This is a genomic window from Agrobacterium sp. DSM 25558, assembly GCF_900100825.1.
Lineage (GTDB): Bacteria > Pseudomonadota > Alphaproteobacteria > Rhizobiales > Rhizobiaceae > Agrobacterium.
Window position 1 is genome coordinate 337,960 of record NZ_FMUD01000001.1, and the last position, 56,253, is coordinate 394,212.

Sequence of the window (56,253 nt, forward strand, 5' to 3'; positions counted from 1 at the left end):
CGGCAAAGCTGGGATTGCCAGTGAAAAACGGGTCGATAAGGATTTTTGCTTTGCCGGTTTCAATGCGAAATGCGGAATGGCCGAGCCAGGTGAGTTTCATGAAGTTCTCCTTTGTATTGCCGGTAGAGTGTGACATAGGACGGGCCATATCATGGGACGGCCCACCTTTTTCGGATTGCGAAGATGACGACAGATAATGACGAATATGTGTATGACGAGGCGACCGGTGAATGGCGCCCCGCCTCTGAAATTACAGCAAAGGCGGCCACAGCCAACGAAGTGCGCGACGCCGCAGGCAACATTCTCGTCGATGGCGATTCCGTTTCTTTGATCAAGGATTTGAAGGTCAAGGGTGCCGGTACCACGTTGAAGCAGGGCACCGTCATCAAGTCTATCCGTCTGACGGATAATCCCGAAGAAATAGATTGCAGGCACGACGCGATCAAGGGTCTCGTGCTGCGCACCGAATTCGTGCGCAAACGCTGAGAACAAAACCATGGCGACGCTGACAATCGAGGAACTTGCGGGCTTTTTGCAGACCGGGCATGCCATTGCCGGGCTGGACCTTGGCACCAAGACAATCGGCCTTGCCATGTCGGATCTGTCGCGACGTTTCGCGACCCCTCGCCCGGTTTTGAAGCGCGTGAAATTCACCGCCGATGCGCAGGTGTTGCTTGATTTCGCGGCCAAGGAAAAAGTGGCCGCCTTCATCATCGGCCTTCCCACGAATATGGATGGTTCTGCCGGGCCGCGAGTGCAAGCAACGCGCGCATTTGTGCGCGCGATGAGCGACAAGACCGACCTGCCCTTCGTCTATTGGGACGAGCGATTGTCCACCGTGGCTGCCGAGCGCGCGCTACTGGAAATGGACGTATCGCGTGCAAAGCGCGCGCAGCGTATCGATTCGGCGGCTGCCAGTTTCATTCTTCAGGGCGCGCTGGACAGGCTGTCGGCTCTTGGCAGGGATGCTGCTGCTTTCGACGCCTGACGATTGCGCCACCAGGCAGCGATTGCCTTGCGCTTTCGAAAACCAATAATGCCAAAAACAATCAGGCTGTCGAAAGCGATGGCACGCGCGACCAGTGGCGGTATGGTTTCCGGCGCGATACCCAGCACGTTGCCATAAATTTTGAAGACCAGGTCGTGGCTTTCCCGGGTGAGCATGAAGAAGCCGAAGCTCATGTCGTAATAGGACAAGAAGTACCACGCCCCCAGAAACGCGACAGGCCCTGCCCACAGAATCAGAAACCACTTCATGCCGTCTGCCCTCGCCAAAAGAACATATCCGGCACGGCGGCGATGACCGCCCAGCGCAGACAGGCCATCAGGCACAGGTTCACCGTTGGCGCATCAATGTCCAATGGCAGCATTGCAAAGAACGTCATCATGACGATGAAGGATATCCAGCGGGGCACGGCGGTTCCTTTTCATACGCCCACGGGCGCATGGTTAATAATGTATTAAGATAATGATCTTCGCCTCTTCAGTGGGCAAATAAAAGTTTCGTTTATGGTTAACGAACAATGAAGGGCTGTGGATAAACTCGCAGCCTCACCGTAACAACGCGCAAGCAGGCGTTAAGGTCCAATCTAAAGTTGCGAGAAGGCTGTGGCCGCTATCAACCGTAAACGCCGCGAACGATCCGTTTCACGGCGGTGCCGATCTTGTCCCAATCCCGCGTGGTTTTCAGCGCAACCCCGGCAAATTGACCGTTTGTGGCACCACTGATGACCAGATGCTGGATGGCGGCGAAGAGTACGGCATTGACGGCAGCGGTATCGAGACCCTTTGGGGCTTCAAGAGAACCACGCATTTTATCCAGCCATTTGGACAGCGCCTTTGCCCGCGCATCGGCAAGTTGCTTGACCTGCGGCGTGTGCTCGGACACTTCCCAGGCAATGATCTTGCACACCAGCGGATCGCTGCGCAGCGCATCCAGATAGGATAGCGCCAACCGCTCCATCAGGTCGCCATAGGTCAGCACAAACATGCCGCCGGTGTCTTCGGGAATACGATCCTTCACCCAGGAACCAAGGTCCTCGCCGATGGCGGCGATCAGCCCCTCGAGCCCGCCGAAATAGCGATAGATCAGCTGCTTGTCGCACCCTGCCCGCCGCGCCACGGCATTGATGCCGAATCCTTGAAACCCCTCCTGCGCCAGCAAGGCTTTGGCAGCAGAGAAAATGGCTTTTTCAGTCGCAGCACGGTCTTTGACGCGCTTTTCAGGAGCAGCCTCAACAGCAGTATCGTCCATTGCCAGCATGTTCCCGCAACTCTCCGCGTGGTGACTTTGTCAACGCAGTTAGCAAAGGGTTAATTCAAGGACAATGCGGGGAGTGTTGGGGAGGTGAAGGTTCTTGTGGATGAAGGGAGGCGGGACACAAAAGAAAGCCAATTTGCAGAAATCTGTATTTTCTGTATTATACAGAAAAATCTCTGAGGAAAGCGATCATGTCCCCTAAATCGATATCGACAGCTGAATTCATGCGCCACTTCGGACGCTATCACGACGAAGCCCAGAAGGAACCAATCACTTTGACAAAACACGGCCGCCCCTCAGTGGTGGTTATCCCCATCGATCTTTTTGAAAAACTGGCGGGAAGCCAAGATCTGCGCAAGGCATATGCCGCCAACGAAATGCCAGAAGATCTAGCCTCTATTTTTCAAGAGCAGCTGGAAAGCGACTCGAAAGAGTATCAGGCAGCACGCGATGAGTGACAAGTTCCAACGCGGTGACATTGTCCTTTATCCTTACCTGTGGCGATGGCAAAACAATATCAATCCACATCGTGATCACGGGGAAAAGGATCGCCCAGTCTGCATGATCCTTGCGATCAAGGATAAGCAAGGCCTCACGCACATCCTCCTGCTTCCCATATCTTCCAAGCCACCCAGCGATGACCAGAAAGCTATTGAGATACCTGGACTTGAATTGCGTCGGGCAAATCTAACACGCTACAAGCGCGGCTGGATCACCGTCAGTGAATGCAATTACGATGTGATCGAAAAGTCTTACCATTTCGACGCGCGACGTGAAACGATCGGGCGTTTCAGCGAAGCCTTTCTCGAGGAAATACGTTTGGCCTTTGCACCATTTCTGGCGACCGGTTCTGCCAAGGTCAGCAGAACGTAGTAGAGCGCTATCGTTTTTAAGCCGCCGGCGGATACAACAGATCGATAATATAGGTCGGATCGAACCGGCTATCCAGCATGCCGTAAGTGTGGCGCCAGCCACCGGCCAAGCGGGTTTCCAGGAAGGCGTCGGCGATGCGGCCGGCACCGATGCGGCAGAGTTCTGCGGCGGCGGCGGCGAGGGCGAATTGTTCGACCAGCAGGCGGGCGGCACCTTCGTCACGTTCGCAGAGCGCGATTGCAGCGCGCAGGACTTCGGTGGTTTTTTTGCCTGACGGGCCGAGATCGCGTTCGAGCGTTTCGAAGACGAGATCGAACAACTCCCTGCCGCGCTGGAGAACGCGCAGCACATCCAGCGCCATGACGTTGCCGGAACCTTCCCAGATGGCGTTGACTGGGGCTTCGCGGTAGTGGCGGGCGATGGGGCGGTCCTCGACGTAACCGTTACCGCCGAGGCTTTCCATGGCCTCATAGATCAAGGCAGGCGCAATCTTGCAGCACCAGTATTTCACGATCGGCGTCATGACACGGGCATAGGCCGCTTCGGCCGGATTGTTGCGGGCGCTATCGAAAGCAGATGCCAGGCGGAAAGAGAGCGCAGTGGCGGCGGCCACATCCAGCGCCATATCACCAAGCACACGGGTCATTACTGGTTGGCTGACCAGCGGCTTGCCGAAAACATTGCGGCCGCGGGCGTAATGCACCGCTTCCGCCAGCGAAGCGCGCATCATGCCGGCGGAGGCCAGCGCGCAGTCCAGCCGCGTCAATGTCACCATGTCGAGAATGGTGCGGATACCGGCACCGGGCTCACCCAGCAGGTAGCCGAAGGCATCGGTAAATTCGACTTCGGCAGAGGCGTTGGAGCGATTGCCGAGCTTGTCCTTCAAGCGCTGGAAATGCAGGCCGTTGGCCGATCCGTCTTCCAGAAAACGCGGCACGAGGAAACAGCCCATACCATCGCCCATCTGGGCGAGCATGACGAAGCCGTCGCTCATGGGTGCTGACAGGAACCATTTGTGGCCGGATAGGCGATAGATGCCCTCCCCCACCCGCTCTGCCGTCGTGCGGTTGGCGCGCACATCCGTGCCGCCCTGTTTTTCCGTCATGCCCATGCCGATGGTGACGGCCGTCTTCTGCATGGCGGGCTTCTGCGACGAATCATATTTGCGCGACAGGATTTTCGGTGCCCACTCCTTCTGCACACGCGGCGAGCCCATGAAGGCGGCAACGGAGGCGTGCGTCATGGTCAGCGGGCAGAGATGGCCTGCCTCAAGCTGTGCGGTGAGATAGAATTTCGTGGCGCGGGCCTTGTGCTCGTTCCCGCGTGTCTCGGGCGTATTTTCCCAGGCGCTGCTGTGCAGGCCGGATGCCATGGAACGGCGCATCAGCGCGTGCCAGGCCGGGTGAAACTCCACCTGATCCAGACGCTCGCCGCGCGGGCCGTGGGTGTGCAGCTTCGGCGCGCTGACATTGGCCATGCGGGCCAGTTCCTGCGCTTCCGCAGATGTGACGTAGCGGCCAATCTGGTCGAATTCGTCGCGCAGCGGGCGCGAAAGACTGGAGGTCAAATCCACGATCAACGGGTCTGAGCGATAGGCATTGATGCCGGACCAGAGGTTAGGCTGGTTCAAATCGGCAAGCTGTTCTTCGGTCCGGTTCATATTCGTCATCGCGTGGCTATATCGGGATTCGCATTTTATTGCATGTATTCGGTGGCCCCGGCTTATCGCATGCTTGCCGACAAAGCCACCTGTCTTTATAGACCCGTGGACTAAGCCCACAGCGCGGCGATAAGCTCTATTGCGACCCGGAGGACAGTTCCCATGGTCTATTTTCCCCACCGCCACCTTCTGGGCATAAAGGGGCTATCCCACGAGGATATCACCACTCTTCTCGACAAGGCCGATGAGGCGGTGCAGATCAGCCGCCAGCGCGAGAAGAAAACCTCAACCCTTCGCGGGCTGACACAGATCAACCTGTTTTTCGAAGCCTCCACCCGCACGCAATCGTCGTTCGAGCTGGCCGGTAAACGGCTGGGCGCTGACGTGATGAACATGTCGGTCGGCAATTCATCCGTCAAAAAAGGCGAGACGCTGATCGACACGGCCATGACGCTGAACGCCATGCGCCCCGACGTGCTGGTGGTGCGCCACTCCTCCGCAGGTGCCGCTGCCCTTCTGGCGCAAAAGGTCGCCTGCTCGGTGGTCAATGCCGGGGATGGGCAGCACGAACATCCGACACAGGCACTGCTCGACGCACTGACGATCCGCCGCACCATCGGCAGGCTTTCGGGCATTACCGTCGCGATCTGCGGTGACGTGCTGCATTCGCGGGTTGCCCGCTCCAACATCATTCTGTTGAACCAGATGGGCGCACGGGTGCGCGTCGTTGCGCCGCCGACACTGCTGCCAGCAGGCATCGCGGATATGAGCGTGGAAGTGTATCACGACATGAAGGAGGGGCTGAAAGGTGCCGATGTCGTGATGATGCTGCGCTTGCAGCGTGAGCGCATGTCCGGCTCCTTCGTGCCGTCGGTGCGCGAATATTTCCATTATTATGGACTGGATGCCGAAAAGCTGAAGGCCGCCAAGGAAAATGCCATGGTCATGCACCCCGGCCCAATGAACCGCGGTGTCGAAATCGCATCCGAAGTGGCCGACGGGCCGCAGAGCGTTATCGAAAGCCAGGTAGAAATGGGTGTCGCGGTGCGTATGGCCGTTATGGAAACCCTTCTTCTTTCGCAAAATCAGGGAGAGCGCGTATGAGCACCGCGACCGTTCTCAAAAATGTCCGCATCATCGATCCATCCCGCAATCTGGATGAAGTCGGAACGATCATCATCGGTGCCGATGGCAATATCCTTGCAGCAGGTAAGGATGCGCAAAATCAGGGCTTCCCGGAAGGCACGACCGTGCGTGATGCCAAGGGGCTGGTCGCTACGCCAGGCTTGGTGGACGCCCGCGTTTTCGTCGGCGAACCGGGTGCCGAACACCGTGAAACCATTGAATCCGCATCACGCGCAGCAGCAGCCGGTGGCGTGACCAGCATGATCGTGATGCCGGATACCGACCCTGTCATCGATGACATCGCACTGGTGGAATTCGTGAAGAAGACAGCGCGCGACAAGGCGCTGGTCAATGTCTACCCGGCAGCGGCGCTGACCAAAGGTCTGCGCGGCGACGAGATGACCGAGTTCGGCATGCTGAAAGAAGCAGGTGCCGTCGCCTTCACCAATGGTCGCAAGGCGTTGTCAGATACAGCCGTGCTGCGCCGTGCAATGACCTATGCCCGCGAGCTGGGAGCAGTGATTTCACTGGAAACCCGCGACCAGTATATCGGCCATGGCGATATGAACGAGGGGCTGCTTGCCAGCTGGCTCGGCCTATCCGGCATTCCGAAAGAAGCCGAGATCATTCCGCTGGAGCGCGACCTGCGCATCGCAGCCCTCACCCGCGCCAACTACCACGCCGCCAAGATTTCCGTGCGCGAATCTGCCGAAGCCATCAAGGCAGCCAAGGACCGAGGCGTGAAAGCGACCTGCGGCATTTCCATCAACCATCTGACGCTGAACGAGAACGACATCGGCGAGTACCGCACTTTCTTCAAGCTGTCCCCACCGCTGCGCTCGGAAGACGACCGCATGTCCATGGTGGATGCGCTGAAGGACGGCACGATCGATATCATCGTCTCCTCGCATGACCCACAGGACGTGGACACCAAGCGCCTGCCGTTTTCGGATGCCGCCAGCGGTGCCGTTGGGCTTGAGACCATGCTGTCGGCAGCGCTGCGTCTCTACCACAGCGACCACGTGCCGCTGATGCGTCTCATCGACGCCCTCTCCACCCGCCCCGCCCAGATTTTCGGACTGGATGCGGGCACGCTGAAGCCGGGTGCGAAGGCCGATATCACGCTGATCGACCTCGACGAGCCATGGCTGGTGTCTGAGAAAAATCTGGTATCAAGGTCCAAGAACACGCCATTCGAAGACGCCCGCTTTACCGGCCGCGCAGTTGCGACCTATGTTGCAGGCAAGCTGGTTCATTCCATCTAAAGACATCAATCTTGCGCAGACAATGCAAATGCATTACCTTAATGTCGGAAATTAGGGAAACATCTGATGGCTGCGCAAGCTTTACTCGAATTCGAAGCAACGATTACGGATCGTGGACAGACGACTGTGCCCAGCGCAATCCGAAATATGCTTGGCGTCAAAAAAGGAACGATTATTTTCAAAGGGCTTGAGGACGGCACTGTTGTTATCGAACGCAAGGAAATTGCAGATGATAACGCTGATCCAGTCATAGGAGATTTTCTGGCATTTCTGGAAGCCGACATGGCATCCTCGCCCTCCCATATCCGCCCGCTGACGCAGGATTTACTGGACCGCTCGGCAGCTTTGACGGATGGAGTCGAAGTCGATCTGGATGCGACGCTCGAGGATGACTGATATCGTCATCAACGGATGGCGGCTATTCCTCCATCCTCTCTTCATTGCGCAATTTGAAGACATGATGCGTGAGGTGGCCACCGCCCGCGCCAAGCAGCCGCAGGACTATAAGAAAAAACGTTGCACCAAGCTTCTCGCGGCAACGCGCAAGGTTGCATTCGAGCTTATTCCCAACGATCCAACTGCTGCGATATTCCGGCAAGGCTCCACACTTGGAGATGCTTACAAACATTGGTTTAGAGCAAAATTCGTACAGCAGTACCGGCTGTTCTTTCGTTATGATCTAAAGAGCAAAATCATCATTCTTGTGTGGGTGAACGACGAGGACACCAAGCGCGCTTACGAATCGTCGACCGACGCCTATGCGGTGTTCCGCAGCATGTTGCAGAATGGCAATCCACCAGATAATTGGGACAGCCTTTTCGAAGCTGCGCAAACTGCGACACAGGAATTTCCCCACGCCAGTGCTATGAGTGACGTCTAGCGATTGCATGGAGATTCCAAGCTTATTAAAGACTGAGATTTGCATCTTCATACAAGACCGGCAAAGCTGGCCTAAAGATATAATGCCGTGAGGGGACATCGGAATGAACGCATTGACTGATTGGCAGACCGCGCCTGCGCTTCTCGCCCTTGCTGCCGTGATTGGCTATTTGCTGGGATCGATTCCGTTCGGGTTGATCCTTACGCGGGCGGCTGGGCTGGGGGATGTTCGCAATATTGGCTCTGGCAATATTGGTGCGACCAATGTTTTGCGCACGGGCAACAAGAAGCTGGCCGCGGCGACGTTGTTGCTGGATGCGTTGAAGGGCACGGCAGCGGTGCTGATTGCCAATGCGCTGTGGGGCTATGAGGCTTCACTGGTTGCTGGCTTCTTTGCGTTTCTTGGGCACCTGTTCCCTGTGTGGCTGGGCTTCAAGGGTGGCAAGGGTGTTGCGGTTTATATTGGCGTTTTGCTGGGCGTTGCACCCTTGATGATGCTGGCCTTTGCGGCGATCTGGATTGCAACGGCTTTCCTCACCAAATATTCCTCGCTTTCCGCGCTGGTTGCAATGCTTGTCATTCCGGTTGCATTGTGGATATTAGGACCGGAGAAGACGGCTCTGCTGGTGACGCTGCTCAGCGTTATCTCCTGGTACATGCACCGGGAAAACATCAAGCGGTTGCTGGCGGGGAATGAAAGCAAGATCGGTAAAAAGGGCTGAGGCGAATCCGTCTCGCCCTGATGGGGGTTGAGACATGCCGCACGATGGCGACACCAAACGCGGCATTGCGCTGACCGACCGGCAACGGGTTGCATGGTTGCGGCTGATCCGCAGCGACAATATCGGTCCCGTCACCTTCCGCGAACTCATCAACCACTTCGGAAGCGCTGAAAAGGCGCTGGACGCCCTGCCCGACCTTTCGCGCCGGGGCGGATCGGCACGCAGTCCGCGCATCGCCACCGTGTCGGAGGCCGAACGGGAAATCGACGCTGCGGAGAGGTTTGGCGCACGGTTCGTCGGTATTGGTGAGCCGGATTATCCGCCGGCGCTGCGCGAGATCGACGGCGCACCGCCGATTATTTCCATGAAGGGTTCGGGGCGCACGGCAATCCGGCCTTCCATCGGCATCGTCGGGTCACGCAATTCTTCTATCAATGGTTCAAAGTTTGCGGCCATGCTGGCGCGCCAATGTGGACAGGCCGGATATACGATAGCGTCCGGTCTTGCCCGGGGAATCGATGCCGCCGCCCATGCCGCGAGCCTTACCACTGGCACGGTGGCGATGCTGGCGGGCGGGCTCGACAAGCCCTACCCTCCGGAAAACCTGCGGCTGCTGGATGAAATCTACGGTAATGACGGCACCAGCATCAGTGAAATGCCGTTTGGCTGGGAGCCGCGTGCGCGGGATTTTCCGCGTCGCAACCGGCTGATTGCGGGCGTTTCCATGGGCGTGCTGATCGTGGAAGCCGCCGACAGGTCCGGCTCGCTGATTACCGCACGGCTTGCGGGTGAATTCGGACGTCTGGTTTTCGCGGTTCCCGGCTCTCCGTTGGATGCCCGCTGCCATGGCACTAATCGGCTGATCAAAGACGGCGCAATGCTGGTGACCGAAGCCGCCGACATACTGGACGCGCTGCGACCCTTGATGGAGCCGATGCTGCCCATCCAGCATGTGGCGAATGAAAGCTCCGAGGATATCGACATATCACCACCTGGCGACGATGACCGCAGCATCATTGCGTCGGCGCTTGGACCATCACCCGTGGAAACGGATGACATTATTCGCCATACGGGGTTGCCAGCATCCACTGTCTATCTGGTGTTGCTGGAACTCGACATTGCCGGCCGGCTAAATCGGCATTCCGCGGGTCGCGTTTCGCTTGTCATGGCTGACTGAAAGCTCTCGCCGGCCTGACTGGATGTCGCCTGCCTCAATATAAGCCATTTCTATGAGGTAACATAGCATGTCGGCACCCTCGCGTTCGCCGACTGTGCGCAGTTCAGCGAGCATCTGCCTGATGTAAGCTAGATTTTCCGATGTCTGCTGCTGCCTGCTCTGGCTGCTGTTTTGTGCGCTCACGACCATATTGACCTCAATTGAACCAGTGGAAAGCGACGTTAGGAAAAAGAGCGTCGCTCAACTGGAGCAACCATAACTTGTTTATCTTTAATTGCAAACGAGAATTAAATCCCCAAAAAGTTGCATCGTGTTGTAATGGCAGAAAAACGCCCCTTGCCTCTTGACCCAAGCGCATTACCTGTCCATGTCGAAATAAAGGTAGCGTTGTTGCGGGTCAAAAGCGGCAACGCATGTTAACGGGCAAGTTCCGAAAGAAGAAAATATGAATGTCGTCGTCGTAGAATCTCCGGCAAAAGCCAAGACGATCAACAAGTATCTTGGCCCAGGCTACAAGGTGCTCGCATCGTTTGGCCACGTTCGCGATCTTCCCGCGAAAGATGGTTCGGTGCTTCCCGATCAGGATTTCGAAATGCTCTGGGAGGTCGATCCGGCCTCACAGAAGCGCATGAAGGAAATCGCAGATGCCGTGAAGGCTTCCGACGGATTGTTTCTGGCGACCGACCCGGATCGCGAAGGGGAAGCTATTTCCTGGCACGTTCTCGACCTTCTGAAAAAGAAGAAGGTGCTGGGCGACAAGCCGGTCAAGCGCGTCGTGTTCAACGCCATCACCAAGAAGGCCGTGCTGGACGCGATGGCCGATCCGCGTGACATCGATATCCCGCTGGTGGATGCGTATCTCGCCCGCCGTGCGCTGGACTATCTCGTCGGCTTTAATCTTTCCCCCGTTCTGTGGCGCAAGCTGCCGGGTGCGCGTTCGGCTGGTCGTGTTCAGTCCGTATCGCTGCGTCTGGTCTGCGACCGGGAATCGGAAATCGAGCGGTTCGTATCCGAAGAATACTGGAACATCTCGGCACTGTTGAAGACGCCACGTGGCGATGACTTCGAAGCGAAGCTGGTGTCTGCCGATGGCAAGCGCCTGCAGGCCAGATCGGTTAAAACAGGCGACGATGCCACCCGGCTGAAGACATTGCTGGAAGGCGCGACCTATACCGTCGATACGGTCGAGGCCAAGCCCGTCAAGCGCAACCCCGGCCCACCGTTTACGACATCGACACTCCAGCAGGCCGCATCGTCGCGCATGGGCTTTGGCGCATCACGCACTATGCAGGTTGCGCAGCGTCTTTATGAAGGTATCGACATCGGCGGCGAGACCGTCGGTCTCATTACCTATATGCGTACCGATGGTGTGCAGATGGCACCGGAAGCCATTGATGCTGCACGCAGCGCCATCGGCGAACAGTTCGGTGCTCGCTACGTGCCGGAAAAGGCACGCATCTACTCGACCAAGGCCAAGAACGCCCAGGAAGCCCACGAAGCCATTCGCCCAACGGACTTCAGCCGCACGCCGGATCAGGTCAAGAAGTACCTCGATGCCGACCAGTTGCGGCTTTACGAGCTGGTCTGGAAGCGCGGTATCGCCAGCCAAATGGCGTCTGCTGAAATCGAGCGGACAACGGTCGAGATTTTGGCCGAAAACAAGGGCGAGAAGGCTGGCCTTCGCGCCGTGGGTTCGGTCATTCGTTTCGACGGCTTCATTGCCGCCTATACCGACCAGAAGGAAGATGGCGAGCAGAGCGACGACGGTGACGAAGATGGCCGTCTGCCGCAGATCAACGCCCGCGAAGCCCTCGCCAAGCAGAAGATCAATGCCAGCCAGCACTTCACCGAACCGCCACCGCGTTATTCGGAAGCATCGCTCATCAAGAAGATGGAAGAGCTCGGCATCGGCCGTCCTTCTACCTATGCGGCGACACTGAAGACGCTGAGCGACCGTGAATATATCATCGTCGACAAGCGCAAGCTCGTGCCGCATTCGCGTGGACGGCTGGTGACGGCTTTCCTCGAAAGCTTCTTCACGAAATACGTGGAATACGACTTCACTGCCGATCTGGAAGAAAAGCTCGACCGGATATCTGCGGGTGAACTAGACTGGAAGCAGGTTCTTCGTGATTTCTGGAAGGACTTCTTCGCGCAGATCGAAGACACCAAGGAACTGCGCGTTACCAACGTGCTGGATGCGCTGAACGAGGTTCTGGCACCGCTGGTGTTCCCGGCCCGCGAAGATGGCTCCGATCCACGCATCTGCCAGGTGTGCGGAACGGGCAATCTGTCGCTGAAGCTCGGCAAATACGGCGCTTTCGTCGGCTGCTCCAACTACCCGGAATGCAATTTTACCCGCCAGTTGAACTCTGATGGTGCCGAGGCGGAAGCCGCGGCCTTGAATGAGCCGAAGGCGCTGGGTGCAGACCCGCATACGGGGGAAGAGCTGACATTGCGGTCGGGTCGTTTCGGGCCCTACATTCAGCGTGGCGATGGTAAAGAAGCCAAGCGCTCGTCGCTGCCGAAGGGCTGGGCACCTGACGACATCGACCACGAAAAGGCGTTGGCGCTGATCAATCTACCGCGCGATATCGGCAAGCACCCGGAGAGCGGCAAGATGATTTCGGCGGGTCTTGGTCGCTACGGACCGTTCCTGCTGCATGATGGTGGTTACGCCAACCTCGAAAGCATCGAGGACGTGTTCTCGATTGGTCTGAACCGCGCTGTGACCGTGATTGCCGAGAAGAAGGCATCGCCGGGTCGCGGACGTTCCTCCACGCCAGCAGCGCTGAAGGAACTGGGCGACCATCCGGATGGCGGCGCGATTACCGTTCGTGATGGCAAGTATGGACCTTACGTGAACTGGGGCAAGGTGAACGCGACCATTCCCAAGGCGCAGGCACCTGACACGGTGACGCTGGACGAGGCCCTGGTGCTGATTGCCGAGCGTATTGCCAAAACCGGCACCGGCAGCAACGGCAAGCCCGTAAAGGCCAAGAAGGCGGCAGCGCCGAAGAAGGCCACCAAGGCTGCGAGCGCCGATGGCGAGACCAAGGCGAAAGCCAAGCCTAAGGCGGCTGCGAAACCAAAAGCGGCTGCAAAGCCCAAAACAGCGGCCAAACCAAAGGCAGCACCAAAAGCGAAGAAGGCAGAATCTTGAGCAAATCACCGCGTAAGACATCCGGCTCGGCGGGCGATGGCTTCGGCCGTACCGGTCGCGGGAAAAAAGTTCTCGAATCTGCTGGCATCATCCACGGCGAGGTTCCACCACGCGACGTGCTGCTGAAATTCATCGCCGAACATCCCGACCAGGCCTCCAAGCGCGAAATCGCCAAGGCCTTCGGGCTGAAGGGTGAAACGCGCATCGTTCTCAAGGCTCTGCTGAAAGAGCTCGAGACCGATGGCATGGTCCACAAGAGCCGCAAATCGCTGATGCGTCCAGGTGGACTTCCGCCTGTGACCGTGCTCGATATTACGACGCGCGACAAGGATGGTGGCCTGATCGGTCGTCCTGCAGAATGGCCGGAAGAGAACGGCGCGGCCCCTGCCGTCATCATTCGCCAATCTTCTGCCGACCGCCAAAAGGGCAAGGCCCCGGTTGGTGGACTTGGCGACCGCGTGCTGGCCAAAATTTTCCCATCCAAGGAAGTCGGCGGCCCGGCCTATACCGCGCGGATCATCAAGCTGATCGATAGACGTCAGGGCGGATCGCTGGGTGTCTTCAAGGAAACGCCGGGTGGTGGCGGTCGCCTGATGCCGATCGAGCGTCGTGGCGACGAGATGGTCATCGATCCCGATGGCGTCGGCGATGCCAAGGACGGCGATCTGGTGGAGGTCGAAACCTCGCGCAACAGTGGCCGTTACGGTCTGCCCCGCGCCAAGGTTCTCTCCGTCGTCGGTTCCGTTGCGTCTGAAAAGGCGATCTCGATGATCGCCATTCATGCCCACGGCATCCCGCATATCTTCCCATCCGACGTGCTGGCGGCTGCTGATGCAGCCAAGCCTGCGACGATGGCGCATCGTGAAGACTGGCGCAAACTGCCGCTCATCACCATCGACCCTGCCGATGCCAAGGACCATGACGACGCTGTTTATGCGGAGCTGGACCCTTCGCCCGACAATCCGGACGGCGTGATCGTTACCGTGGCGATTGCGGACGTGTCCTACTACATTCGCTCAGGCTCACCGCTGGACCGTGAAGCCTTGAAGCGCGGCAACTCGGTCTATTTCCCAGACCGCGTCGTGCCGATGCTGCCGGAGCGTATTTCCAACGATCTCTGCTCGCTGAAGGAAGGCGTGGACCGTCCGGCGCTTGCCGTGCGGATGGTGTTTTCCAAGGAAGGCCGCAAGGCCAGCCACACCTTCCATCGCATCATGATGAAGAGTGCGGCGAAGCTGTCTTATCAACAGGCTCAAGCTGCGATTGATGGTAACCCGGATGACAAGACCGGCCCTATGCTGGAGCCTATCCTGCAGCCTCTGTGGCATGCCTATGAGGTGATGAAGATCGGTCGCGACCGTCGCCAGCCGCTTGAGCTGGACATGCCGGAACGCAAGATCATTCTCAAATCAGATGGCACGGTTGATCGAGTGCATGTTCCTGAACGTCTCGACGCGCACAAGCTGATCGAAGAGATGATGATCCAGGCCAATGTCTGCGCCGCCGAAACGCTGGAGCTGAAAAAGCAGCGTCTGGTCTACCGCGTGCACGATGCGCCGACGATTGCCAAGCAGGAAGTGCTGCGAGAATTCCTGACCACGATCGGCTTTTCGTTGGTCAAGGGCGGGCAGGTTCGCGCCAATTCCTTCAACGGCATTCTGGCACGCGCAGTCGATACGCCGCACCAGATCATGGTCAACGAGATGGTGTTGCGCTCCCAGAGCCAGGCGATCTACAGCCCTGACAATATCGGCCATTTCGGCCTGAACCTGATGAAATACGCGCATTTCACCTCGCCGATCCGTCGTTACGCCGACCTGATCGTGCACCGTGCGCTGGTAGGTTCGCTGGGCTTGGGTGAAGGCGGCATCACGCCACAGGAAGAGGCGACGCTGGCCGATGTGGCTGCTGAAATCTCGACTTTCGAGCGGCGGGCGATGGCGGCCGAACGCGATACGGTCAACCGGCTGATTGCGCACCATCTTTCCAAACGCGTGGACGAGGAATTCGAAGGTCGGGTCGGCGGTGTCACCAAGGCGGGACTATTTGTCGCGCTTCCGCAGTTTGGTGCTGACGGCTTTGTTCCTATATCTACGCTGGGTACGGACTATTACATCTATGACGAGGCGCATCAGGCTCTGACGGGTGAAAAGACCGGACTTGGCTATCAGCTGGGCGATACGGTTCAGGTTCGCCTTGCTGAGGCCGTGCCGCTTGCCGGTGCCTTGCGGTTTGAAATGTTGAGCGATGGCAAGAAATTGCCGACAGCGACACGTTCCTTCCACAAGACGACACGCCGCACCAGCGGCCCGACACCCGGCACGAGGCCACCACGCAGACGCAGATAACCAGTCCAGAGGACAAGCGCATGACGACGACCGAGACGCAGACAGTGCAGTATGGTGGCAAACCGGAAGAGCGTCCGCTGGGTCGCTCGATCACGCGCGGCATGCTGAGCCGTTGCCCGGCCTGCGGCAACGGCCGCCTGTTTCGGGCGTGGCTGAAGCCTGTCGATGATTGCGCGTCCTGTGGCGAGGACATGCACCACCAGCGCTCCGACGATCTGCCGCCCTACATCTCGATCATGATTCTCGGCCACGTCGCGGTCGGCGGCTTCATGATGACGGATACGGTGTTTCTGGTGCCGATGTGGGTTCACTTCGCCATCTGGGTGCCGATCACCGTTCTCGTCGCGCTGCTGACGATCCAGCCGATCAAGGGCGGTGTTATCGGCCTTCAATGGGCCTTGAAGATGCATGGCTTCAGCAATGAGCCGGAGAAAAAGCAGATCGACGGCTCCTCGCACTGACCCGGCGTAGCACACGTGCGTTCCGAGCCATCGCCTGAGACCTCCCCCTACCTGCGTCCCAAAGATGCAGCCTCCATCCTTCTTCTCGACAGGTCGAAGGACGGCATACGTGTGCTGGTCGGCAAACGCAGCAGCGCGCATGTGTTCATGCCTGACGTGTTCGTGTTTCCTGGCGGGCGACGAGATACCCGTGACCACGCTTTGCCCTATAGCGGCGATCTGCATCCAGCCGTCCGTGACAGGCTCATCCGCGCCGCCTCCCGGCCATTGACGGTCTCAGGCGCGCGCGCACTGGCGCTGGCGGCCATTCGTGAGCTGCATGAGGAAACGGGGCTGCGCTTTGGCAATGCCGCCGGTGAGCCGCAACCACCCGATCTGTCCCGGCTCCGCTTCGTGGCACGCGCCACCACGCCGCCCGGCAGAATAAGGCGTTACGATACGCGTTTCTTCTGCTGTTTTACCGATGAAGTTGGCGTCGATCTCGCCTCTATCAGCGATTCGGAAGAGCTGCTGGACCTGCAATGGCTTGACATTTATGACAATACCAGTCTGAACATGGCGCCGATTACGCGCATGGTTCTCGAAGATGTCACAAAGTTCATGATAGGTGATCATTCGTTACAATTCGAAAGCCCGGTGCGACAATATTTCGAGCGTCGCGGCATATTTATTCGTGGCTTTCTATAAAAGGTCTCCATGTCACATCCCAAATGCGACGCCGACGATATTCACTGGCCATCGCTTATTGCCGCCATATCCGCCATCAGCGCCGTTGGCATCGCCATCGGGCTGGGTCTACCGCTTCTGAGCATCATTCTCGAGAAGCGCGGCATCTCCTCCACCATGATCGGCCTCAACACCGCCATGGCCGGCGTCGCCGCAATGATGGCCGCCCCCATCACCAGCAGGCTGGCGCATGAATGCGGTGTTGCCCGCACCATGATGACCGCAGTTGTCGTCTCGGCCATCAGCGCCTTGGGATTTTACTTTGCCGACGCGTTCTGGATGTGGTTCCCGCTGCGAATCGTCTTTCACGGCGCAACGACCATGCTGTTCATCCTCTCGGAATTCTGGATCAACGCCGCAGCGCCACCCAAACGGCGCGGCCTTGTGCTGGGAATGTATGCGACAGGCATGGCCGTTGGCTTTGCCGGTGGGCCATTGCTGTTCTCAGCGCTTGGCAGTGATGGCATAACGCCGTTTCTGGTTGGCTCTGCGATCATCTTGTTGGCTGCGATTCCAATCTATCTCGCGCGGCATGAAAGCCCGGATCTGGACGAAAAGCCGAACCACCATTTCGTGCGCTACATCTGGCTTGTGCCAATGGCATCTGCTGCGGCCTTCGTCTACGGCTCTGTTCAGGCTGGAGGGCTTTCGCTGTTTCCGGTCTACGCGACTCGCGAAGGTTTCAGCGAATCGCAGGCCGCTCTGCTGCTGACCGTGATGGCCATCGGCAACATGGCGTTCCAGATCCCCATCGGCATGCTCTCCGACCGTATCAAGGACAGGCGCATACTTTTGGGCCTAATGGCGCTGACAGGCGTCATAGGCACGCTTGCGCTGCCTTTGCTGGTGGATAACTGGATGTTGCTGTCATCCATGCTGCTGCTGTGGGGTGGCTGCGTATCGGGTATGTATACGGTGGGCCTGACGCATCTGGGCTCCCGCCTGACCGGCTCGGACCTCGTTGCGGCCAATGCGGCCTTTATCTTCTGTTACGCCGTCGGTACCATCGCTGGCCCGCAGACTGTCGGCATTTCCATGGATGTTCTCGGAACCGATGGTTTTGCATGGGCTTTGGCGATGTTTTTCGCGCTTTACGTGGTTCTTTCCATTGCCCGTTCGGTTTTCGGATCAAAACAGACTTGACTTTTCAGGCGCGATCCGTAGTTTCGCGCCAGATTTAGCCGGGGTCCAACAGGGCCGCGGACTCACTATTTGTTAAAGGCAGGACGACTATGGCGAAAGCTACAACAATCAAGATCAAGCTGCTGTCGACGGCCGACACCGGTACTTTCTACGTCACCACAAAGAACAGCCGTACATTCACGGACAAGATGACGAAGACAAAGTACGACCCAGTCGTACGCAAGCACGTTGAATTCAAGGAAACGAAGATCAAGTAATTTCCTTTGCATAGCATGCAAAAAGACGCGCCCTTCGAGGCGCGTTTTTTATGCCTGTGATTCTCGTAAAACCAACTCGATGACCATGAGAGCGCAGCCAGCGGCGCAAGCTGTAAGATATTCAAATGGTAATTGGTGGATAACAGGAAAGTGGGTCGACCGGGACAGCAATGACAGTACGAGGAACCGTTCACTACGTCACCGGTCGACCAACCCCAAGACCCAGGAGATGCGGCGGACCTGAGCACCATGGGGTATTCAAACAGTTTGCTTTCCATGAAGGAAAGACGTTGTCCGAAGACCACCTCTTCTGCTTGATCACAACGACTGAAACGAGCCGCCAGTGCAGAAGTTATCTTGTTGATGAAGTGTTGCGCACGGCCCGAATAAAATCAACAAATTATTAATCGAATCGCCTTTTCATCTGTAGATATGGTTAAATATCCCACGATGACACAAAGAAACTCATGAATTAGTGTATAAAGATACATAATAAAGCCCATCAATATTACTGGGAAAACCGTCTACATTCAAAATGATGTTTAAAAAGATTCCCGACGCGTCGTAAAATTGCGAGCAAATATCGAGATCGTTCGGGCCAGGTGGGATTCAGAAAGCAATTCTATTCTGTAAACCGAGAGGGATCGCAGCCGCAGAGTGACGAAAATTCAGAAGTATCACTTAGCGATGTTACAAAAATCACATCGGCATCACGAATGCGATAGGTAGACACTATTATTGTGGATAACGATCAGTTCGCGACATGAGTTTGAGCTGAGAGCTATGCCGCAGAGGCGACTACGCGGTTGCGGCCGGAGCTTTTCGCTTCGTACATGGCCCGGTCTGCCTGCCGCATCAACTGCTCCGGCGTTTCCACCGATCCGGTGTTGGTGGCTATACCCAAAGACGCCGTCAGATGAAGTTCCCGGCCGGAGCGAAGAACGAAAGGTTTGTCCTCGATAATCGAGCGCAAACGCTCTGCAACGGCAGACGCCATCTCCACCGACGTATCAGGCATGACGACGACGAACTCTTCACCACCATATCGGCATGCGAGATCGGCACCGCGCACGGTCGACCGGAGCCGCGTCGCAAATTCGCGCAGCACCTCATCGCCCGCATCGTGGCCATAGGTATCGTTGACCTGCTTGAAGCGATCAATGTCGGTGATGCAGACGGACAATGACCGTTCGCGTGCAACCGCCCGGTTGAACAGAATTTTCAGGTGATTGTCGAGATAACGGCGATTGTTGAGGCCCGTCAGGGCATCGATAACGGCTAGCTCCATCGTCTGATCCAGGTTTTCGCGCAGCCGGTTGTTGAACCGCTTGCGTTTGATCTGCGTCAGCGTACGAGCGACCAGTTCATTCGGGTCTATAGGACGAACAATGTAATCGTTGACGCCAAGCTCCAGCGCACGCACGATCATCGCCTCATCGCCCTGCTCCGTCACCAGCAGCAAGGGCAGGAAGCGTGTCCGCTCCAACGAGCGAAGCTGCGAGCAAAGCCGCAGAGGGTCGAAATTATCGAAATTGGAATTGACGATGACCATCTCGTATTCGTTTTCGGCAGCCTCGAACAAAGCCGCAGCCGGGTCCGTCAATGCGAACACCTCGGCAACCGGCTTCAGCGCCTTGATGATCCGTTCCTGCGAGCTGGCGCGTCCATCGATCAGCAGAACACGGCCCGGCTGCTCGATCTGAGCGGCCTCGGAGATCGGATCTGCGGCACCAATGGATTTTGCCGTCTGCGCCCGCGTCCGCAACTCGTCGCTCATGGTCTTGAGACGCACGAGGCTTTTGACACGGGAAATAAGCTGAAGATCGTTGACGGGCTTCGTCAAAAAATCATCGGCACCGGCTTTCAATCCACGGACACGATCCGCGGCCTGATCGAGCGCCGTAACCATGACGACGTGAATGTGTTCCGTCGCCGGATTGGCCTTCAGGCGCTCGCACACCTCGAAGCCATCCATGTCGGGCATCATGATATCCAGAAGGACGATATCGACCTGCTCACTGTTGCAAATCGCCAACGCCTTGGTGCCATTGTCTGCGCACAGCACGTCGAAATATTCAGCCGACAACCGCGCCTCGAGCAGCTTCACATTCGTCGGAATATCATCAACGACCAGAATTCTCGCAGTCATTCGTCCAACCCTGCTTCACATATCGCCAAGATATGTTTTGATCGTTTCGATGAATTTCGGGACTGAAATGGGCTTGGAAACATAGGCTTCACATCCGCCCTGACGGATTCGCTCCTCGTCACCCTTCATGGCAAATGCCGTGACCGCGATGACGGGAATGACGTGAAGCTCGTCATCTTCCTTGAGCCATTTGGTGACTTCAAGGCCTGACACTTCCGGAAGTTGAATGTCCATGAGGATAAGATCAGGACGGTGTTTGCGCGCAAGTTCCAGCGCTTCCATGCCATTACGCGTTTGAATGGTGGTATAGCCAGACGCCTCGATCAGGTCGCGAAAGAGCTTCATATTCAGCTCATTGTCTTCAACTATCATGACCTGTTTGGGCATGGACCAGTCCTCGTTTCGCTTTGAAACCTATTCATGGACATATAGGGTGTCCGGAGAACCGATTCCATTATCCCCCTAGAACGGTACGCTAGTGAGATTTGGTTGAGAAATAGGTAACTTCAGTAAACAAATGTCGCACGATACGAAAAACAACAGGGTCGCCTCGAAAGACAGCCACGAAACGGCGATCGCCATACTTGGCTGGTTGGCAAGCGAGCCGGATATGCTTGGGCGCTTTCTGGCCCTCACAGGTCTACAGCCCAACATGCTGCGACAGTCCGTCAACGACCCCGGCTTTCTCGCTGGCCTTACGGATTTCGTCATGAGCCACGAACCGGACCTGATGGCATTTTGCGCGGCGACCGGCACGAAACCCGAGGATGTCGAAGCCGCATGGCACCAATTGTCCGGGCCGGGGCTGAGTTCTGGCGAGTATTGAGCTCTCAGGATCGCTGGGAGCCCCGTTTCAAAACAGTCTGAGCATAGGACTCCAGCACAGAGTTCATGCGGGTTTGATACCCTTTACCGGTTGCCTTGTAGGCCTCAACGACCGACTTCTTCACCCGCAACGTAATCTGCTGCGTTCCCTCGGGTTCGACATAGGTCGCATTCTGCCAGAAGGTTTCGTCAAGCTCGGGAATATCGCTATAGTCTATGTCATCATCTGACAATGCGGCGAGCTGCTCAAGGGTCAACTCTTTTTCGTACTTCTTCGTCATAGCGCCTCCTTTCTCGGCGATTGGCTGGACGGGCAGAAATCAATCTCGTCTTTCCTGCGCGGTCGGTATGGATGACAGCCAACACCACAAGGCCGTCAATCTGACCAATCGAGTGGTATCGCGTCTCCGCATAGTCATTCCGATCATCGACCCAAGTTAGAACCGGTCCGTCAAATATTCGAACCGCAAGCGAGAAGCCTATGCCGTGCTTTTCCAGATTGAGTGTGTTCTTTTCCTTATCCCATTCAAACATGCGCAACCTTGGAACTACAATTGTAACTACTTTATCAAAAAATGCTATGGATGATCTGTGTCGCAGGATGCGCTCTTGAGCACGCAAAAGCAAAGGATTAAGGTACTGAACGTTCCCTTTTTGTTTCTGAGCCATGGCCGCTTCACTTTCTACCTATGATCCCGGTTTCTGCCGAGACTGTCTGGCTGGCCAGCCGGAGGGGATAAGGCGTTGCCGTATGTGTGGTAGCCCTCGCCTTGTCCACCATGACGAACTCTATGACCTCCCCATTGCCCATATCGATTGCGATGCGTTTTATGCATCGGTGGAAAAGCGCGACAATCCGGAGCTTGCAGACAAGCCGCTGATCATCGGTGGCGGCAAGCGGGGTGTGGTTTCGACGGCATGTTACATCGCCCGTATTCATGGTGTTCGCTCCGCCATGCCGATGTTCAAGGCGCTGGAGGCCTGTCCGCAGGCTGTGGTGATCAAGCCCGATATGGAGAAATATGTGAAGGTCGGGCGCGAAATCCGCGCGATGATGCAGGATTTGACACCGCTGGTTCAGCCGATCTCCATCGATGAGGCGTTTCTCGATCTGTCCGGCACAGAGCGGCTGCATCATGACCCGCCTGCCCGCGTGCTTGCCAGCTTTGCCCGGCGGGTGGAAAAGGAAATCGGCATTACCGTTTCCGTTGGGCTTTCCTACTGCAAATTTCTGGCAAAGGTCGCCTCCGACCTGCAAAAGCCACGCGGGTTTTCCGTCATCGGCGAGAAGGAGGCGATGGCCTTTCTCGGCAACCGCCCTGTCACGACGATCTGGGGGGTGGGGAAAGCCTTTGCAGCAACGCTGGAGGCCGATGGCATCCGCATGATTTCACAGTTGCAGGAGATGCAGGAGAGCGACCTGATGCGCCGTTACGGCTCCATGGGCCAGCGCCTGTTTCGGCTTTCGCGCGGCATAGACGACCGGGATGTCCACACCAATGATCCTGCCAAAAGCGTGTCTTCCGAGACGACCTTCTTCAACGATATGTCGCGCCATGACGACCTGGTGCCGATCCTGCGCTCGCTCTCTGAGAAGGTGGCGTGGCGGCTGAAGAAGAACATGGTTGCGGGTCACACCGTCGTTTTGAAAATGAAGACGGCGGATTTCAAATCTCGCACCCGCAACAAGCGGCTGGAAGACCCGACGCAGCTAGCCGACAGGATATTTCGCACCGGCCTCTCGCTGCTGGAAAAAGAAACAGATGGCACGAAATTCCGGTTGATCGGTATCGGGGTGACGGACCTCTGCAATGCAGATCTCGCCGATCCGCCAGACCTTGTCGATAGAAATGCCGGACGACGCGCCGCCGCAGAGGCTGCCATGGACAAGCTGCGCGACAAGTTCGGCAAGGGCACGGTCGAGACCGGCTACACCTTCGGCACCAAAAAATAAGCGTCGTACACGGCGTCGTGAACTTTATTTAAAAGTTTCCTTAAATCCCAACGGCTATTGTTGTGAGACTTGCCCTTAAGGCTCCCGTGCCCGCCGTTTTTGGTGGCATGTTTTGTATTGCGTTGGAGTGAACATGATGTTGCGTGCGTTTGTGGGAGCCTGTCTCCTCTCGACTTCCGTTCTGGTACAATCAGCCCTTGCCGGCGATGTGCGCAGCTTGCAGATCATCGTTTCAAAAAACGAGCAGACACTCAGCCTCTACGAGGACGGCGCTTTGATCTCGACCTCGCAAGTCTCCACGGGCAAGTCAGGCCATGAGACGCCGAGCGGAATTTTCTCCATTCTGGACAAGAAGAAATATCACGAATCCAACATCTACTCGGCCGCTCCCATGCCGTTCATGCAGCGCCTCACATGGTCAGGCATAGCGCTTCATGAGGGGCGCGTGCCGAACTATCCGGCTTCGCACGGCTGTATCCGCCTGCCTACAAAATTTGCAAAATCGCTGTACGGCATGACGGCGCGTGGGGTGCACGTCATTGTTTCCAATGCGGATGTCGCCCCTCGCGCCATCGACCACCCTGCCCTTTTGCAGCCCAGGAACAAAGCTCAGGAAGGGCTGATGTTATCAGACGTCGAACTTCGCCCGGCCAATTTCGACGCGTCGCTGAAGCTGGTGGAGGTTGCCGTCAACCAGACGACAAGTGCGGTCAAGCCGGCGGCTGTGCGGGAAGCGGAAGGCTCTCCTCTGCGCATCCTCATCACCCGTCGTGGTGACCGGGAGAAGATCATGGATGTGCAGAATTTGCTGACGACGATTGGCTTCGACGCAGGTGTGCCGGATGGCTATGCCGGGCAGATGACGGTCAATGCCATCAATGGCTTCAAGCGCTGGAAAGACCTCAAGACCACCGGCCCGCTTTTGACGGATGTTTTCATCGATGCACTCTACGCGTCCGCTGGCGCAGAGGCGGCACCAAACGGACAGATCATGGTTCGGCAGGATTTCAAGCCGCTGTTTGAAGCGCCGATCCACATCAAGGACCCCCATGTCGCGCTCGGCACCCATTTCTTCGAGGTTATCGACGTGGACCGGAAAAGCGGCAAGGCGCAGTGGAATGGGCTGACGCTGGAAAACCACCTGCCAGCGGGTGCTAAAAAGCGTCTTGGCATCGATGAAGAGAATGCGCCGGGCACATCCGATCAGCTGCGTGCTGTTCTGGACCGCATCGATATACCGGCACCTGTTCGACAGCAGCTGGAGGCATCGCTTTCAACGGGCAGTTCCATCACCGTATCCGATCTCAGCCACGGGCTGGAAACCGGACAGGGAACGGACTTCATCACCATCACCCGCGACTGACGGATTGAGACCCGGCCTGCCAATTCAGAGTTTCTGGAACGAAGTCTGAAAAATGGCGTTGAACTGGCATCACATCCTGCGTGGGAGCCAGCAAATGAACATCAAATATGTAGCGGCAGCAATTCTGGGATTGGCCTGTATCTCGGCAGCCGAGGCACCGCAAAATTACAGGGTCTATGCCGGGCCGGACGTAACGAGCGACCCAATCATCCTGGAAGTTTATGACCGGGCGCTGGCGAACTGCACCTATGAGGCCAGCACACCAACGCGTGGCACAGTCTACACCGCCTCCTACATCTACAACGCAGCGCTCAGAGCATGCCTGTCACGCCATGGCTTCAGCGATCGCGGCAGCAATGCCTATCCGACCAACAGCCTGTTCTAGAACTGGTTGTCCCGAAACTAGATTAGCTCGACATCGATAACGCCTGCGGCGGATCGGAAGGCTGCGCCGATTTCGGGCGAAATACGATATTTGCCCGGAAGTTCGACTTCGATCTCTCGCTGGCCGTCGTCTTTGATGACAACGAAATAAACCGCACCATCCCCCCTGTTGAGGTGAGGAACCAGTGTCTTCAGCGGGCTGGAATCGCGGATGAAAACGCGTAGCGCCTTTTGCATTTGGACGGATTTCTCCTCCAGCGACTGCGCGGTCTGGATGCGAAGGCCGATCCCTTCCGGTCGCTCTTCCGCCTGCACGGTGACAACAAGCGATTTGCCGACCTCCAGCAGATCACGGTACTGCGCAAGGCCTTCAGAAAACAGCACGGCCTCGTACTGGCCGGACGCATCCGAGAAAGTGACGATGCCCATCTTGTTGCCGGTTCTGGTCTTACGCTCCTGTTTGCCGGTGACGGTGCCAGCCAGACGGCCAGCAGTCGCACCCTGTTTTACGGCTGCGGTAAAATCGGCAATGTTCTGAACACGCAGCTTATCGAGAACGGCGCGGTAGGTATCCAGCGGATGGGCGGTGAGATAGAAGCCGAGCACCTGATATTCACGCAGCAGCTTTTCCGATGCCAGCCACGGTTGGTAGGCAGGAAGCACGAGCTTTTCCGGGCCGCTTGCGCCACCTGAGCCGAACATGTCGTGCTGACCGCTGACCCGGCGGCTCTGCGCCAGTTGCGCATAACCGATGATGCGATCCAGCCCGCCGATCAATTCGGCGCGATCCTTGCCGAAGCAATCGAAGGCACCGGCATTGATGAGGCTTTCGAGAACACGGCGGTTGATCTGTTTCGGATCGATCCGGAGGCAGAAATCCTCAAGGCTGGCGAAAGGTGTTTCGCCGCGCGCTTCCACGATGTGATCGACCGCGCCTTCGCCAACACCCTTTAGCGCGGCAAGCGAGTAATAGATGCGGTTTTCGCCCGGCTCGAAACGGCGGTGGGACGTCTGCACCGAAGGCGCGACGATTTCGATGCCCATCCGGCCCGCATCCTGGCGGAAATCGTTGACCTTTTCGGTGTTAGCCATATCCAGCGTCATCGACGCCGCCAGGAATTCGACCGGGAAATGCGCCTTCATATAGGCAGTCTGATACGACACGATGGCATAGGCGGCGGCGTGGGATTTGTTGAAGCCGTAGTTCGCAAACTTCGCCAGCAGATCGAAAATCGTATTGGATTGCGCTTTCGACACGTCGTTGCGCATCGCGCCTTCCACGAAACGTTCGCGCTGCTGGTCCATTTCCTCCTTGATCTTCTTACCCATGGCGCGGCGCAGAAGATCGGCTTCGCCGAGCGAATAGCCAGACAGAACCTGGGCGATCTGCATCACCTGTTCCTGATAAACAATAACGCCCTGCGTTTCCTTCAGCAGGTGATCGATGGTCGCATGGATCGACTCGATCTCTTCTTCGCCGTGTTTACGGGCGTTGTAGACGGGGATATTTTCCATCGGACCCGGACGATACAGCGCGACGAGCGCAATGATGTCCTCGATGCAGTCCGGGCGCATGCCGATCAGCGCCTTGCGCATGCCGGCACTTTCCACCTGAAACACGCCGATGGTTTCGCCGCGCGACAGCATCTCGTAGGTCTTCACATCCTCCAGCGGAATGGCCGCCAGATCGACAGCGACGCCGCGCCTTGCGACGAAATCCACCGCCACTTTCAAAACCGTCAGCGTCTTCAGGCCGAGAAAGTCGAACTTCACCAGACCGGCACTTTCAACCCATTTCATGTTGAACTGGGTGACCGGCATGTCCGAGCGCGGATCGCGGTACATCGGCACCAGCTTTGACAGTGGGCGGTCACCGATGACGATACCGGCGGCGTGGGTGGACGCGTGGCGATAGAGACCTTCGATCTTCTGGGCGATATCGAGAAGGCGCGCGACGACCGGCTCCTTGTCGGCCTCTTCCTGAAAACGCGGCTCTTCCTCGATGGCCTTGGACAGCGTCGTCGGGTTGGCCGGATTGTTCGGCACCAGCTTACAGATGCGGTCCACCTGCCCATAGGGCATTTCCAGCACGCGCCCGACGTCGCGCAACGCTGCACGGGCCTGCAACGAACCGAAGGTGATGATCTGGGCCACCTGCTCACGGCCATATTTCTTCTGGACGTAACGGATCACCTCTTCGCGGCGATCCTGACAGAAGTCGATATCGAAGTCGGGCATCGAGACGCGTTCCGGATTGAGAAAGCGTTCGAACAGCAGCGAGAAGCGCAGCGGGTCGACGTCGGTGATCGTCAGCGCATAGGCGACGAGCGAACCCGCACCGGAACCACGGCCCGGGCCAACCGGGATATCCTGGTTCTTCGCCCATTTGATGAAGTCGGCAACGATGAGGAAGTAGCCGGGAAACTTCATGCGCTCGATAACGCCGAGCTCGAAGTCCAGCCGGTCGCGATATTCCTGTTCGGTATAGCCCGGCGCCATTCCGAGTGCTGCCAGCCGTTGATCCAGACCCTCAACGGCTTGTCTGCGCAGTTCCTGCCCCTCGGCACGGTCGGCTTCATCGGGGTCTTCACTCGCACCGGTGAAGCGCGGCAGGATAGGACCGCGTTTTTTCAGCACATAGGAGCAGCGTTGGGCAATCTCGATGGTGTTTTCCAACGCTTCCGGAAGGTCGGCAAACAGCGCCATCATCTCTTCGCGGCTTTTGAGATAGTGGTCGGGCGTCAGGCGGAAACGGCTGTCATCGGAGACGATGGCGTTGTGAGCGACAGCCATCAACGCATCATGGGCATCGTAATCCGCGCGCGTCGGGAAGAACGCCTCGTTGGTGGCGACAAGCGGGACATCATGTTCATAGGCCAAAGTCACCATGCGACGCTCATGCACACGATCAAAATTGCCCTGACGTTGCAGCTCGATATAAAGCCGGTCGCCGAACAGTTCCTTCAGGGCCACAAGCCGTCTGGTCGCCTGAGCCGTATGACCCTCTTTGAGAGGCATATCGATCGGACCACCCGATGCACCGCTGAGAACGATCAGGCCAGCATTATCGCCCTCCTCCAGCCATGCCTTGGTGATGCAGACAGACGGCCCGGTGGTATCACCATCCAGATAGGCACGGCTGATCAGGTCGACCAGACGCTCGTAACCTTGCGCATTGGCAGCCAGCACCACAATCGCCGGCAGCTTCGCCAGATTGTTATGCCCCCGCTTGTCATCGGTGGCATCCTGCATGTCGATGGACATCTGGCAGCCGATGATAGGCTGCAAGCCTTCGTCTCGCGCCTTTTCGGAAAACTCCAGCGCGACGAACAGATTGTTGGTATCGGTAATTGCAATGGCGGGCTGACCGTCAGAAACGGCCTTCGCCATGATTTTCTTCAAGGGCAACGCACCCTCGAGAAGAGAATAGGCAGAGTGCACACGCAGGTGAACAAAGCCGGGCGTTTTCAGGTCTGTACCGGCGGTCCCGCCGCTCACTAAAATCTCGCCCATCAACCGCCATCCCGTCATTCTGAATCAGCGGGATTTTCGGATTTCCTGACGGCAATGTCCACTGCCCGCAGGTAGCTTTACACGTCATTTCATTTATGAAACGACGCTGACATATCACATAGAAGTGAGGATTACCGAGAAGCTGGTAACAAAAACAGCGATGGAAGCGAAGGCAGCAATGTCACGGATGATGTCGGTCATTTGTCTCTCCATACTCGTTATGTTCTAACTTTGTTCTCATTTCGTTTCGTTGTCAACTGCTTATTTCGGGGTCTCGTCTTGTCAACGCGTGCGGAGTCGCGGCGGTTACGCATGCGATTCGCGGCAAGCTGTTGAGTCCAAATGACAAAACCCCGCGCAGCAAATGCTGCACGGGGCTTGTTGAATCTTAGGGTATGGACTGTGAGGGCCTGTAAGCCCGCAGATCAGAACTCGACGATCTTGCCTTCGCTCAGAGTGACGCGGCGGTCCATGCGGGCTGCGAGGTCGTGGTTATGGGTGGCGATCAAGGCTGCAAGCCCGGACTGGCGTACCAAGGCCTCGAGTGCTCCGAACACATAGGACGCCGTCTCCGGGTCGAGATTGCCCGTCGGCTCGTCGGCCAGCAGCAACAGCGGTGCATTGGCCACGGCGCGTGCGATAGCGACGCGCTGCTGCTCACCACCGGATAGCTCGGACGGACGATGATCACCGCGGTGACCGATGCGCATATAGTCCAACAGGGCCGCTGCTCGCTCGCTTGCTTCCGCGTGGGGCAGACCGGCAATCAACTGCGGCATCATGATGTTTTCGAGCGCGGTGAACTCCGGCAGCAGATGGTGGAACTGGTAGACGAAGCCGATATCGCTGCCACGGATCGACGTGCGCTCCTCGTCAGACAGATCACCGCAGGAACGACCGTTGATGAACACCTCGCCAGCATCTGGATGCTCCAGCAGACCCGCCAGATGCAGCAGCGTGGATTTACCGGTGCCAGAGGGTGCGACAAGCGCGACGATTTCGCCGCTTCTCAATTCAAGATCGGCATTTTTCAAAATGGAAAGGCTGGTTTCGCCCTGACCGTAGGTCCGTTCCACGCCGGAAAGCCGCAACGCTATTTTCTTTGCCATGGTGTGAAGCAGTCCTTATTCGTAACGCAGGGCTTGCACAGGATCGAGCTTGGAAGCCCGCCATGCCGGAAAGATCGTCGCAATGAAAGACAGGGTCAGCGCCATGGCAACGACGGTCAGCGTTTCGCTCAGCTGCATTTCCGCTGGAAGCTGGCTGAGGAAATAGAGCTGGGGATCGAACAGAACCGTGCCTGAAATCCATGAAAAGAACTGCCGGATCGATTCGACATTCAGACAGACGAGAACCCCAAGTCCGACGCCCGCAAAGGTGCCTACCATGCCGATGGCAGCACCCGTCATGAAGAAGATGCGCATGATGGAGCCGCCACTGGCACCCATGGTGCGCAGAATGGCGATATCGCTGCCCTTGTCCTTCACCAGCATGATGAGGCCCGAGATAATGTTGAGCGCCGCCACCAACACGATCAGCGTCAGGATCATGAACATGACGTTGCGCTCCACCTGCAAGGCGGAAAAGAAGGTCTGATTTCGCTGTCGCCAGTCGGTGATATAGATCTGCCGCTCGGCTGCCGCTTCCACCAGAGGCCTGATGCCATCCACATTATCAGGGTGGGTAACGAACAGCTCGATGGACTGAACGATGCCTTCCTGATTGAAATAAAGCTGCGCTTCAGAAAGCGGCATGTAGATCATCGAGGCATCATATTCCGACATGCCGATCTCGAAAACGCCCGAGATCGTATAGGATTTGACGCGTGGATTGACGCCCATCGGCGTCACGTCACCTTCCGGTGATATCAGCGTAATCTGATCACCTGCAGTCACGCCCAGCTGGGATGCCAGGCGCGAACCGACAAGAACGCCCTGCCCCGACATGAAGCCGACGAGATCGCCCACCTTGATATTGCCGGAGACTTCCTTGATCTTCTCGATGTCTTCGGCACGAACGCCGCGCACCAGAGCACCGCTGCCCGCACCGCCACGACCGGACGCAAGCGTCTGGCCCTCGACCAGTGGCAGCGCCATGGTAACGCCGGGAACGCCCGCGAATCTCTTCGCCAGAACGTCATAGTCCTTGAGCGGAGAATCGATCGGCTGAACGATCATGTGGCCGTTGATGCCGAGAATGCGGGAAATCAGCTCCGTACGGAAACCGTTCATTACGGCCATCACGATAATCAGCGTCGCCACGCCGAGCATGATGCCGACGAAGGAGAAACCAGCGATGACGGAAATGAACGCTTCCTTGCGGCGCGAACGCAGGTAGCGCCAGGCCACCATGCGTTCGAAGGCCGAAAATGGTCGGGCGGACCTACCCTTTACGGATGAGCCTGCACCGTTATCAGCCTCGGCTTTTGCCATGTCGTCTCCCTATTGGCTCTTCAGCCAAGCACTCTGTTCATTGCCGCTTCGATGGTCACGGTTTCGCGCGCACCGGTTTTGCGGTTCTTGACCTCGACTTCACCGGCAGCAACGCTGCGTGGACCAACGATGATCTGCACCGGCACGCCAATGAGATCAGCCGTTGCGAATTTCTGGCCCGCACGGTCGTCCGTGTCGTCGTAAAGAACATCCTTGCCGGCGTTCGACAGCGAGTAATACAGCTTTTCACAAGCCGCATCACAGGCAGCGTCGCCAGCCTTCATGTTGATGATGACAACGTCGAAAGGCGCAACCGAGTCCGGCCAGATGATTCCGTTCTCATCATGCGATGCTTCAATGATGGCGGGAACAAGGCGTGTGGGGCCAATGCCATAGGAACCCATGTGGACAAGGTGTTCCTTGCCATCAGGTCCCTGAACCTTGGCACCCATCGGCTCGGAATATTTCGTGCCGAAATAGAAGATGTGGCCAACTTCGATACCACGTGCAGACAGGCGCTCACCCTCGGGGATCGCGTCGAATGCCGCTTCATCATGCATTTCGGATGTGGCGGCGTAGTCCGTCGTCCACTCATCGAAAATGCCCTGAAGACCAGCGACGTCATCGAAATCAGTGTCATCAGAGGGAATGCCGCGATCCAGGAAGCTCTTGTGGCAGAACACTTCAGACTCACCGGTATCCGCCAGAATAATGAATTCGTGGCTGTGATTGCCGCCGATCGGGCCGGTATCGGCGCGCATGGGAATGGCCCGCAGACCGAGGCGCGAGAAGGTGCGCAGGTAAGCGGTGAACATCTTGTTATAGGAATGGATCGCGTCTTCCTTCGTCAGGTCGAAGGAATAGGCATCCTTCATCAGGAATTCGCGCGAGCGCATGGTGCCGAAACGGGGGCGAACCTCGTCACGGAACTTGAGCTGAATGTGATAGAGGTTCAGCGGCAGGCTCTTGTAGGACTTAACATAGGAACGGAAGATGTCGGTGATCATCTCCTCATTGGTCGGACCATAGAGCATCTGGCGGTCCTGACGGTCCTTGATGCGCAGCATTTCCTTGCCGTAATCATCGTAGCGACCGCTTTCCTGCCAAAGCTCGGCTGTCTGAAGCGTCGGCATCAGAAGCTCGATGGCACCGGAACGATCCTGCTCTTCGCGAACGATCTTGTTGACCTTATCCAACACGCGCTTGCCCAGCGGCAACCAGGAATAAATGCCCTGGCTCTGCTGACGCACCATGCCTGCACGCAGCATGAGGCGATGCGAGACGATTTCCGCTTCCTTGGGATTTTCCTTGAGGATGGGCAAAAAGTAACGGCTAAGACGCATGGTGGTTTCCATTCTGTGGCGAAACACCGATTTTACACGGGAATCGCCGGAATAAAGGGACATTTCCGCCGTACATAGCGGTTTCCGCATCAGAAAGAAACCCGCCCTCAAACGCGTTGCCGTGTTGATACCAACTATGCGCCAGCGATTCTTTTCAGGCCCGAATTCTGGTGTCACGGAGGACCCATCGCCATGCCTCACGTCAGGTACAATTGTGCTTCATGGCGCTTCTGCGGCGAATTTGTGAGACGACTTTCGCCCCTGAACGGTTACAGGAGGAATATTATTGCCGCTAAGGTGCGACATATCGCTTCAGGAGGAATTTTCTGCCGACTGTAACAAATATGCAAAAAATCTGATGACAACTGCCTATGATTGAGCTAGTTTTGGCTTACAAAAGAGGCAGGAAGTTTAAATTCTTGTCATTTTCGCGGTCAGTCTTGGGAGGATGAGATCTTAGGCGCGCTTAGGCGCAGCCCCGGTAACGGTTACAGATCACGCGAAACTAAAGAACAAGGCTGAAACGCCTTGTTTTTTTTTGCTTTCAGTTACCCCAGCCCAAACCGCGAAGAAGATTTTGGCTTAATCACGGCAGTCAACTTGCGGACGTATCGGTAACGACGGTGCGCTTCCCTCTATGGCCTGCCCAGATGACATCTGGATGACAGACTCAATCGTAAACCGGAACGATGCGCGGCAGATCATCCATGGTGAAGCCAAAATACCACGTTGCCAGATACCATACGCCACAGATGAGCAGTGAGATCAGCGTTGTCAGCAACACCATTTTACCACCGCTGAAATGCGAAGGCGCACTGGCAACGGTTCCAAGCGCCACATTTCCATCCTCGGATTGCGTGCGAAGACCAATCGGCAGAACGATGAACAGCACCGTCCACCAGACGATGAAAAAGACGGCAAAAGCCGAAAGCCACGGCATATTTCAAAACCTCCCATAGTATCGTCGTGAAAGCGCCAAGCGCCTGGGCCGACTCAGACCTGTTCAATCTCTATCAGAGTACCGAAGAAGTCTTTCGGATGGAGAAAAATCACTGGTTTGCCATGCGCGCCGGTTTTCGGCTCGCCATTCCCCAGCACCCTCGCCCCCTGTTGCTTCAAGTGGTCGCGTGCAAGGATGATGTCGTCCACTTCGTAGCAGATGTGATGCATGCCACCGGAAGGGTTCTTCTCCAGAAAGGCGGCAATTGATGAACCTTCACCGAGCGGTTCCAACAGTTCCACCTTGGTGTTGGGCAGCTCGACAAAAACGACTGTCACGCCATGCTCCGGCAAAGCCTGCGGCTGAGAGACAGCAGCACCCAGGGTATCGCGGTAGGTTGCGACTGCCGCTGTCAGATTTGGCACCGCAAGTGCCACGTGGTTGATACGTCCGAGCATGCCTTCCTCCCAAAAACGGCGGTCGAAGCGCCCCGCGCCTCGACCCGCATATTCGACGTTACACCTTCGTCACGAAGACAGTCACGATAGGCTTCTTGCCCCAGACCTGATTGGCCGTGGCACGGACGGCGCGGCGGATGGATTCCCGGACGACGTTTAAATCCTTGCGACGAGCGCGTGGAATGCTTTCGACGGCGCTGAGCACGGCGTCATAAAGCGTGTCTTCCATGGCTTCGCCCTCGTCGTCAAACTCCGGCAGACCGAAGGGCACGACATCGGGATCGCCCTGGAAATCGAACCGGCTGTCCAACAACACATTGATCGAAACGTGCCCTGCAAATGACAGCTTGCGGCGGTCGCCGATGCCCATTTCCTCGAAATCACCCACGAGGCGACCATCCTTGAAGACGCGGCCATGCGGCGCGTCATCAATGACCTCAGCTGGGCCGGGTGCCAGGCGCAGAATGTTGCCGTTGCGAACCTTCGGAACCTGCCCGATACCAGCCTGCTCGGCGAGTAGCTTTTGCGCTACCAGATGCGCGGCTTCGCCGTGAACAGGCACGAGGATCTGCGGCTTTACCCACTCGTACATCTGCAAAAGCTCGTTGCGGCGCGGGTGGCCCGACACGTGAACGAGTGCTTCATTATCGGTAATGATATTGATGCCCTGCTCGATCAGGCCGTTCTTGATGTCCTGAATGGCCTTTTCATTGCCGGGGATAGCACGGGATGAAAACACGACCGTATCGCCGGATGCGAGCGCGACATTGCGCATCTCATCACGCGACAGTTTGGCCAGTGCCGCCCGCGACTCGCCCTGCGAGCCGGTAAGGATGACGACAACCTTGTTGCGGGGAATGTAGCCATATTCGTCTTCAGCCAGAAACGGCTTGATGCCTTCCATGATGCCGAGATCCTGCGACACATTGACCACGCGCTTCAAGGAACTGCCAAGCAACAGAACCTCGCGGCCTGCGCGTTCGGCAGCCTGCGCAATGGAGCGAATGCGCCCGACATTGGAGGAGAATGTGGTGATGGCCACACGTCCCTCGGCATTTTCGATGATCTGGCGAAGACCTTCGGACACCTGTTCCTCAGACGGAGAGACACCATCGCGCAGCGCATTGGTGCTGTCGCACATCATCGCCAGCACGCCCTCTTCGCCGACGGCGCGGAAACGGGCTTCATCGGTGAAGGGTCCAAGCGACGGTGCGTGGTCGATCTTCCAGTCGCCCGTATGCACGGCATTGCCGAGCGGGGTGCGGATGACGAGCGACATGGGTTCGGGAATCGAGTGATTGACGCCGATGGCTTCGATCTCGAACGGGCCAACATTGATGCGATCGCCAGCCTTGAACGGGGTGATCGGAATTTCGGCGCGCGTGCCTTCATAATTGCGCTTGGCTTCCAGCATGCCGGCGGTGAAGCCGGACGCGTAGACCGGTACTTTCAGGCTTGGCCAGAGATCATTCAGCGCGCCGTAATGGTCCTCATGCGCGTGGGTGATGATGATGGCTTTGAGGTTGTTGCGTTGCTGTTCGATGAAGTTGATATCTGGCAGCACGAGGTCGATGCCCGGCAAGTCCAGCCCAGCGAAGGTCACGCCGCAATCGACCATGATCCACTCACGTTTGGCCGCAGGGCCGTAGCCGTAGAGCGCCAGGTTCATGCCGATTTCACCAACGCCGCCGAGCGGCAGGAATACGAATTCGTCTTTTGTCGTCATTCTGTGTTTTGTCCAATCATGGTCGCTGCCGCCACACAGTGAAGCGCGCGCGGGTAAAGCGATAAGCACCGGTTTTCATCTTGCGACCCGACACAGCCGATGCGGGGCTGAAAGGGCGTCCTGCATTTACCGAGCAGCAGACATGCTCCAGATTCGAGTGGCGAACGTCGGCGCGTTTAAGCACCGTACGGTTCAGCCGAAAAACACGTCGCCAGCAGCGATGGAGCGCAACGGCCCATCATCCTCTTCCAGCAGCAGGAAACCATTATCATCAATTCCGGCAAAACGCCCGCGAATAGACCGGTCGGGCAGATTGACGGAAATCGGCTCGCCGATACCGCAGGCGGCGGCACGCCACAGACGCACGATCTCAGCCACGCCCTGCCCGCGATTCCATAGGCCAAGAACGAAGGCGGCCTCACGAAACAGATGCGCAAAAAGCTCATCGGGGCCGCAGGATGCGCCATGTTCGCCCAACCGAGTGACCGGATAGGCCGGACTATCAGGCATATGGGCGATGTTGATGCCGATGCCGATGACGAGCGCCGTGCGCCCATCGGCCAGCGTTTCGGCCTCCATGAGGATGCCGCAGGTCTTTTTGCGTCCGATGAGAATATCGTTCGGCCATTTGATTTCCAGCGGTGCGCCGCCATGTGGCAAGACCGCACCAACGGCGCGGTAAACCGCAAGCGCGAAGGCAAGCGGCAAAGCGCCAATGCTTTCCATCGGCGCAGGATCGATCAGGAGAAGAGAGGCGTAAAGATTGCCGGGTTCCGAAACCCAGGGCCTGCCGCGACGGCCACGACCACCGGTCTGCCTGCCAGCCGTGACCCAGAGATTGCCGGGATCCCCTGCTCTGGCACGGCTGAAGCATTCGACATTGGTGGATGACGTTTCCACCAATGCCTCGTGCCGAAAGTCATCCAATGACCTCAGGCCCGTTTTCTGCAAAGTCTCGCTCAAAAGAACGTCTTAGCTGCGGCATCAACCGCGTTGCCGAGTGCACCACCAAAGGCGATGAAGGCGACGACAAAGAGGCCGGACAAAGCGTAAACGATACGCAGTTCGCCGGACGCCTTTTCGAAACCACCGTCCTTGGCATCATCGAACCACATGACCTTGACGATGCGCAGGTAGTAGTAAGCGCCGACGACCGAGGCAATCACACCGATGACGGCAAGCGGGTAGAGCTTGGCCTCAATGGCTGCGAGGAAGACGTAGTACTTGCCGAAGAAACCAGCCAGCGGCGGAATGCCAGCCAGCGAGAACATCATGGCCGTCAGGACCAGCGCCATGAACGGATTGCTGGACGCCAGACCCGAGAGATCGTCAACGCTTTCGACATTGCCGACTTCCTTGCGGCGCATGGCCAAGATGCAGGCGAAGGTACCCAGCGTCATGCCCATGTAAATGGTCATGTAGATCAACACGCCCGAAACGCCAGCCTGTGTTCCCGCCGCCAGACCGACAAGGGCGTAACCCATGTGGCTTATCGAGGAATAGGCCATCAGACGCTTGATGTTCTTCTGGCCGATAGCGGCAAAGGCACCGAGCAGCATGGACGCAATCGAGATGAAAACAACGATCTGCTGCCAGTCGGCAAAGACAGGCTGGAACGCATCGATGACGATACGAACGAAGATCGCCATTGCACCGACCTTGGGAGCAGCAGCAAGGAACGCCGTAACAGTCGTTGGCGCACCTTCATAAACATCGGGCGTCCACATGTGGAACGGCACGGCGGAAATCTTGAACGCGAGGCCGGCGAGCACGAAGACCAGACCGAACACGAGGCCGAGCGAACGGGTCTCGGACGCCAGAACGGTTGCGATTTCGTGGAAACCGGTGTTGCCGGTAAAACCATACACCAGCGACATGCCGTAGAGCAGCATGCCCGACGACAAAGCGCCGAGTACGAAATACTTCAAACCGGCTTCCGTGGAGCGCAGGCTTTCACGGTTGATGGCGCAGATGACGTAGAGCGCCAGCGACTGAAGCTCCAGCGCCATATAAAGCGAAATCAGGTTGTTGGCCGAGATCATCAGAAGAATGCCGAGCGTGGCCAGAACCAGCAGCACCGGATACTCGAAACGACCGATCGGCTCGACACGGCCGTGGCCGACCGACAGGATCATGGCGACGATGGAGCCGATCAGCGCCAGCACCTTCATGAAGTTGCCGAAGGCGTCTGCGACGTAAACGCCGCCAAAGGCCTCGCCGGTCGCAGGTGCAAAGATGATCCAAAGACCGACGACGACCAGAAGAGCCACGGAAAGGCCCATGACCGTATTGGTCGACTTGTCCCCGGAGAAGACCCCAATCATGAGCAGCGCCAGAGCGCCGACCGCAAGGATCAGCTCGGGCGTCGCGATGCGCAGACTGGCAAAAAGAATTTCAGCGGTCATGTCCTACGGGTCCTGTCGTCAGTTCAGAGAAAGCGCAACATTCTGCGCTGCCTGCAATGCGGCCGTATAATTATTGATCAAAAGGTCCACCGATGCTGCCGTAGCATCGAAAACCGGTGCCGGGTAGACGCCGAAGAAAATCGTCAGCGCAACCAGCGGGTAGAGAATGATCTTTTCGCGCGTCGAAAGATCGAGCAGAGACTTCAGGCTTTCCTTTTCCAGCGCACCGAAAATGACGCGGCGATAGAGCCACAGCGCGTAGGAGGCGGAAAGGATGACGCCCGTTGCCGCAAACAGCGCGACCCAGGTGTTGGCGCGGAAGACGCCCACGATCGTCAGGAATTCACCAACGAAACCGGATGTGCCGGGCAGACCGACATTGGCCATGGTGAAGACCATGAAGGCGACGGCATATTTCGGCATGTTGTTGACGAGACCACCATAGGCGGAAATCTCGCGGGTGTGCAGACGGTCATAGACGACGCCGACGCAAAGGAAGAGCGCGCCGGAGACGATGCCGTGCGACAGCATCTGGAAGATCGCACCCTGCACGCCCTGAACATTGGCGGCGAAGATACCCATGGTCACATAGCCCATGTGAGCAACGGACGAGTAAGCAATCAGCTTCTTGATGTCGTCTTGCATCATCGCGACCAGCGAGGTGTAGATGATGGCGATGACGGACAGTGTGAAGACGAAGGGCGCAAAGTAATCCGACGCAATCGGGAACATCGACAGCGAGAAACGGATGAAACCGTAACCGCCGAGCTTCAGCATGACGCCAGCCAGAATGACTGAACCGGCGGTTGGTGCCTGAACGTGGGCGTCAGGCAGCCAGGTGTGAACAGGCCACATCGGCATCTTCACAGCAAAGGCTGCAAAGCAGGCGAGCCACAGCCACGTCTGCATGCCGGCCGGGAAGCCGTGCTTCAGCAGTTCCGTCATGTCAGTCGTGCCAGCCTGCCAATACATCGCCATGATGGCGAGCATCGTCAGAACCGAACCGAGCAACGTGTAGAGGAAGAACTTGTAGGAGGCGTAAACGCGATCCTTGCCGCCCCACACGCCGATGATGATGAACATCGGAATGAGTGTGGCTTCGAAGAAGACGTAGAAGAGAACGGTATCGAGCGCGACGAACACGCCGACCATGACGACTTCCAGGAGAAGGAAGGCGATCATGTATTCCTTGAGGCGCTTCTCGATGGAGTTCCAGCTGGCCAGTACGCAGAATGGCATCAGGAATGTCGTCAGGATGACGAACAGCATAGAGATGCCATCGACGCCGAGATGATAGGCGGCGATCTTGCCGAACCAGGCATGCTTTTCGACCATTTGGAAGCCCGGGTTCGAGTTGTCGAAACCGATCCAGATGAACAGCGACAGCACGAAGGTGAAGACCGTCGTCAGCAGTGATACGTTGAGAATATTGCGGCGTCCAAACGGGCCGTTCTCATTTGTCAGAAGCAAAAGCACCACGCCGACCAGCGGCAGAAAGGTGACCGTTGAAAGAATAGGCCAATCGGTCATCACAGGGCACTCCCGAGCATCATCCAGGTGACAAGCCCGGCAATACCGATCAGCATCGCAAAGGCATAATGATAGAGGTAACCGGATTGCAGACGAACGACGCGGTTGGTCACGTCAGCCACGCGCGCGGCAATACCGTTGGGTCCGTAGTGGTCGATAACCGCCACGTCGCCCTTTTTCCACAGGAAGCGGCCAAGCGCCTTTGCCGAGCGGACGAAGAGGAAATCGTATAGTTCGTCGAAGTACCACTTGTTGAGCAGGAACTGGTAAAGACCACGGTTGGTCTCGGCCAGACGCTTCGGCGTCTCAGGCGACTTGATGTAGAAGTACCAGGCGGTGACGAAACCAAGAGCCATTGCAACGAACGGGCTCCACTTAACCCACAATGGAACGTGGTGGAACTCTTCGAGGATTTCGTTGGACGGAAGCGTAAACAGAGCTCCCTTCCAGAATTCCGCATATTCTTCACCGAAGAAATGGCCCTCGAACATGACGCCTGCCAAAACCGCACCAACGGTGAGAACGAACAGCGGGATCAGCATAACCATCGGCGATTCATGGACATGGTGCATGACATCTGCGGAAGCGCGGGGCTTGCCGAAGAAGGTCATGAATGCCAGGCGCCAGGAGTAGAAGCTGGTGAACAGGGCGGCAATGACCAGAAGCGTGAAGGCAAAACCGGCAACCGCGTTGTGCGAGGCATAGGCGGATTCTATGATCACGTCCTTGGAGAAGAAGCCGGCAAAGCCAATCATCGTGCCCGGAATACCAACGCCTGTCAGCGCCAGCGTACCGACCGTCATCGTCCAGAAGGTGATGGGGATGTGCTTGCGCAGACCGCCCATGTGACGCATGTCCTGCTCACCATCCACGGCGTGAATGACCGAACCGGCGCAAAGGAACAACAGCGCCTTGAAGAAGGCGTGCGTGAAGAGGTGGAACACGGCGGCACCATATGCGCCGACGCCGAGCGCCACGAACATGTAACCGAGCTGCGAACATGTCGAGTAAGCGATGACGCGCTTGATATCGTTCTGCACCAGACCGACGGTAGCGGCAAAGAAGGCGGTGATCGCGCCGACCAGCGTAACCACGGTCAGGGCATCCGGCGATAGTTCAAAGATCGGCGACATGCGGGCAACGAGGAAGACGCCAGCTGTGACCATGGTCGCGGCGTGAATGAGCGCCGACACGGGTGTCGGGCCTTCCATCGCGTCGGGCAGCCATGTGTGCAGCAGGAACTGAGCCGACTTACCCATGGAACCCATGAACAGCAACAGGCAGACGCCGGTCAGCGCATGCGCCTTGTCCAGCTGCATGCCGAACAGGTTGATGACGACATCCGTAGATGCTGCGCCATCGGCAGGCAGATAGGTGCCAGCGGCTGCGAAGATGGTCTCGAAGCTGACCGAACCGAACAGCACGAACAGACCGGAGATGCCGAGGATGAAGCCAAAGTCACCAACGCGGTTGACGATGAAGGCCTTCATGGCGGCAGCAGAAGCGGATGGCTTCTTGTACCAGAAGCCGATCAGCAGATAGGACGCCAGACCCACGCCCTCCCAGCCGAAGAACATCTGCAACAGGTTGTCGGATGTGACCAGCATGAGCATGGCGAAGGTGAAGAGCGACAGATAAGCGAAAAAGCGCGGACGATGCGGATCGTGGTGCATGTACCCGATGGAGTACAGGTGAACCAGAGTCGACACGGTGTTGACCACGACGAACATGACCGCCGTCAGTGTGTCGATACGGAAGGCCCATTCGACATCGATGCCGCCGGACTGGATCCAGCGCAGCACGGTGACCTTGATGACTTCACCCGGTTCGTGGCTGAGAAGCGCCACGTTGATGAACACGACCCATGACAGGATCGCGACGATGATCATCAGGCCAGTGGTGACATATTCCGAGGCTTTGGCACCGATGGAGCGACCGAAAAGGCCAGCGATCAGGAAGCCGATCAGCGGAAGAAAGACGATAGCTTTGTAAATCATAGCCTTATCAGCCCTTCATCATATTGACGTCTTCCACGGCAATCGATCCGCGGTTGCGATAGAAGACAACGAGTATTGCAAGACCGATTGCGGCTTCCGCAGCGGCGACAGTCAGAATGAACAAAGCGAAGACCTGGCCGACGATATCGTTGAGGAACGACGAAAACGCCACCATGTTGAGATTGACCGCAAGCAGGATAAGCTCGATCGACATCAGGATGACGATGACGTTCTTGCGGTTGAGAAAGATACCGAAGATGCCGATCGTCAAGAGGACCGCGCTGACCGTCAGGTAATGGGAAAGACCGATTTCCATAATATTATGTTCCTTGGATCCGTTCGCGCCTTAGATGCCCTGACCCGGCTTGACCTTGACCGTCGTAACAGCGGTCTTCGGATCGCGGGCAACCTGCTTGGAAATGTCCTGCCGCTTGATATCGGTGCGGTGACGCAGGGTCAGCACAATCGCGCCGATCATCGCCACCAGCAGCACCAGACCGGCGAGCTGGAAAAAGTAGATGTAATTCGTGTACAGCACGTCACCGAGTGCCGCCGTATTGGCGCGCTCCGCCGGGTTCGGGATCGGCATGGTGATCGACTTCGCAGCCACCGGGTTCAGCACGCTGCCACCGATGACGATGATGAGTTCAGCGGCCAAAATGATACCGATCAATGCACCGACCGGTGCATATTGCAGCACACCGGAGCGAAGCTCGGCGAAATCGACATCCAGCATCATGACGACGAAGAGGAACAGCACCGCCACAGCGCCGACATAAACCACCAGCAGGATCATGGCGAGGAATTCGGCACCCGTCAGCAGGAAGAGCGCCGCCGCGTTGAAGAAGGTCAGGATGAGGAACAGTACCGAGTGAACGGGGTTCTTCGAAGCGATGACCATAAACGCAGACGCCACGGCGACGAAGGCGAAGATGTAAAAGAATACAGCGTGCAGACCCATGTTGGTGCCTTTTTGTCCTCACCGGACAAACGCGACCCTGAAGCCGCATGCCCGTTTCATTCCCGTCAGCGAAAACCGACAGGCAGTGACTGTTTTACCCACTCCGAAGCAGCGCTCCGAAGGAACCATGCTGCCTTAACGGTAAGGCGCATCCAGAGCAAGGTTGCGAGCGATTTCACGTTCCCAACGGTCGCCATTATCGAGAAGACGCTGCTTGTCGAAATACAGCTCCTCGCGGGTTTCCGTCGCGAATTCGAAGTTCGGACCCTCGACGATGGCATCGACAGGGCATGCTTCCTGGCAGAAGCCGCAATAGATGCACTTTACCATGTCGATATCGTAACGAACCGTGCGGCGCGTGCCATCGTTGCGGCGTGGGCCAGCTTCGATGGTAATGGCCTGGGCAGGACAGATCGCTTCGCACAGCTTGCAGGCGATGCAGCGTTCTTCACCGTTTGGATAACGACGAAGCGCATGCTCACCACGAAAGCGCGGGCTGACCGGACCCTTTTCGAAAGGGTAGTTCACTGTCGCCTTCTGTTTGAAGAAGTGACGCATCGTCAGGAAGAAGGCACCAACGAATTCCTTGAGGAACAGCGAATTGACGGCTTGGGAAAGACTGGCCATCTCAACCTCCAAATCTGCAAGCGAGGACTGCGGACATCATTATGCGCCTGCCGTCAGCTTGAGTACGAATGCAACAATCACGACCATGGCGAGCGACAAGGGAAGGAAGACCTTCCAGCCGAGACGCATCAACTGGTCATAGCGGTAACGTGGAACGAATGCCTTCACCAAGCCGAACATGAAGAAGACCATGCCGCCCTTCAGGATGAACCAGATGATACCTGGAACCCAGTTCAGGAACCAGACATCCACGATGGGAAGCCAGCCGCCCAGGAACAGGATGGTCGTCAGGCAGCACATCAGAACGATGGCAGCATATTCGCCCAACATGAACATCATGTACGGGGTGGAGCCATACTCCACCATGTGACCGGCCACAAGTTCCGATTCCGCTTCTGGCAGATCGAAGGGTGGACGGTTGGTTTCAGCCAGTGCCGAGATGAAAAAGACGATGAACATCGGGAAGAGCGGCAACCAGTGCCAATCCAGGAACGATGCCGGCAGGCCAAGCGACGTGCCAATGCCCGAATGCTGCGCATTGACGATATCCGTCAGGTTCAGCGAACCGACGCAAAGCAGAACGGTGACGATAACGAGGCCGATGGAGACTTCGTAAGACACCATCTGCGCGGCAGAACGAAGCGCGCCAAGGAACGGATACTTCGAGTTCGAAGCCCAGCCACCCATGATGATGCCGTAGACTTCGAGCGACGAGATCGCGAAGATGTAGAGAATGCCGACATTGATGTTGGCAATCACCCAGCCATCCGCAAAGGGGATGACGGCGTAGGTTGCCAGAGCCAGCGTCACGGCAACCAGCGGAGCCAGCAGGAACACGGCCTTGTTGGCACCGGATGGGATGACCGGCTCTTTCAGAATGAACTTCAAAAGGTCGGCGAAAGACTGGAAGAGGCCGAAGGGACCAACGACGTTGGGACCACGGCGCAGCTGAACGGCTGCCCAGATCTTACGGTCGGCAAGCAGAAGGAAGGCGATCGACACCAGCAACAAAACGAGAAGAAGCAGGGACTGGCCGACAATAATCAGCGCTGGCCAGACATAGCTCCAGAAAAACGATTCCATAGTCCCCTACCCTTACTCTGCCGCAGCCTTGAAGTTGTTGCGGGCCAATGCGGAACATTCGGCCATCACGGCGGACGCTCTCGCAATCGGGTTCGTCAAATAAAAATCCTTAACCGGCGATGCAAAGCCCGCCTTGTTGAGGGTACCAGCCTTTGTCGCCAGCGCTTCGATGCCTGCCACGTCGGCCACGGCAATCTCGTCGGCATCGGCAAAATGCGGATGCGCGATGTAAAGCTGGGCACGCAGTGCGGACAGCGAGTCGAACGGCAGCTTGTGACCGAGAACATCGGACAACGCACGCAGGATCGCCCAGTCTTCGCGGGCTTCACCCGGTGCGAAACCGGCGCGGTTGCCCATCTGGACGCGTCCTTCGGTGTTGACCCAGATGCCGGACTTTTCGGTATAGGCAGCACCCGGCAGGATGACATCGGCAGCCATTGCGCCAGCGTCGCCATGCGAACCGATATAGACCGTCAGTTTTGCAGTCTTTGCAGAGAGGTCGATTTCGTCTGCACCGAGCAGGAAGAGAACGTCCGAAGATGCCGCGATGGAAGCGGCGTTGGCCGCCGTGTCTGCCGGAACGAAGCCGATATCCAGACCACCGACGCGGGCAGCAGCCGTGTGCAGAACCGAGAAGCCGTTCCACTCAGCCGAAACGACGCCGACGGAAACGGCCAGCTTTGCAGCCGAGCTAAGCACAGCAGCACCGTCTTCACGCGACAGAGCGCCCTGCCCGACGATGATCATCGGGTTCTTTGCAGCCTTCAGCTTTTCGATGAAGCTGTGCGAACCGGAGGCCAGATCGGACAGCGTATCCGTGCCGGAGCCGAGATATTCATAGTCGTAACGCAGTTCGCTTGCTTCACCGATGACAGCGATCGGGAAGCCACCACGACGCCAGCGCTTGCGAATGCGTGCGTTGAGCACGGATGCTTCATAGCGTGGGTTGGAGCCGATGATCAGCAATGCGTCGGCATGTTCGATGCCTTCGATGGTGGCGTTGAACAGGTAGCTCGCGCGACCAAGCGATGGGTCGAGCGCTGCGCCATCCTGACGGCAATCGACATTGGTCGAACCGAGCGATACGAGCAGCGACTTCAGTGCGAACATTTCTTCAACGGAGGCCAAGTCGCCAGCGATAGCGCCGATCTTTTCACCGGATGTGGAAGCAACAGCAGCCTTGATGGCTGCGAAGGCTTCGCCCCATGTGGCGGGCTGCAAGCGGCCATCCTTACGGACGTAAGGCTTGTCGAGACGCTGGGTCTTCAGACCGTCCCAGATAAAGCGGCTCTTGTCGGAAATCCACTCCTCGTTGATGGCTTCGTTGACACGCGGCATGACGCGCATGACTTCGCGCCCACGGGTATCGACGCGGATGGCAGAACCGAGCGCGTCCATAACGTCGATGGTTTCGGTCTTGCCGAGTTCCCAAGGACGGGCGGTGAATGCGAAAGGCTTTGATGTCAGCGCGCCAACCGGGCAAAGATCAACGACGTTGCCCTGAAGCTCGGACGTCATCGCCTGTTCGAGATAGGTCGTGATTTCGGCATCTTCGCCGCGACCGATCAGGCCGAGTTCGGAAATGCCGGCAACTTCGGTGGTGAAGCGAACGCAGCGCGTGCAGTGAATGCAGCGGTTCATGACCGTCTTGACGAGCGGTCCGATGTATTTGTCTTCCACGGCGCGCTTGTTTTCAGAATAGCGCGAGCCCGGAATACCGAAGGCCATCGCCTGGTCCTGAAGGTCGCATTCGCCACCCTGGTCACAGATGGGACAATCGAGCGGGTGGTTGATGAGCAGGAATTCCATCACGCCTTCGCGGGCCTTCTTGACCATCGGCGTGTTGGTGAAAACTTCCGGCAATTCGCCGTTCGGGCCGCCACGAATATCGCGAACGCCCATGGCGCAGGATGCGGCGGGCTTGGGCGGTCCGCCCTTCACCTCGATGAGACACATGCGGCAGTTACCCGCGACCGACAAACGCTCGTGGAAACAAAAGCGCGGAACTTCGGCACCAGCCTCCTCGCACGCCTGCAACAGCGTGAAATGATCCGGAACCTCGATCTCTTTACCGTCAACCTTGAGCTTTGTCATGGTCCTACTTACGTCCTGTTGCCTGTTCGTCCCGCACAGTCTCGCACGGTCCGCAACAAATCCTGATGGCGTCCGGCCAAGACTCGATACGGCCAAACGCTTCGACATGTATGGGACCGGTTACACCCGTTCCCCGCCGCTCGCAACACCCTTCCGGTGTTACTCCGCCAGTGTTACTCGGCAGCCTCAAGCACAGCGCCATCATCCATGGCCCTGTAGGTATATTCGTCGATCCGCTTTTCGATTTCCGGACGGAAATTGCGGATCAGCGCCTGAACCGGCCATGCAGCCGCATCACCCAGCGCACAGATGGTGTGACCTTCGATCTGCTTCGTCACTTCGAACAGCATATCGATTTCGCGCTTCTGCGCGTTGCCCTTGACCATGCGTTCCAGAACGCGCCACATCCAGCCCGTGCCTTCACGGCAAGGCGTGCACTGGCCGCAGCTCTCATGCTTGAAGAAGGCCGCGATGCGGGCGATGGCCTTGATGACGTCGGTGGACTTGTCCATGACGATCATGCCGCCGGTCCCGAAGGACGACTTCACTTCGCGCATGCCGTCGAAGTCCATGATGGCATCCTTCATGTCCTCACCGCGAACGATTGGGCACGATGCGCCGCCTGGAATGACGCCGAGCAGATTGTCCCAGCCGCCACGTATCCCACCGCAATGACGCTCGATCAGTTCCTTGAAGGACAGACCCAGCGCATCTTCGAAGGTGCACGGACGCTCGACATGGCCCGAGACCATGAACAGCTTGGTGCCGACATTGTTTGGACGACCGATAGAGGAGAACCACGACGCACCGCGACGCAGGATGGTCGGCGCAACGGCGATGGATTCGACGTTGTTAACGGTCGTTGGGCAACCATAGAGGCCCATATTGGCCGGGAACGGAGGCTTGAGGCGTGGCTGGCCCTTCTTGCCTTCGAGGCTTTCGAGAAGCGCCGTTTCCTCGCCGCAGATATATGCACCTGCGCCGTGGTGAACGTAGATATCGAAATCCCAACCGTTCTTGTTGTTCTTACCCAACAGACCGGCGTCATAGCATTCGTCGATTGCCGCCTGAAGCGCTTCGCGTTCGCGCATATATTCGCCGCGAACATAGATGTAAGCGGTATGCGCGCTCATGGCGAAACCAGCGATCACGCAGCCTTCGATCAGCGTGTGCGGATCGTGGCGCAGAATTTCGCGGTCCTTACAGGTGCCGGGCTCGGATTCGTCGGCATTGACGACGAGGTAATGTGGACGGCCGTCGCTTTCCTTCGGCATGAAGGACCATTTGAGGCCTGTCGGGAAGCCCGCACCACCACGACCACGAAGGCCGGATGCCTTCATTTCGTTGATGATCCAGTCACGGCCCTTTTCGATGATCTGCTTTGTGCCATCCCAATGGCCGCGCGCCAACACGCCCTTCAGAGACGTGTCTTTGAGGCCATAGAGATTGGTAAAGATGCGATCTTGATCTTTTAACATGCTTGACCTCTTTACCGCGGCTTCTTGCCGAAGACCCTGATGTATTCGGCTTCGCCACCCTTGGCGAGCGCCTCGGCCTGACGTACCCAATCATCGCGATCGATACGACCCTTGAAATTCAGATAACCGTCCACCCACTCACGTTCCTCGGCGGACCAGCCAGCAACCTGCATGTAGGTGAAGATGCCGAGCTCGTTGAGCGTCGTCTCGATTTTCGGGCCAACACCGGAAATCAGCTTCAGATCGTCAGCCTTTGCGGGACGCTCGATCTTGGCCGGACGGTTCTTGTCTTCCAGCGATGGCTTCGGCGCGGTTTTCACCTCGCCAGACCCTTCTTTCGCGGCATCCTTGGCGTTGTCTTCAGAAGCCTTGGGGTCCGTGACCGGTGTCTTCAACTTCGCATCCGACTCGGCTGCCGTCGTTTTAGGCTTTGCAGCTTCGGATGGCGCAGGTGCAGGTGTCGCTGCTGGAACCGCCGTCGCAGGGGCTTCGGCTGGCTTGTCGAGATTGGAGCGATCCGGCTTCGTCTCTTCCGTCAGCGTGGTGAGAGGACCGATCGGTGCCGACAGATGGCGGTCGATTTGCGGACCTGGCTTGACGGTGTCGCCCTTGCCGGCCTCAAACGTGTCGATGATCTCTTCCAGACGCTCTGGCGTCAGGTCTTCATAGGCATCCTTGAAGATGATGACCATCGGCGCGTTGACGCAGGCACCCTGACATTCAACCTCTTCCCAAGACAGCGTACCGCTCTCATTGGGTGTCAGTGGATCATGGTGGATCTTGTGGCGACAGACATCCATCAGCGCTTCGGAACCACGCAACATGCAGGGCGTAGTACCACAGACCTGAATGTGTGCTCTGGTGCCAACCGGCTTCAGCTGGAATTGCGTATAGAAGGTCGCAACTTCAAGCACGCGGATATAAGCCATATCCAGCATGTCGGCGATCTTCTCGATACAGGCGCGGGTGACCCAGCCGTCCTGCTCCTGCGCACGCATCAACAGCGGAATGACCGCGGATTGCTGACGCCCTTCAGGATACTTCTGGATCGTTTTTTCCGCCCATGCGGTGTTGTCCGCGTTAAACGCGAAACCCGTGGGCTGGACCTGATCTTCGGCTAGTCGACGAACGGACATACTTCCTCACGCCCCATCAGTTTAACGACTCGCACCGCGATTTCGTCACCGTGACGAATTCGCAGGCATAGGCCGTTTTGTCTTTTTGCATGAACACAATGAATTTTCCGCCATTGGGAAGCGAGGATTTTATCTCGTATCCCTGTGACAGAAGTTGTTTGACAGATGATGAACCGCCGCCTGCCTTCGAAGACACGCCGTCATCCGCCGTCTGGGCGAAAACGGGTGCGGTCGCGGCAACAAAAGCCGATATGGCCAGCGGCAAACGCATCAGCGGTCGACCTCCCCGAACACGATGTCCAGAGAGCCGAGAACAGCCGTCACGTCGGCAAGCTGATGGCCTTTGCAAAGGAAGTCCATGGCCGCCAGATGCGCGAAACCCGGAGCGCGAATCTTGCAACGGTAAGGCTTGTTCGAACCATCCGCGACCACATAGACGCCGAACTCGCCCTTCGGCGCTTCGACGGCCGCATACACTTCCCCGGCTGGAACGTGATAACCTTCGGTGTAGAGCTTGAAGTGGTGAATCAAGGCTTCCATCGAACGCTTCATCTCGCCACGCTTTGGCGGAACGACCTTGCCATCGAGCGACGACACAGCACCGATGCGGTGCTTGCCCTGCAAAAGCTCGACGCACTGCTTCATGATCTTGATCGATTCGCGCATTTCCTGCATGCGGATCAGATACCGGTCGTAGCAATCGCCATTCTTGCCGACGGGAATGTCGAATTCGAGATCGGAATAGCACTCGTAAGGCTGCGCACGGCGCAAGTCCCAGGCAGCGCCCGAACCGCGAACCATGACGCCGGTAAAGCCCCATGCGAACGCATCTTCGAGCGAAACGACGCCGATATCGACGTTACGCTGCTTGTAAATACGGTTGTCGGTCAACAGTCCCTCGACATTGTCGAGGAAGGTGATGAACGGATCGCACCACTTGCCGATATCATCGACCAGCTCAGGCGGCAGGTCCTGATGGACGCCACCTGGACGGAAATAGGCTGCGTGCAGACGTGCACCCGAAGCGCGCTCATAAAACACCATGAGTTTTTCACGCTCTTCGAAGCCCCAGACCGGCGGCGTCATTGCGCCTACGTCCATAGCCTGCGTCGTAACGTTCATGATGTGCGACAGGATGCGGCCGATTTCCGAGAACAGAACACGGATCAACTGACCACGCATCGGAATTTCCAGACCGAGAAGCTTTTCCACAGCGAGCGAGAAAGCATGCTCCTGGTTCATCGGCGCAACGTAATCGAGACGGTCGAAATACGGCAAAGCCTGAAGATAGGTCTTGGTCTCGATCAGCTTTTCGGTGCCACGGTGCAACAGGCCGATATGCGGATCGACGCGCTCAACGACTTCGCCGTCGAGTTCGAGGACGAGACGCAACACGCCGTGCGCGGACGGATGTTCCGGGCCGAAGTTGATCGTAAAATTGCGAACGTTATGCTCTGTCATGGCTTGGCCTTTTCATCGCCCGGAAGAACATAGTCTGTTCCTTCCCAAGGGGAGAGAAAGTCGAAATTACGGAATTCCTGCTTCAGCTCGACCGGCTCGTAGAGAACGCGCTTCAGCACGTCATCATAGCGCACTTCCACAAAGCCCGTGACCGGGAAATCCTTGCGCAGCGGATGACCTTCAAAACCGTAGTCAGTCAGAATGCGACGCAGGTCGGAATGGCCTTCGAATGGAATGCCATACATGTCCCAGGCTTCGCGCTCGAACCATTCCGCGCCGATAAAAACAGATGTCGCAGATGGCACGGCTTCGTCTTCTGCCGCCTGAAGCTTGATGCGAACACGCAGGTTCTGGCGTGGCGACAACAGGTGATAGACGACATCGAAACGCTTTTCGCGTTGCGGCCAGTCGACACCGCAGATGTCGATGATGTTGACGAAACCGCACTGCACATCGTCACGCAGGAACGTCAACAGCGCTAAAACATTGTCCGGTGTCGTGTTCAGCGTCAGTTCGCCATAGGCAATGACGGACGATTCCAGCAGGGAACCGCGTACTTCATTCACATAGGCCGAGAGATCGTTGAGAGCTTCGCTCATTTATAAGTCCTCTGCCCTTAACGCTCGATCGTACCGGTACGCCGGATCTTCTTCTGCAGCAGAAGCACGCCATAAAGCAGTGCTTCCGCAGTGGGGGGACAGCCCGGCACGTAGATATCGACGGGAACCACACGGTCGCAACCGCGAACGACGGCGTAGGAATAGTGGTAATAACCGCCGCCATTGGCGCAGGAACCCATAGAGATGACGTAACGCGGCTCCGGCATCTGGTCATAGACCTTGCGAAGCGCAGGTGCCATCTTGTTGGTCAGCGTACCGGCAACGATCATCACGTCCGACTGACGTGGTGAAGCGCGTGGCGCAACGCCGAAACGCTCCATATCGTAACGTGGACCGGAGGCCTGCATCAGACCTTCGACGGCGCAGCAGGCAAGACCGAACTGCATCCACATCAGCGAGCCGGTGCGCGCCCAGGTAATCAGGTCATCGGTCGTCGTGACCAGAAAACCCTTATCCGCGAGTTCGTCGTTAATCTCGGTGAAGTAGGCGTCATCGCTGCCAACTGGCTTGCCGGTGGACGGATCGACGATGCCCTTGGGCTTCGGTGCGACCAGCGTCGTGTCGTTGTGAACTACGCCCATTCCAGTGCCCCCTTCTTCCATTCGTAGATAAAGCCGATGGTGAGAACGCCGAGGAACACCATCATGGACCAGAAGCCGAACCAGCCGATTTCACCGAAGGACACAGCCCACGGGAACAGGAACGCGACTTCGAGATCGAAGATGATGAACAGAATCGACACCAGATAGAAGCGAATGTCGAACTTCATGCGCGCGTCGTCGAACGCATTGAAGCCGCACTCGAAGGCGGACAGCTTTTCAGGGTCGGGGTTCTTGTAGGCAACGGCGAAAGGCGCAATCAACAGCGCCAGACCGATGACAAGCGCGATACCAATGAAGATTGCGATCGGAATGTAGGAACTGAGGAGTTCAGTCATTGTCTCTTCCTTACTCGACCGAGCGTCGAGCATACCCCTTTGGAAACGAGAATCCGCAGGGTCGAAAATTATGTTGCAACGCCGCAGTGGTTATCCCAGCCAAGCGCGCTCTGCAAGAGATTAAGTGTCATTTCGATCCAAACGTGACTTGGAGCAGCCGCTATTATATGCACACAACGTCGAAAACACCAGGATTCATCGCGCTAAGTCATTAAAAAATATGAGCAATCAGACTGTATCAGCCGCCACCAAATTGTCGCATATTTTTGCGCTTCAAAACGGCTTGAAGCCGACCAAAACGACTCGAAAAACATGACTCAAAGACGCAAGAAATCGCCCACCTGAAACGATGCCGAAGAGGTGCTTTGCGGGCATAGTTTATAGCAAAGCGAGACGACAAGTCGCGCAGAAAACACGGCATATGGACTTGTGAAAACTAAGCTTTGGAGATTTTTACGCAACCATTGCGATTTGAAAGGAGGACATTTGCTTCTGCTATCAGAAGAAAATGGCGCGAGTGACGGGGCTCGAACCCGCGACCTCCGGCGTGACAGGCCGGCACTCTAACCAACTGAGCTACACCCGCGCATTATATCGGATCATGCGATCCGTCGTTTTCGAGGAAGGAATGGCGCGAGTGACGGGGCTCGAACCCGCGACCTCCGGCGTGACAGGCCGGCACTCTAACCAACTGAGCTACACCCGCATATTCCCTAAAGACTGGCCGAAACCCGCCTTACGAACTCGCCTCGGCTGTTCGTTGAGCGGCTAACTAAGACGTTCGTGTTGGGGTGTCAAGCAGCTTTCACGACAAAAGAATAAGCTTGAGCATTTTGATTTGACAAAGACGCGAAGAGGCCCGGTTTCCCGGTACTTTTCCCATTTCAGTTTTTTGTCTCCAAGCCGAGGCACTTATCCACAGACGCAGAAGATTATATGTGATCCGCTCTGCACAGGACACATTGCGTTGGAGGATTCGCGAATAAGGCCCTCTTCATTGTCTCGAACTCTGAAGGCCACACATGGGGAGCACCGCACAAAGAAGCCCCTCCTCCAACTTGCCGTCATGCAAAAACACCACCGACAGAGAATGGCTGTTTCCCTGGGTTTCTGACAGACAAGAAGCCTTCGACGCGAAACCGAGTTCTCATAAAAATCGAAAAAAACAAAAAAACTTCACAAAAGCTCTTGCGGTTTTTTTCCGATACCAATACATCACGGCCACCGACGCGGCAGACACGATCTGCAAGACGCGAAGGGCGATTAGCTCAGTTGGTAGAGCGCCTCGTTTACACCGAGGATGTCGGCGGTTCGAGTCCGTCATCGCCCACCATTCATTTAAAAAACCTCAAATAGTGCCATTCGGCTACTTCGGCATCAGTTTTTTACGACTGAGTGTGCGTGCTGATCACTCATGTCATCAGTGACGACTCGGCTTCATCGCAGAGTGCATGAGTGATCGTGCGTTCTACCCGATGACGCATCGGTACCATGACTGCATCCGCAGCGCCTCCCGTCACTCGTTCTGCTCAAGCACTTAAAAAACGGCAACACCGCTTGGACAAAGTAATGATCTCTTAACGATATTTTTGACTTGTCGCGCCGTTGCGTTTTTTCGAGACAAAGTGCTGCGCTGAACCCATGATTTTACCCGTTAGATTCAATATTTCTAAATAAATTATCTCCCATAATCATAGCGTCGGCTTCATGATGAAGTCGCGTTTTGATGGGATGAACCATGTTTGCGAACTCAATCGTAACGCTGGCGCTTATCGCGCTGCCAATCTACTTCTTTTTCCGCTGGGTACAGTACGACTCAGAGAGGCAGGATAAGTAGAAGTAGAACGTCCCCTGCCCCTCCCCACGCGTTAAACGTAGACGTCAACCATCCGCTGGATGACCGTAGGTGGTGAACCCGCCACCTTGATAAATGTGGGCTGGATCTTTCGGATCCTCTTTGCCCGCTTGCGCAAGTAACTCGGCGCGCCACTTCGCCGAGCTATCCTGTGGCTTCCACCCCAGGAAGGCCGTGTTGCCGTTATCCCACCAGCTTTCCTGATTGTCGGATGCGCCATAGACCACGGCGTGGCCGAGACGCGGCGCTTGGAACCCACGCGCGCAGAGCAACACGAAATCCGCAGCGCTCAGCCACGTTGCCAGCATGCGTGTCGTCTTCGGCTCCTCAGTCAGCGAACCGATTCTCACCGATAGAGTTTCCTGCCCGAACTTATCGAAATAAAAGCTCGCCAGATTTTCACCGAAGCACTTCGAGACGCCGTAAAGAGAATCAGGACGCACCGGCGAGGTGCTGTCGAGCTTCTCGTCGCGGCGATAAAAACCGATCGTATGGTTGGAACTAGCGAATATGATCCGTGGCTGGCAGTTGTGACGCGCTGCCTCGTAAAGATTGTAAACGCCTTCGATATTGCCCTTGAGGATAAGCTCGAAGGGGCGCTCAACCGAAATGCCACCAAGATGAATGATGCCATCGACACCGGCGACAGCCGCATCGACTTCGGCGCGGTTCGAAAGATCGCATTTGATGAAGGTCTCATGCGCGGCCAAGTCGGTCACGTCAACCATATCGGACAGCACGATCCTCTCTGCCATGTCCTTCAACAGCGGGCGAATGGCCTGGCCCACACCGCCAGCAGCGCCCGTCAACAACAAAGTCTTCAGCATGTTTCCTCCACATCGCCACGCCAAACGCCGAAACGGCGCTCACTCGTGGTCATACATAAATTCATCTGTTATCGTATCTCTACGTCATGATGGCTGAGTTTTTCAAGTGTCTTTGCAGATAGCCAGCGTATGGCTGCGGACCTAACTTTCGACCTTAGGCCGTACCTCCGCACGGTCTCACCGCCGGAAATTTTGGTTCGAATTCAGCCAACTTGTATTATAAGTTCTTGACGAAGATAATATCTCGAATATTATCGCCGCAACGAACAATCGGAGACACGAAATTCATGGCTATGGACCCACAGGAACTGAAGGTTGCACTCGGTGCGGGCCTTCTCTCTTTCCCCGTAACACCCTTCAGCAATGACGGCGAATTCAACGAAAAGCCCTATCTCGATCACGTCAGCTGGCTTTCCGGCTTCGATGCGAGCGTTCTGTTTGCTGCGGGCGGCACGGGTGAATTCTTCTCGCTTGCTCCTGAAGAGGTCGGCACGGTCGTGAAGGCTGCAAAGGCCGCCGCCGGCTCGGTTCCCATCGTTTCGGGCTGTGGTTATGGCACCAAGATCGCCATTCAGATTGCCCAGAGCGCGGAAAAGGCAGGTGCCGATGGCATTCTGCTTCTGCCGCATTACCTGATGGATGCCTCGCAGGCTGGCCTCTATGCGCACATCAAGGCTGTGTGTGATTCCATCTCCATCGGCGTCATGGTCTACAACCGTGACAACTCGATTCTGACGGCTGAAACACTTCAGAAGCTTTGCGACAGTTGCCCGAACCTGGTCGGCTTCAAGGATGGCTCCGGCGATATCGGCCTGGTGCGCAAGATCACCGCGACAGTTGGCGAGCGATTGACCTACCTCGGTGGTATGCCGACGGCTGAACTGTTTGCCGATGCTTACCTGGGTGCTGGCGTGACGACCTATTCGTCTGCCGTGTTCAACTTCGTGCCGGCGCTTGCGCAGGAGTTCTACAAGGCGCTGCGCGCCGGAGACAGAGCAACGACGGACCGCATTCTCATTGATTTCTTCTACCCCTTCATGGACATTCGCAACCGCCAGAAGGGCTACGCCGTTTCCGCCATCAAGGCTGGTGTCCGCCTCATGGGCTTCGATGCGGGTCCGGTTCGCGCGCCGCTGACAGACCTCACAGAAGAGGAAGTGGGCATGATGGAAGCGCTGATTGGACCTTACAAGCCATGAAGATAGAGGCGGTCCGCACTCATCTGCTCGATTACAAGCTGGCTCACGCCTTCGAAAGCGCGTCCATGCGCTTCGACAGGCGCATCCACTGCCTTGTGGAGATCATATGCGATGACGGCACCGTGGGCTGGGGCGAATGCCTCGGTCCGGCAAAGCCGAATGCAGCCGTTGTGGCCGCCTACACCCCTCACCTCATCGGCAAAGACCCGCTCGATATCGAGATCATCTGGCATCAGCTCTACAACCTGCTGCGTGACCAAGGTCAACGCGGCCTGACGATAACGGCGCTCAGCGGCATCGATATCGCGCTTTGGGATATCAAGGGCAAGCGGTTCGGCACATCCGTGTCGCGCCTGCTGGGCGGTCGTTTCCGCGAAAGCGTCCAGGCCTATGCCACAGGCTCATTCCGCAAGGATGGTGTCGATGCGGTGTCTGACGTCGCAGCGGAAGTTGCGGGTTATGCCAAACAGGGTTTCCATGCGGTCAAAATCAAGATCGGCTTCGATGTGGCCGAAGATATTGCCGTCATCCGTGCCGCACGCGAGGCGGTTGGCCCTGATGTCCGCATCATGATCGACGCCAATCACGGTTACGACGCGCTCGAGGCCATCGAGGTGGGCAAGGCGCTGGCACCACTTGGTATCGACTGGTTCGAAGAGCCTGTCGTGCCCGAACAGCTGGATGCCTATCAAGCTGTTCGCGCCGGTCAGCCCATTCCCGTGGCCGGTGGCGAAACGTGGCACGGGCGTTACGGCATGCGTGCCCCGCTGGAAAGCCGTGCCGTGGACATTCTCCAGCCCGATCTTGCAGGCAGCGGCGGCTTTTCCGAAACCAAACGCATCGCCGACCTCGCAACGCTCTACGGCGTGCGCGTTGTTCCGCATGTGTGGGGAACCG

General features: G+C 57.1%; 56 protein-coding genes and 3 tRNA genes (2 of these 59 cut by a window edge). 23 read left to right on the forward strand and 36 right to left on the reverse strand.

Annotated features, from left to right (window positions below):
* Positions 1-100: the 5' portion of a metal-dependent hydrolase gene (locus DSM25558_RS01715; RefSeq protein ID WP_077101154.1), read on the reverse strand. 605 nt of this gene lie to the left of the window's left edge; the window shows 100 of its 705 coding nt (coding positions 1-100); the start codon lies at positions 98-100; its stop codon lies off the left edge, out of view.
* Positions 101-183: 83 nt separating this feature from the next.
* On the opposite strand from DSM25558_RS01715, the gene DSM25558_RS01720 reads away from it, so the two are divergent.
* The gene (locus tag DSM25558_RS01720) at positions 184-486 is read left to right on the forward strand and encodes an alkylphosphonate utilization protein (RefSeq protein ID WP_077101156.1); all 303 of its coding nucleotides are present in this window, start codon (positions 184-186) and stop codon (positions 484-486) included.
* A gap of 10 nt (positions 487-496) precedes the next feature.
* Positions 497-988, forward strand: coding sequence for a Holliday junction resolvase RuvX (ruvX, locus tag DSM25558_RS01725; protein WP_077101157.1), 492 nt, complete (start codon positions 497-499; stop codon positions 986-988).
* On the opposite strand, the gene DSM25558_RS01730 is transcribed toward ruvX, so the two are convergent.
* The 3 genes from DSM25558_RS01730 to DSM25558_RS01735 all read right to left on the reverse strand — a co-directional run bounded on the left by DSM25558_RS01730 (position 928) and on the right by DSM25558_RS01735 (position 2,263).
* Positions 928-1,257 carry a DUF6105 family protein gene (locus tag DSM25558_RS01730; protein ID WP_077101159.1) on the reverse strand — a complete coding sequence of 110 codons (330 nt, stop codon included), beginning with the start codon at positions 1,255-1,257 and terminating at the stop codon, positions 928-930. The genes ruvX and DSM25558_RS01730 overlap by 61 nt on opposite strands.
* On the reverse strand, positions 1,254-1,415 hold the full coding sequence (locus tag DSM25558_RS28750) for a hypothetical protein (protein WP_159442472.1): 162 nt from the start codon (positions 1,413-1,415) through the stop codon (positions 1,254-1,256). The genes DSM25558_RS01730 and DSM25558_RS28750 overlap by 4 nt, the downstream gene beginning before the upstream one ends.
* A gap of 203 nt (positions 1,416-1,618) precedes the next feature.
* Entirely contained in the window at positions 1,619-2,263 is a 645-nt protein-coding gene (locus DSM25558_RS01735) for a TetR/AcrR family transcriptional regulator (protein WP_077101161.1), read from the reverse strand.
* A gap of 188 nt (positions 2,264-2,451) precedes the next feature.
* Between DSM25558_RS01735 and DSM25558_RS01740 the strand changes: the two genes are divergently transcribed.
* Complete coding sequence (locus DSM25558_RS01740; protein ID WP_077101163.1) at positions 2,452-2,718, forward strand: type II toxin-antitoxin system prevent-host-death family antitoxin; 267 nt, start codon at positions 2,452-2,454, stop codon at positions 2,716-2,718.
* Positions 2,711-3,133, forward strand: coding sequence for a hypothetical protein (locus DSM25558_RS01745; protein ID WP_077101165.1), 423 nt, complete (start codon positions 2,711-2,713; stop codon positions 3,131-3,133). The genes DSM25558_RS01740 and DSM25558_RS01745 overlap by 8 nt, the downstream gene beginning before the upstream one ends.
* Positions 3,134-3,149: 16 nt before the next feature.
* On the opposite strand, the gene DSM25558_RS01750 is transcribed toward DSM25558_RS01745, so the two are convergent.
* Positions 3,150-4,802 (reverse strand): acyl-CoA dehydrogenase family protein, encoded by a 1,653-nt coding sequence (locus tag DSM25558_RS01750; RefSeq protein ID WP_077101167.1) that lies wholly within the window; start codon positions 4,800-4,802, stop codon positions 3,150-3,152.
* 153 nt (positions 4,803-4,955) lie between these two features.
* Between DSM25558_RS01750 and DSM25558_RS01755 the strand changes: the two genes are divergently transcribed.
* The 6 genes from DSM25558_RS01755 to dprA all read left to right on the forward strand — a co-directional run bounded on the left by DSM25558_RS01755 (position 4,956) and on the right by dprA (position 9,961).
* Positions 4,956-5,897 (forward strand): aspartate carbamoyltransferase catalytic subunit, encoded by a 942-nt coding sequence (locus tag DSM25558_RS01755; protein ID WP_067642582.1) that lies wholly within the window; start codon positions 4,956-4,958, stop codon positions 5,895-5,897.
* Complete coding sequence (locus DSM25558_RS01760) at positions 5,894-7,183, forward strand: dihydroorotase (protein WP_077101169.1); 1,290 nt, start codon at positions 5,894-5,896, stop codon at positions 7,181-7,183. The genes DSM25558_RS01755 and DSM25558_RS01760 overlap by 4 nt, the downstream gene beginning before the upstream one ends.
* 66 nt (positions 7,184-7,249) lie before the next feature.
* The gene (locus DSM25558_RS01765; RefSeq protein WP_077101171.1) at positions 7,250-7,579 is read left to right on the forward strand and encodes a type II toxin-antitoxin system PrlF family antitoxin; all 330 of its coding nucleotides are present in this window, start codon (positions 7,250-7,252) and stop codon (positions 7,577-7,579) included.
* Complete coding sequence (locus tag DSM25558_RS01770; RefSeq protein WP_077101173.1) at positions 7,572-8,063, forward strand: type II toxin-antitoxin system YhaV family toxin; 492 nt, start codon at positions 7,572-7,574, stop codon at positions 8,061-8,063. The genes DSM25558_RS01765 and DSM25558_RS01770 overlap by 8 nt, the downstream gene beginning before the upstream one ends.
* A gap of 103 nt (positions 8,064-8,166) precedes the next feature.
* Entirely contained in the window at positions 8,167-8,784 is a 618-nt protein-coding gene (gene plsY, locus DSM25558_RS01775; protein ID WP_077101175.1) for a glycerol-3-phosphate 1-O-acyltransferase PlsY, read from the forward strand.
* A 34-nt stretch (positions 8,785-8,818) separates the two neighbouring features.
* On the forward strand, positions 8,819-9,961 hold the full coding sequence (gene dprA, locus DSM25558_RS01780; protein ID WP_077101177.1) for a DNA-processing protein DprA: 1,143 nt from the start codon (positions 8,819-8,821) through the stop codon (positions 9,959-9,961).
* On the opposite strand, the gene DSM25558_RS29185 is transcribed toward dprA, so the two are convergent.
* On the reverse strand, positions 9,914-10,150 hold the full coding sequence (locus DSM25558_RS29185) for a hypothetical protein (RefSeq protein ID WP_077101179.1): 237 nt from the start codon (positions 10,148-10,150) through the stop codon (positions 9,914-9,916). The two genes, dprA and DSM25558_RS29185, sit on opposite strands and share 48 nt — an antisense overlap.
* A 256-nt stretch (positions 10,151-10,406) precedes the next feature.
* Here DSM25558_RS29185 and topA point away from each other — a divergent pair, with 256 nt between their 5' ends.
* The 6 genes from topA (at position 10,407) to rpmG (ending at position 18,059) form a co-directional block, all read left to right on the forward strand.
* Entirely contained in the window at positions 10,407-13,124 is a 2,718-nt protein-coding gene (topA, locus tag DSM25558_RS01790; protein WP_077101181.1) for a type I DNA topoisomerase, read from the forward strand.
* A complete protein-coding gene (gene rnr / locus DSM25558_RS01795) occupies positions 13,121-15,472 on the forward strand; it encodes a ribonuclease R (protein WP_077101183.1) in 2,352 nt (783 codons plus the stop codon). Before topA ends, rnr begins: the two co-directional genes overlap by 4 nt.
* A gap of 20 nt (positions 15,473-15,492) precedes the next feature.
* Positions 15,493-15,933: a DUF983 domain-containing protein gene (locus DSM25558_RS01800; protein ID WP_077101185.1), complete on the forward strand. Its 441-nt coding sequence runs from the start codon at positions 15,493-15,495 to the stop codon at positions 15,931-15,933.
* Positions 15,934-15,984: 51 nt separating this feature from the next.
* Positions 15,985-16,620, forward strand: coding sequence for an NUDIX hydrolase (locus tag DSM25558_RS01805; RefSeq protein ID WP_077101486.1), 636 nt, complete (start codon positions 15,985-15,987; stop codon positions 16,618-16,620).
* A gap of 9 nt (positions 16,621-16,629) precedes the next feature.
* The gene (locus DSM25558_RS01810) at positions 16,630-17,802 is read left to right on the forward strand and encodes an MFS transporter (RefSeq protein WP_077101186.1); all 1,173 of its coding nucleotides are present in this window, start codon (positions 16,630-16,632) and stop codon (positions 17,800-17,802) included.
* A gap of 89 nt (positions 17,803-17,891) precedes the next feature.
* On the forward strand, positions 17,892-18,059 hold the full coding sequence (gene rpmG / locus DSM25558_RS01815) for a 50S ribosomal protein L33 (protein ID WP_003496403.1): 168 nt from the start codon (positions 17,892-17,894) through the stop codon (positions 18,057-18,059).
* A 781-nt stretch (positions 18,060-18,840) separates the two neighbouring features.
* Here rpmG and DSM25558_RS01820 read toward each other — a convergent pair.
* Positions 18,841-20,208: a PleD family two-component system response regulator gene (locus DSM25558_RS01820; protein WP_077101187.1), complete on the reverse strand. Its 1,368-nt coding sequence runs from the start codon at positions 20,206-20,208 to the stop codon at positions 18,841-18,843.
* A gap of 15 nt (positions 20,209-20,223) precedes the next feature.
* Positions 20,224-20,595, reverse strand: coding sequence for a response regulator (locus DSM25558_RS01825; protein WP_067642545.1), 372 nt, complete (start codon positions 20,593-20,595; stop codon positions 20,224-20,226).
* A gap of 130 nt (positions 20,596-20,725) precedes the next feature.
* On the opposite strand from DSM25558_RS01825, the gene DSM25558_RS01830 reads away from it, so the two are divergent.
* Positions 20,726-21,034: a DUF3572 domain-containing protein gene (locus DSM25558_RS01830; RefSeq protein ID WP_077101188.1), complete on the forward strand. Its 309-nt coding sequence runs from the start codon at positions 20,726-20,728 to the stop codon at positions 21,032-21,034.
* 4 nt (positions 21,035-21,038) lie between these two features.
* Here DSM25558_RS01830 and DSM25558_RS01835 read toward each other — a convergent pair whose 3' ends face one another.
* Together DSM25558_RS01835 and DSM25558_RS01840 are read right to left on the reverse strand one after the other, a co-directional pair.
* Complete coding sequence (locus DSM25558_RS01835; protein WP_077101189.1) at positions 21,039-21,314, reverse strand: BrnA antitoxin family protein; 276 nt, start codon at positions 21,312-21,314, stop codon at positions 21,039-21,041.
* The gene (locus DSM25558_RS01840; protein ID WP_244554085.1) at positions 21,280-21,702 is read right to left on the reverse strand and encodes a BrnT family toxin; all 423 of its coding nucleotides are present in this window, start codon (positions 21,700-21,702) and stop codon (positions 21,280-21,282) included. Before DSM25558_RS01840 ends, DSM25558_RS01835 begins: the two co-directional genes overlap by 35 nt.
* On the opposite strand from DSM25558_RS01840, the gene DSM25558_RS01845 reads away from it, so the two are divergent.
* From DSM25558_RS01845 to DSM25558_RS01855, 3 genes are all read left to right on the forward strand, one after another.
* The gene (locus tag DSM25558_RS01845) at positions 21,701-22,987 is read left to right on the forward strand and encodes a DNA polymerase IV (RefSeq protein WP_077101190.1); all 1,287 of its coding nucleotides are present in this window, start codon (positions 21,701-21,703) and stop codon (positions 22,985-22,987) included. The two genes, DSM25558_RS01840 and DSM25558_RS01845, sit on opposite strands and share 2 nt — an antisense overlap.
* 133 nt (positions 22,988-23,120) lie before the next feature.
* Entirely contained in the window at positions 23,121-24,350 is a 1,230-nt protein-coding gene (locus tag DSM25558_RS01850) for a L,D-transpeptidase family protein (RefSeq protein ID WP_077101191.1), read from the forward strand.
* A 94-nt stretch (positions 24,351-24,444) separates the two neighbouring features.
* A complete protein-coding gene (locus DSM25558_RS01855; RefSeq protein WP_077101192.1) occupies positions 24,445-24,735 on the forward strand; it encodes a hypothetical protein in 291 nt (96 codons plus the stop codon).
* A gap of 17 nt (positions 24,736-24,752) precedes the next feature.
* On the opposite strand, the gene dnaE is transcribed toward DSM25558_RS01855, so the two are convergent.
* The 25 genes from dnaE to DSM25558_RS01980 all read right to left on the reverse strand — a co-directional run bounded on the left by dnaE (position 24,753) and on the right by DSM25558_RS01980 (position 52,181).
* Positions 24,753-28,265 carry a DNA polymerase III subunit alpha gene (gene dnaE, locus DSM25558_RS01860; protein ID WP_200800709.1) on the reverse strand — a complete coding sequence of 1,171 codons (3,513 nt, stop codon included), beginning with the start codon at positions 28,263-28,265 and terminating at the stop codon, positions 24,753-24,755.
* 407 nt (positions 28,266-28,672) lie between these two features.
* On the reverse strand, positions 28,673-29,356 hold the full coding sequence (locus DSM25558_RS01865) for an ABC transporter ATP-binding protein (RefSeq protein ID WP_077101194.1): 684 nt from the start codon (positions 29,354-29,356) through the stop codon (positions 28,673-28,675).
* Positions 29,357-29,371: 15 nt separating this feature from the next.
* Complete coding sequence (locus DSM25558_RS01870) at positions 29,372-30,679, reverse strand: lipoprotein-releasing ABC transporter permease subunit (RefSeq protein ID WP_077101196.1); 1,308 nt, start codon at positions 30,677-30,679, stop codon at positions 29,372-29,374.
* A 20-nt stretch (positions 30,680-30,699) separates the two neighbouring features.
* Complete coding sequence (gene proS, locus DSM25558_RS01875) at positions 30,700-32,022, reverse strand: proline--tRNA ligase (protein WP_077101489.1); 1,323 nt, start codon at positions 32,020-32,022, stop codon at positions 30,700-30,702.
* 670 nt (positions 32,023-32,692) lie between these two features.
* The gene (locus DSM25558_RS01880) at positions 32,693-32,962 is read right to left on the reverse strand and encodes a DUF1467 family protein (protein ID WP_077101198.1); all 270 of its coding nucleotides are present in this window, start codon (positions 32,960-32,962) and stop codon (positions 32,693-32,695) included.
* Positions 32,963-33,015: 53 nt separating this feature from the next.
* Positions 33,016-33,420, reverse strand: a complete 405-nt coding sequence (gene mce / locus DSM25558_RS01885) for a methylmalonyl-CoA epimerase (RefSeq protein WP_077101200.1) — start codon at positions 33,418-33,420, stop codon at positions 33,016-33,018.
* Positions 33,421-33,478: 58 nt separating this feature from the next.
* The gene (locus tag DSM25558_RS01890) at positions 33,479-35,146 is read right to left on the reverse strand and encodes a ribonuclease J (protein ID WP_077101202.1); all 1,668 of its coding nucleotides are present in this window, start codon (positions 35,144-35,146) and stop codon (positions 33,479-33,481) included.
* A 192-nt stretch (positions 35,147-35,338) separates the two neighbouring features.
* A complete protein-coding gene (locus tag DSM25558_RS01895) occupies positions 35,339-36,097 on the reverse strand; it encodes a biotin--[acetyl-CoA-carboxylase] ligase (protein ID WP_371479344.1) in 759 nt (252 codons plus the stop codon).
* An 8-nt stretch (positions 36,098-36,105) separates the two neighbouring features.
* A complete protein-coding gene (nuoN, locus tag DSM25558_RS01900) occupies positions 36,106-37,551 on the reverse strand; it encodes an NADH-quinone oxidoreductase subunit NuoN (RefSeq protein WP_077101205.1) in 1,446 nt (481 codons plus the stop codon).
* A gap of 18 nt (positions 37,552-37,569) precedes the next feature.
* The gene (locus tag DSM25558_RS01905) at positions 37,570-39,081 is read right to left on the reverse strand and encodes an NADH-quinone oxidoreductase subunit M (RefSeq protein WP_077101207.1); all 1,512 of its coding nucleotides are present in this window, start codon (positions 39,079-39,081) and stop codon (positions 37,570-37,572) included.
* The gene (nuoL, locus tag DSM25558_RS01910) at positions 39,081-41,078 is read right to left on the reverse strand and encodes an NADH-quinone oxidoreductase subunit L (protein ID WP_077101209.1); all 1,998 of its coding nucleotides are present in this window, start codon (positions 41,076-41,078) and stop codon (positions 39,081-39,083) included. The genes DSM25558_RS01905 and nuoL overlap by 1 nt, the downstream gene beginning before the upstream one ends.
* 7 nt (positions 41,079-41,085) lie before the next feature.
* Entirely contained in the window at positions 41,086-41,394 is a 309-nt protein-coding gene (nuoK, locus tag DSM25558_RS01915) for an NADH-quinone oxidoreductase subunit NuoK (RefSeq protein WP_077101210.1), read from the reverse strand.
* 30 nt (positions 41,395-41,424) lie between these two features.
* Positions 41,425-42,039: an NADH-quinone oxidoreductase subunit J gene (locus tag DSM25558_RS01920; protein ID WP_077101212.1), complete on the reverse strand. Its 615-nt coding sequence runs from the start codon at positions 42,037-42,039 to the stop codon at positions 41,425-41,427.
* Between the two features lie 135 nt (positions 42,040-42,174).
* Positions 42,175-42,666 (reverse strand): NADH-quinone oxidoreductase subunit NuoI, encoded by a 492-nt coding sequence (gene nuoI / locus DSM25558_RS01925; protein WP_042619657.1) that lies wholly within the window; start codon positions 42,664-42,666, stop codon positions 42,175-42,177.
* Positions 42,667-42,705: 39 nt separating this feature from the next.
* Positions 42,706-43,749, reverse strand: a complete 1,044-nt coding sequence (gene nuoH, locus DSM25558_RS01930) for an NADH-quinone oxidoreductase subunit NuoH (protein WP_067652772.1) — start codon at positions 43,747-43,749, stop codon at positions 42,706-42,708.
* A 12-nt stretch (positions 43,750-43,761) separates the two neighbouring features.
* Positions 43,762-45,843, reverse strand: coding sequence for an NADH-quinone oxidoreductase subunit NuoG (gene nuoG / locus DSM25558_RS01935; RefSeq protein WP_077101214.1), 2,082 nt, complete (start codon positions 45,841-45,843; stop codon positions 43,762-43,764).
* A 173-nt stretch (positions 45,844-46,016) separates the two neighbouring features.
* The gene (gene nuoF, locus DSM25558_RS01940; protein ID WP_067652768.1) at positions 46,017-47,321 is read right to left on the reverse strand and encodes an NADH-quinone oxidoreductase subunit NuoF; all 1,305 of its coding nucleotides are present in this window, start codon (positions 47,319-47,321) and stop codon (positions 46,017-46,019) included.
* Positions 47,322-47,332: 11 nt separating this feature from the next.
* Positions 47,333-48,457: an NADH-quinone oxidoreductase subunit E gene (locus DSM25558_RS01945; protein WP_077101216.1), complete on the reverse strand. Its 1,125-nt coding sequence runs from the start codon at positions 48,455-48,457 to the stop codon at positions 47,333-47,335.
* Between the two features lie 16 nt (positions 48,458-48,473).
* Positions 48,474-48,728, reverse strand: coding sequence for a hypothetical protein (locus DSM25558_RS01950; protein WP_077101218.1), 255 nt, complete (start codon positions 48,726-48,728; stop codon positions 48,474-48,476).
* Complete coding sequence (locus DSM25558_RS01955; protein ID WP_077101220.1) at positions 48,728-49,918, reverse strand: NADH-quinone oxidoreductase subunit D; 1,191 nt, start codon at positions 49,916-49,918, stop codon at positions 48,728-48,730. Before DSM25558_RS01955 ends, DSM25558_RS01950 begins: the two co-directional genes overlap by 1 nt.
* Positions 49,915-50,517: an NADH-quinone oxidoreductase subunit C gene (locus DSM25558_RS01960; RefSeq protein WP_077101222.1), complete on the reverse strand. Its 603-nt coding sequence runs from the start codon at positions 50,515-50,517 to the stop codon at positions 49,915-49,917. Before DSM25558_RS01960 ends, DSM25558_RS01955 begins: the two co-directional genes overlap by 4 nt.
* 17 nt (positions 50,518-50,534) lie before the next feature.
* Positions 50,535-51,119 carry a NuoB/complex I 20 kDa subunit family protein gene (locus DSM25558_RS01965; RefSeq protein ID WP_067652756.1) on the reverse strand — a complete coding sequence of 195 codons (585 nt, stop codon included), beginning with the start codon at positions 51,117-51,119 and terminating at the stop codon, positions 50,535-50,537.
* Positions 51,110-51,475 carry an NADH-quinone oxidoreductase subunit A gene (locus DSM25558_RS01970; RefSeq protein WP_042619792.1) on the reverse strand — a complete coding sequence of 122 codons (366 nt, stop codon included), beginning with the start codon at positions 51,473-51,475 and terminating at the stop codon, positions 51,110-51,112. Before DSM25558_RS01970 ends, DSM25558_RS01965 begins: the two co-directional genes overlap by 10 nt.
* A gap of 509 nt (positions 51,476-51,984) precedes the next feature.
* Positions 51,985-52,061 (reverse strand) — tRNA-Asp (locus DSM25558_RS01975).
* Positions 52,062-52,104: 43 nt separating this feature from the next.
* A tRNA-Asp gene (locus DSM25558_RS01980) sits at positions 52,105-52,181 on the reverse strand.
* Positions 52,182-52,732: 551 nt separating this feature from the next.
* Here DSM25558_RS01980 and DSM25558_RS01985 point away from each other — a divergent pair.
* Positions 52,733-52,808: transfer RNA gene (locus DSM25558_RS01985), tRNA-Val, on the forward strand.
* Positions 52,809-53,356: 548 nt separating this feature from the next.
* Here DSM25558_RS01985 and DSM25558_RS01990 read toward each other — a convergent pair.
* Positions 53,357-54,157: an NAD-dependent epimerase/dehydratase family protein gene (locus DSM25558_RS01990; RefSeq protein ID WP_077101224.1), complete on the reverse strand. Its 801-nt coding sequence runs from the start codon at positions 54,155-54,157 to the stop codon at positions 53,357-53,359.
* 293 nt (positions 54,158-54,450) lie between these two features.
* Between DSM25558_RS01990 and kdgD the strand changes: the two genes are divergently transcribed.
* Together kdgD and DSM25558_RS02000 are read left to right on the forward strand one after the other, a co-directional pair.
* Positions 54,451-55,356: a 5-dehydro-4-deoxyglucarate dehydratase gene (gene kdgD, locus DSM25558_RS01995; protein ID WP_077101491.1), complete on the forward strand. Its 906-nt coding sequence runs from the start codon at positions 54,451-54,453 to the stop codon at positions 55,354-55,356.
* Positions 55,353-56,253: the 5' portion of a mandelate racemase/muconate lactonizing enzyme family protein gene (locus tag DSM25558_RS02000; RefSeq protein ID WP_077101226.1), read on the forward strand. It continues 236 nt past the right edge of the window; 901 of the gene's 1,137 nt are visible here — the first part of the coding sequence; the start codon lies at positions 55,353-55,355; the stop codon falls past the right edge of the window. Before kdgD ends, DSM25558_RS02000 begins: the two co-directional genes overlap by 4 nt.

Bases quoted from the DNA above. Each gene is read 5' to 3' on its own strand.
- DSM25558_RS01720 (WP_077101156.1), top strand. From the start codon at position 184: ATGACGACAGATAATGACGAATATGTGTATGACGAGGCGACCGGTGAA.
- ruvX (WP_077101157.1), top strand. From the start codon at position 497: ATGGCGACGCTGACAATCGAGGAACTTGCGGGCTTTTTGCAGACCGGG.
- DSM25558_RS01730 (WP_077101159.1), bottom strand. From the start codon at position 1,257: ATGAAGTGGTTTCTGATTCTGTGGGCAGGGCCTGTCGCGTTTCTGGGG.
- DSM25558_RS01735 (WP_077101161.1), bottom strand. From the start codon at position 2,263: ATGCTGGCAATGGACGATACTGCTGTTGAGGCTGCTCCTGAAAAGCGC.
- DSM25558_RS01740 (WP_077101163.1), top strand. From the start codon at position 2,452: ATGTCCCCTAAATCGATATCGACAGCTGAATTCATGCGCCACTTCGGA.
- DSM25558_RS01745 (WP_077101165.1), top strand. From the start codon at position 2,711: ATGAGTGACAAGTTCCAACGCGGTGACATTGTCCTTTATCCTTACCTG.
- DSM25558_RS01750 (WP_077101167.1), bottom strand. From the start codon at position 4,802: ATGACGAATATGAACCGGACCGAAGAACAGCTTGCCGATTTGAACCAG.
- DSM25558_RS01755 (WP_067642582.1), top strand. From the start codon at position 4,956: ATGGTCTATTTTCCCCACCGCCACCTTCTGGGCATAAAGGGGCTATCC.
- DSM25558_RS01760 (WP_077101169.1), top strand. From the start codon at position 5,894: ATGAGCACCGCGACCGTTCTCAAAAATGTCCGCATCATCGATCCATCC.
- DSM25558_RS01765 (WP_077101171.1), top strand. From the start codon at position 7,250: ATGGCTGCGCAAGCTTTACTCGAATTCGAAGCAACGATTACGGATCGT.
- DSM25558_RS01770 (WP_077101173.1), top strand. From the start codon at position 7,572: ATGACTGATATCGTCATCAACGGATGGCGGCTATTCCTCCATCCTCTC.
- plsY (WP_077101175.1), top strand. From the start codon at position 8,167: ATGAACGCATTGACTGATTGGCAGACCGCGCCTGCGCTTCTCGCCCTT.
- dprA (WP_077101177.1), top strand. From the start codon at position 8,819: ATGCCGCACGATGGCGACACCAAACGCGGCATTGCGCTGACCGACCGG.
- DSM25558_RS29185 (WP_077101179.1), bottom strand. From the start codon at position 10,150: ATGGTCGTGAGCGCACAAAACAGCAGCCAGAGCAGGCAGCAGCAGACA.
- topA (WP_077101181.1), top strand. From the start codon at position 10,407: ATGAATGTCGTCGTCGTAGAATCTCCGGCAAAAGCCAAGACGATCAAC.
- DSM25558_RS01800 (WP_077101185.1), top strand. From the start codon at position 15,493: ATGACGACGACCGAGACGCAGACAGTGCAGTATGGTGGCAAACCGGAA.
- DSM25558_RS01810 (WP_077101186.1), top strand. From the start codon at position 16,630: ATGTCACATCCCAAATGCGACGCCGACGATATTCACTGGCCATCGCTT.
- rpmG (WP_003496403.1), top strand. From the start codon at position 17,892: ATGGCGAAAGCTACAACAATCAAGATCAAGCTGCTGTCGACGGCCGAC.
- DSM25558_RS01820 (WP_077101187.1), bottom strand. From the start codon at position 20,208: ATGACTGCGAGAATTCTGGTCGTTGATGATATTCCGACGAATGTGAAG.
- DSM25558_RS01825 (WP_067642545.1), bottom strand. From the start codon at position 20,595: ATGCCCAAACAGGTCATGATAGTTGAAGACAATGAGCTGAATATGAAG.
- DSM25558_RS01830 (WP_077101188.1), top strand. From the start codon at position 20,726: ATGTCGCACGATACGAAAAACAACAGGGTCGCCTCGAAAGACAGCCAC.
- DSM25558_RS01835 (WP_077101189.1), bottom strand. From the start codon at position 21,314: ATGACGAAGAAGTACGAAAAAGAGTTGACCCTTGAGCAGCTCGCCGCA.
- DSM25558_RS01845 (WP_077101190.1), top strand. From the start codon at position 21,701: ATGGCCGCTTCACTTTCTACCTATGATCCCGGTTTCTGCCGAGACTGT.
- DSM25558_RS01840 (WP_244554085.1), bottom strand. From the start codon at position 21,702: ATGGCTCAGAAACAAAAAGGGAACGTTCAGTACCTTAATCCTTTGCTT.
- DSM25558_RS01850 (WP_077101191.1), top strand. From the start codon at position 23,121: ATGATGTTGCGTGCGTTTGTGGGAGCCTGTCTCCTCTCGACTTCCGTT.
- DSM25558_RS01855 (WP_077101192.1), top strand. From the start codon at position 24,445: ATGAACATCAAATATGTAGCGGCAGCAATTCTGGGATTGGCCTGTATC.
- dnaE (WP_200800709.1), bottom strand. From the start codon at position 28,265: ATGACGGGATGGCGGTTGATGGGCGAGATTTTAGTGAGCGGCGGGACC.
- DSM25558_RS01865 (WP_077101194.1), bottom strand. From the start codon at position 29,356: ATGGCAAAGAAAATAGCGTTGCGGCTTTCCGGCGTGGAACGGACCTAC.
- DSM25558_RS01870 (WP_077101196.1), bottom strand. From the start codon at position 30,679: ATGGCAAAAGCCGAGGCTGATAACGGTGCAGGCTCATCCGTAAAGGGT.
- proS (WP_077101489.1), bottom strand. From the start codon at position 32,022: ATGCGTCTTAGCCGTTACTTTTTGCCCATCCTCAAGGAAAATCCCAAG.
- DSM25558_RS01880 (WP_077101198.1), bottom strand. From the start codon at position 32,962: ATGCCGTGGCTTTCGGCTTTTGCCGTCTTTTTCATCGTCTGGTGGACG.
- mce (WP_077101200.1), bottom strand. From the start codon at position 33,420: ATGCTCGGACGTATCAACCACGTGGCACTTGCGGTGCCAAATCTGACA.
- DSM25558_RS01890 (WP_077101202.1), bottom strand. From the start codon at position 35,146: ATGACGACAAAAGACGAATTCGTATTCCTGCCGCTCGGCGGCGTTGGT.
- nuoN (WP_077101205.1), bottom strand. From the start codon at position 37,551: ATGACCGCTGAAATTCTTTTTGCCAGTCTGCGCATCGCGACGCCCGAG.
- DSM25558_RS01905 (WP_077101207.1), bottom strand. From the start codon at position 39,081: ATGACCGATTGGCCTATTCTTTCAACGGTCACCTTTCTGCCGCTGGTC.
- nuoL (WP_077101209.1), bottom strand. From the start codon at position 41,078: ATGATTTACAAAGCTATCGTCTTTCTTCCGCTGATCGGCTTCCTGATC.
- nuoK (WP_077101210.1), bottom strand. From the start codon at position 41,394: ATGGAAATCGGTCTTTCCCATTACCTGACGGTCAGCGCGGTCCTCTTG.
- DSM25558_RS01920 (WP_077101212.1), bottom strand. From the start codon at position 42,039: ATGGGTCTGCACGCTGTATTCTTTTACATCTTCGCCTTCGTCGCCGTG.
- nuoI (WP_042619657.1), bottom strand. From the start codon at position 42,666: ATGGCCAGTCTTTCCCAAGCCGTCAATTCGCTGTTCCTCAAGGAATTC.
- nuoH (WP_067652772.1), bottom strand. From the start codon at position 43,749: ATGGAATCGTTTTTCTGGAGCTATGTCTGGCCAGCGCTGATTATTGTC.
- nuoG (WP_077101214.1), bottom strand. From the start codon at position 45,843: ATGACAAAGCTCAAGGTTGACGGTAAAGAGATCGAGGTTCCGGATCAT.
- nuoF (WP_067652768.1), bottom strand. From the start codon at position 47,321: ATGTTAAAAGATCAAGATCGCATCTTTACCAATCTCTATGGCCTCAAA.
- DSM25558_RS01945 (WP_077101216.1), bottom strand. From the start codon at position 48,457: ATGTCCGTTCGTCGACTAGCCGAAGATCAGGTCCAGCCCACGGGTTTC.
- DSM25558_RS01950 (WP_077101218.1), bottom strand. From the start codon at position 48,728: ATGCGTTTGCCGCTGGCCATATCGGCTTTTGTTGCCGCGACCGCACCC.
- DSM25558_RS01955 (WP_077101220.1), bottom strand. From the start codon at position 49,918: ATGACAGAGCATAACGTTCGCAATTTTACGATCAACTTCGGCCCGGAA.
- DSM25558_RS01960 (WP_077101222.1), bottom strand. From the start codon at position 50,517: ATGAGCGAAGCTCTCAACGATCTCTCGGCCTATGTGAATGAAGTACGC.
- DSM25558_RS01965 (WP_067652756.1), bottom strand. From the start codon at position 51,119: ATGGGCGTAGTTCACAACGACACGACGCTGGTCGCACCGAAGCCCAAG.
- DSM25558_RS01970 (WP_042619792.1), bottom strand. From the start codon at position 51,475: ATGACTGAACTCCTCAGTTCCTACATTCCGATCGCAATCTTCATTGGT.
- DSM25558_RS01990 (WP_077101224.1), bottom strand. From the start codon at position 54,157: ATGCTGAAGACTTTGTTGTTGACGGGCGCTGCTGGCGGTGTGGGCCAG.
- kdgD (WP_077101491.1), top strand. From the start codon at position 54,451: ATGGACCCACAGGAACTGAAGGTTGCACTCGGTGCGGGCCTTCTCTCT.